Here is a 54,107-nt window from a genome sequence, read left to right on the forward strand (position 1 = left end):
GGAGCGTTCTTCAACGCTGAGTTCGTGATAAGACATGGCAACACCCTACCGGAAAGGTCAGGTGTTGCACTCAGTTTTTGCCGCCGCCGAGGAAGCAAAGGTTTAAAACCTTAGTTTGCCTATGTTTTCGAGTTCTTTTGTCAGTATTTCGTTTTTAACCTCCTGTATTTTTAGTCGACGCATTTCAGCTTTTTTTGCCGCTTCGATATCGGCATTGTCTCCGCCACCAAGACTGCTGGCAGTAACCGGCTTGTTAATATCGATTTCACTCATAACATCACCTCTGAGTTGCTTGATTTAAACTTTTTGTTTGTTTATGCGTTGATGCTTAACCACGAACGTAGACCCATCATTGCCCGTCAGGCATATGAACCAAGCACATGGCTGGCCCGATCGGCGAAGTTGCTGATCATGTAGATGGCCTTTCCTTGAGTGGTTAAATGAAGATTTCAGTTCCAGAAAAAACTGATGGTCCTGGGTTTAACCTGTTCCGCCGAGTGATATATCCAGTTGTTTCATCCTGTAGTACAGCGTGCGCTTGGCAACCCCCAATTCCCCGGCTACTACATCCACGTTGCCGCCGTGACGGCGCAGCGACTCTTCAATCAGCGATTTCTCGATTTGCTGTAGCCGCGCCTTGAGGTTCATCTCTATGTCCTGATGGTCCCTCATCGACTCTGAAAGCGGCGGAAGATCCAACACAAAGCGCTTGGCTGTCGAGCGCAGTTCGCGGACGTTGCCCGGCCAGGAATGGCATAGCAATTGTTGCAGCAGCGAGCTGGATGCCAGGGGTATCGGGTATTTAAAGTACTCGGCTTCCTGGCGGACGATGTTCAGGAACAAGGGGATAATCTGCTCGCGACGTTCGCGCAGGGGAGGGAGGCTGATGCTGATTACGTTCAGGCGAAAATACAGGTCGCGCCTGAATAACCCTTGCTCGACCATTTCGTGCAGCGAATGCTGGGCGGACGCGATAACGCGCATGTCCACCGGGATAAAGCGGGTAGAACCCAATCGCTCAACGCCCCGGGACTCCAGTACCCGCAGCAGTTTGGCTTGCAGGGTGAGGGGCATGCTGTCTATTTCGTCGAGGTACAAGGTACCCAAGTGTGCGGCTTCGACAAAGCCTGCCCGTGATTGCATCGCACCGGTGTAGGCGCCGCTGTTGACCCCGAACAGTTGGCTTTCCGCCAGGCTTTCGGGAATTGCAGCACAGTTGACGGCGACGAAGTTGCCTCGCCGGCCCGATAAGCGATGGATGCGTTGGGCCTGGGTATCTTTACCGGTGCCGGTTTCCCCCAGCAAAAGTATGTCGATGTTTAAAGCCGCAGTATTGTTGATAGTGGCTTCAATGGTTGGGCATTCAGTAAATGGATCATCCGTTTCAAACGTGCTTTGATAGGAGGCCGACATATCGCTGTTGCTCCTATTGTTTCTCATTGTTTTACTGAGGGGCTTCCCTGCTGATATGGATAAGTAGAACGGAATTTAGCTGATTTGTCATTCTGTCGGAGAGTGCGAAATAGACGTTTGTGATGTGTGAAAAACCAAAAAATCTTAAGTTAAATATTATCAAGTGGGCGCTCGCTCGTGATTGCCTGATAATGGGTCGGAATAATCTTAAACTCGGGGGTGTCAGGGAGGATTGACGTATTTTTACGTATTGAGGGCTGTGGTTGTTTTATAGGGTTGCCGTATTAAGATGTCAGGGGATATTTCAGAGTCGATCTTTGTAGAAAGTTGCAAACATCGCCCACAAAAAAGCCGATGCAGTGCATCGGCTTTTTGTTTTGCGGCATAGGCCGCAGGTAAAGCTTATACGTTGAAGCGGAAGTGCATCACGTCGCCATCCTTGACGATGTATTCCTTGCCTTCCAGGCGCCATTTACCGGCTTCCTTGGCACCGGCTTCACCCTTGAACTGGATGAAGTCGTTGTAAGCGATGACTTCGGCGCGGATGAAGCCTTTTTCGAAGTCGGTGTGGATCACGCCAGCCGCTTGCGGGGCAGTGGCACCGACCTTGACGGTCCAGGCGCGTACTTCTTCAACACCGGCGGTGAAGTAGGTCTGCAGGTGCAGCATTTCGTAGCCGGCACGGATCACGCGGTTCAGGCCAGGCTCTTCCAGGCCCAGGGCCTCGAGGAACATATCTTTCTCTTCGCCGTCTTCCAGCTCGGCGATTTCCGCTTCGATCTTGTTGCAGACTGGAACAACGATAGCGCCTTCTTCTTCGGCAATGGCCAGGACCACGTCGAGCAGCGGGTTGTTCTCGAAACCGTCTTCAGCCACGTTGGCGATGTACATCACCGGCTTGGTGGTCAGCAGGTGGAAGCCCTTGATCACAGCTTTTTCGTCGGCGCTCATGCTCTTCATCAGGCTGCGTGCCGGCTTGCCCAGGGTGAAGTGGGCAATCAGTTGCTCCAGCAAGGCTTTCTGGACCACTGCGTCCTTGTCGCCGCCCTTGGCGTTACGCGTGACCTTTTGCAGTTGCTTCTCGCAGCTGTCGAGGTCGGCGAAGATCAGTTCCAGGTCGATGATCTCGATGTCGCGTTTCGGGTCGACGCTGTTGGAGACGTGAATCACGTTCTCGTCTTCGAAGCAGCGGACCACGTGGGCGATGGCATCGGTCTCGCGGATGTTGGCGAGGAACTTGTTGCCCAGGCCTTCACCTTTCGACGCGCCGGCTACCAGGCCCGCGATGTCGACGAACTCCATGGTGGTCGGCAGGATGCGCTTTGGATTCACGATGGCCGCCAGGGCGTCCAGGCGTGTATCGGGCATCGGCACGATACCGGTGTTCGGTTCGATGGTGCAGAAGGGGAAGTTCTCCGCCGCAATACCGGATTTGGTCAGGGCGTTGAACAGGGTGGACTTGCCGACGTTAGGTAGGCCGACGATGCCGCAATTGAATCCCATGGTGTTTCCCCTCGGGTAAAGAGTCAGGCCTTCTGGCTGTGCAGGTTTTTCATCGCACGGTTCCATTCACCGGCGAAGATATCCGGCAGCACGCCGAGGGCAAAATCGATGCTGGCATCGAGTTTTTCCTGTTCGGCGCGTGGCGCACGACCCAGGACGAAATTTGAAACCATACTGGCAACGCCCGGGTGGCCAATGCCAAGCCGCAGACGGTAAAACGTATTCTGATTGCCCAACTGCGCGATGATGTCGCGCAGGCCATTATGCCCGCCATGGCCGCCGCCTTGCTTGAGCTTGGCAACGCCGGGTGGCAGGTCTAGTTCGTCATGGGCCACCAGGATTTCTTCGGGTTTGATCCGGAAGAAGCCCGCAAGCGCCGCGACAGCCTGGCCGCTGCGGTTCATGTAGGTGGTGGGAATCAACAGACGAACATCCTGACCCTGATGCGAAAAGCGTCCGGTCAGGCCAAAATATTTGCGATCGGCCACAAGATTGACGCCTTGGGCGTGGGCGATACGCTCAACAAAAAGGGCCCCCGCGTTATGCCGGGTCTGTTCGTATTCGGCGCCTGGATTTCCCAGGCCAACGATCAGTTTAATGGCAGTCACGACAGGGGCCCTTCCTTTGGAGTTGTGGATAACATCGCCGTTGGTGCGGCGAAAGTGGACGACAAAAACTCATTAACCGTTAGAGGCCAACTTCGCATTCTCGCCCGCTTTCTCGCTACGTTCCGGTCCGCGATGTTTCCTCAAGCTCCGGCATTACAGAGTGAATTACTCTGCAGCGCCTTCTTCAGCTTCTGGTGCAACGCGTGGAGCGTGTACGTTTGCAACAGCTTTGTCGTCACCGTGAGCCAGTGCAACGAACTCAACGCCTTTAGGAGCCTTGAGGTCGGACAGGTGAACGATTGCGCCGATTTCCAGAGCCGACAGGTCGACTTCGATGAACTCAGGCAGGTCTTTCGGCAGGCAGGTCACTTCGATCTCGGCGATAACGTGCGAAACTTCGCCGCCTTTCTTGACCGGAGCTTCTTCACCAACGAAGTGCACAGGCACGATAGCGGTCAGTTTCTGACCAGCTACTACGCGTACGAAGTCAGCGTGCAGCACGTGGCCTTTAGCTGGGTGACGTTGCAGTGCCTTGATGATGACGTTCTGCTTGGTGCCGCCAACGTTCAGCTCGATGATGTGGCTGTAAGCCGCGTCGTTTTCGAGCAGTTTGGCGATTTCTTTAGCCAGCATGCTGATGGATTCAGGGGCTTTTTCGCCACCGTAAACTACAGCTGGAACCAGGCTTGCGAGACGACGCAGGCGGCGGCTCGCACCTTTCCCCAGGTCGGAACGCAGTTCAGCATTCAAAGTAAAATCGTTCATGTTGTATCTCCAAAATAACCACATTCGCCCTAGCGTTTGCGACCAGCGCTAAAGGCGATATGGGCAAAAAAGCCCCGCCCCGGCAGAATGCTGGGGCGGGGCGCTTTTCGTCAGGTTGATGCCGCTAAGGTTTGACCCTTAACGGAACATCGCGCTGATCGATTCTTCGTTGCTGATGCGGCGAACCGCTTCGGCAACTACCGGTGCGATATCCAGTTGACGGATACGCGAACAGGCTTGAGCGGCAGCGGACAACGGGATGGTGTTAGTCACCACCAGTTCGTCCAGCATTGAGTTCTCGATGTTCTCGATCGCTCGGCCCGACAGCACAGGGTGTGTGCAGTAGGCGAAGACTTTTGCTGCACCGTGCTCTTTCAAGGCTTTCGCCGCGTGGCACAGGGTGCCGGCGGTGTCGACCATGTCATCAACCAGAATACAGGTACGCCCTTCGACATCACCGATGATATGCATCACTTCAGAGTGATTGGCTTTCTCGCGGCGTTTGTCGATGATCCCGAGATCCACGCCCAGGGATTTGGCAACAGCCCGTGCACGCACGACGCCACCAATGTCCGGGGACACGATCATCAGGTTTTCAAAGCGCTGGTCTTCGATGTCATCCACCAGGACGGGGGAGCCGTAGATGTTATCTACCGGAATATCGAAGAACCCCTGGATTTGGTCAGCGTGCAGGTCAACCGTGAGAACACGGTCGATACCTACCACGGTCAGCATGTCAGCAACGACTTTCGCGCTGATAGCCACACGTGCGGAACGCGGACGGCGATCCTGACGGGCATAACCAAAGTAAGGGATTACAGCTGTGATTCGAGTCGCTGAGGAGCGGCGGAAGGCATCAGCCATCACGACGAGTTCCATCAGGTTATCGTTGGTCGGAGCGCAAGTCGGCTGAATAATGAAGACATCTTTACCGCGGACGTTTTCATTGATCTCGGCTGTAATTTCGCCGTCGGAGAATTTACCGACAGAGATGTCACCGAGAGGGATATGCAGCTGACGTACAACACGCCGAGCCAGATCGGGGTTAGCATTCCCCGTAAAGACCATCATCTTGGACACGCGCAGTACCTAGAGGCTGAGGGTAACCTGGATGAGTATAGAAAATGGCAGGGGCGGCTGGATTCGAACCAACGCATGGCAGGATCAAAACCTGCTGCCTTACCGCTTGGCGACGCCCCTGTATCTGTTGCAACGAGTACCCAGTACTCGGTTCCTTTAGAGCAGACTTTGCAGCTTGCGATGCAACATCGAAACGTTGCTTCCCTTTGCTACAAACCCTGTAAGGGTCTCTGTAAGAAGGGCCGAGACTTTATCAGCTTCAGCTTTGCTTGGGAAGCCCCCAAACACACAACTTCCAGTTCCGGTTAATTTTGCTTCGGTAAAATTACCTAACAAATTCAAAGCGTTACGTACATCTGGGTAACGCCTTGCTACAACCGGTAAGCAGTCATTTCGACTGTTTCCCTTGGGAACGGGGCGCACTTTAATGGGAGGAGAGTTACGTGTCAACAGTGGATCTGAAAAAATTTCTGCTGTACTTACAGATACTTGCGGAACAAGCACGACATACCACGGCTCTTCGGGGTCTACAGGGGTGAGTTTCTCCCCCACGCCTTCGGCAAAAGCGGCGTGCCCACGCACGAAAACCGGGACGTCCGCGCCCAGTGTCAGGCCCAGCGCCGCCAGGCGATCGTGGTCCCAACCCAGTTGCCACAAGTGATTCAGGCCGAGCAATGTCGTTGCGGCATTTGAGCTGCCGCCACCGATGCCGCCGCCCATGGGCAGGATTTTTTCGATCCAGATGTCGATGCCCAACGGGCAACCGGATTGTTCCTGGAGTTTTTTCGCGGCCTTCACAATCAGGTTGCTGTCGTGAGGCACGCCGTCGAATTCGGTGTGCAACTGGATCACGCCGTCATCGCGAACGGCGAAGGTCAGCTCATCGCCGTAGTCGAGAAATTGAAAAATCGTCTGCAACTCGTGATAGCCGTCTTCACGGCGACCGAGAATGTGCAGCATCAAATTCAGTTTGGCCGGGGACGGCAGGGTCAGGCGTTGCTCGTTCATCTCACTGCCCCAGCTTGCGCGGTTGCCAGTCCTTGATCACCAGCGTGACGTCAAGGTCGGTGCCATGCAGCTTGATGCGCTCGGGCAGCCAGTAACCGTTCTGTTGCACATAGCTCAGGTATTCGACCTGCCAGCCATCCTGTTCCAGCGAAGCCAGGCGGCTGTCGCCATTGAGGCTCAGGCGGCTCTTGCTGTCTGGCGCAGGAAGACCGCGTACCCACCACACCAGGTGCGATACGGGGAGTTTCCAGCCCATCTGTTCTTCCAGCAGGGCTTCCGGCGTTGGCGCTTCATAGCGGCCCTGATTGGCCACTTCCAGGCTGACTTGCCCCGGCCGGCCGGTCAGGCGTGCCGCACCGCGGCCCAGCGGGCCAGACAGGCGAATGTCGTAATAGTCCTGGCGTTGCAGCCAGAACAAGGTGCCGCTGCCCGAATCTTTCGGGGCGCGAATGCCCACCTTGCCCTCGATCTGCCAGCCATCAAGGCTGCTCAGTTGATCCTTGTGCTGCTGCCACTGCGCCGGGTTGCCCGGGCCTTCGACAGATTCACGGGTGCCAAGACCGGAACAGCCGGCAAGCAGGGCAATAAAGCTGAAAACGATAACGTGGCGCAAAAACATAAAGTTAAAGGGTCTCGGATCCGGTCAGGCGCTTGATGGTGCTGCGCAGGATTGGGCTTTCGGGCTGTTCCTTGAGGAACTTCTCCCAGATTTGTCGCGCTTCACGCTGCTTGCCATTGGCCCAGAGCACTTCGCCCAGGTGTGCGGCGACTTCCTGGTCGGGGAAGCGCTCCAGCGCCTGGCGCAGCAAGCGTTCGGCTTCGTCCAGGTTGCCCAGGCGGTAATTCACCCAGCCGAGGCTGTCGAGTACGGCCGGGTCTTCCGGGTTGAGCTGGTGAGCCTTTTCAATCAGCTCCTTGGCTTCGGCGTAACGCGTTGTACGGTCGGACAAGGTGTAACCCAGGGCGTTCAGTGCCATGGCATTGTCCGGGTCGCGCTTGATGATAAGGCGCAGGTCTTTTTCCATCTGCGCCAGGTCATTGCGTTTTTCCGCCTGCATGGCGCGGGTGTACAGCAGGTTCAAGTCGTCCGGATACTGCAGCAAGGCTTGCTGGAGGATTTTCCAGGCGCGATCGCCCTGCTTGTTGGCCGACAAGGTCTCGGCCTGGATCAGGTACAGCTGGATCGCGTAGTCCGGTTCGGCATCCCGTGCGGCAGCCAGGCGTTTTTCCGCCTCGTCGGTGCGGCCGTTGTTCATCAGGATATCGGCCTGGCGCAGTTGCGCCGGCAGGTAGTCATTGCCGGCGCCGACCTGGGCGTATTCAAGCAATGCAGCCTGCGGGTCGTTACGCTCTTCAGCGATACGGCCCAGGTTCAGGTGCGCCGAATCCACGTGGCTCTCGCGGGCGATCAGGTCTTCCAGGTAACCCTTGGCCTCATCCCAGGCCTTGGCTTCCAGGCACACCAGCGCCAGGGAGTAGCGCAATTCGTCATCGTCCGGGTATTGCTGCACGAGGTTGGCGAACTGCACCTTGGCGTCTTCCATGCGGTCCTGTTCAACCAGCATGCGGGCATAGGTCAGCAGCAGGCGTTTGTCGCCCGGGTACTTCTTGATGCTTTTTTCCAGCAGCGGAATCGCTTCCTTGCCGCGGTTGAGGTTTTGCAGCAGGCGGGCGCGCAGCAGGATCGGCGCAATCTCGCCCTCTTCCGGCGGGTGTTGCTCCAGCAGCTTCAGCGCAGCCTCGGGCTCATCATCCTGTTGCAACAACAGCGCCTTGCCGAAAATCAGCTGGCTGTTGTTCGGGTGTTTTTGCAGCAGGCGGTCGAAACTCTTCATCAGGCCGTTGCGGGTGTCCTGATCGGTGTCGGCGGCCGACAGCGCGAGGAAGTCGAAATGCGTGTCGCCCTTGCCCTGCAGGACCTTCTCCATATACACCATGGAGTCGTCATAGCGTCCGGCGCGGGCCAGTTGAATGGCCGCTGCCCGTTGCGCCTCGAGATCGTCCGGGGCGTTTTTCGCCCAGATCAGCGAGGAGTCCAGGGCCGCCTGATCGGCGCCCAGGTACTCGGCGATGCGAAACGCCCGCTCCGAAATCCCCGGATCCTGAGTATTGATGGCCTGGGTCACGTAGTTATCCAGGGCAATGTCGAAACGATTGCGCTGGCCGGCCAGCTCCGCGCTCAGCAGGCTGAAGATCGTCTCTTCACTGAACGAGGAATAAACCTTGGGCTTTTCAGGGGCGGGGGTGCTGTCTTCTACCGGCGGCGTACCGTCCGGCGACACGGGTGCCATGGCCTGGCAGCCGCTGAGAAAGACAAAAGCAAGGAGCAACGCGGAAGATCTATTCATATAGGAAGAGGACGACTAACCTGCGGTCGGATCATCATGACACAAGCCTTCGGCCAAACATAACCGTGTAGGAGCGAGCTTGCTCGCGAAGAACCAGAGGACAACGCGTTTTATCCCGTAAGCCAGCGTTATCGTTAACGACCATCGCGAGCAAGCTCGCTCCTACAGATGGCCTTTATAGGCGTAAGCTACTAGGACAATAGCCTACGGTGGTTGTTCTGAATCATTCGAAGTAGGACAATTGTCGGCTTCCCGACATCATCAGCGATATTGAATGGCCTTCCTTGCACTCGGTATTAACCACAAGACTGCTTCTGTAGACGTCCGCGAGCGCGTGGCTTTTACTCCCGAGCAGTTGGTTGAGGCCTTGCAGCAGCTCTGCCGGCTCACCGACAGTCGCGAAGCTGCGATCCTTTCGACCTGTAATCGCAGCGAGCTCTATATAGAGCAGGAACATCTTTCAGCGGATGTGGTGCTGCGCTGGCTGGCCGATTACCACCATTTGAGCCTCGATGAGCTGCGCCAAAGCTCATATGTGCACGAAGAGGATGCGGCAGTTCGTCACATGATGCGCGTCGCCTCCGGGCTGGATTCGCTGGTGTTGGGCGAACCGCAGATTCTCGGCCAGATGAAGTCCGCCTACGCCGTGGCCCGCGAGGCCGGCACCATCGGCCCGCTGCTGGGGCGCCTGTTCCAGGCCACCTTCAACTCCGCCAAGCAGGTGCGCACCGACACCGCCATCGGTGAAAACCCGGTGTCCGTGGCGTTTGCCGCCGTCAGCCTGGCCAAACAGATTTTCAGTGACTTGCAGCGCAGCCAGGCCCTGCTGATCGGCGCCGGCGAGACCATCACCCTGGTCGCCCGCCACCTGCACGAACTGGGCGTAAAGCGCATTGTCGTCGCCAACCGTACCCTGGAACGCGCCAGCATCCTGGCCGAGCAGTTCGGTGCCCACGCGGTGTTGCTCTCCGACATCCCGGCCGAGCTGGTGCGCAGCGACATCGTTATCAGTTCTACTGCCAGCCAGTTGCCGATCCTCGGCAAGGGCGCGGTGGAAAGCGCCCTGAAACTGCGCAAGCACAAGCCGATCTTCATGGTGGATATCGCCGTTCCCCGGGATATCGAGCCTGAAGTCGGCGAGTTGGACGACGTTTACCTCTACAGCGTCGACGACCTGCACGAAGTGGTCGCCGAAAACCTCAAGAGTCGCCAGGGCGCTGCCCAGGCTGCCGAGGAAATGGTCAGCACCGGTGCCGACGATTTCATGGTGCGCCTGCGTGAACTGGCGGCAGTGGACGTGCTCAAGGCCTACCGTCAGCAAGGCGAACGCCTGCGGGACGAGGAATTGATCAAGGCCCAGCGTATGCTCGCCAACGGCAGCAGCGCCGAAGACGTGCTGATGCAACTGGCGCGCGGCCTGACCAACAAATTGCTGCACGCTCCCAGTGTCCAGTTGAAAAAGCTTACCGCCGAAGGCCGCCTCGATGCGCTGGCCATGGCCCAGGAACTCTTTGCCCTCGGTGAGGGCGCGACAGAAAGCTCTTCGGATAAAAAACCGCAATGAAAGCGTCACTGCTCAATAAACTGGACGTCCTTCAGGACCGTTTCGAAGAACTGACCGCCTTGCTCGGCGATGGCGAGGTCATCTCCGATCAGACCAAGTTCCGCACCTATTCCAAGGAGTACGCGGAAGTTGAGCCGATCGTGGGCACCTATAAACAGTTGCTCAAGGTTCAGGCTGACCTCGAAGGCGCCCAGGCGCTGCTCAAGGACAGCGACCCGGACATGCGCGAAATGGCCGTTGAAGAAGTGCGAGAGGCCAAGGACAAGCTGATCGAACTGGAAGGCGACCTGCAACGCATGCTGTTGCCCAAGGACCCCAACGACGGGCGCAACGTGTTCCTTGAAATCCGCGCCGGCACCGGCGGTGACGAAGCGGCGATTTTCTCCGGCGACCTGTTCCGCATGTATTCGCGCTATGCCGAGCGTCGCGGCTGGCGTGTGGAGATCCTGTCCGAGAACGAAGGCGAACACGGCGGCTATAAAGAAGTCATCGCCCGGGTTGAGGGGGAGAATGTCTACGGCAAACTGAAGTTCGAATCCGGCGTGCACCGCGTGCAGCGGGTGCCGGCCACGGAATCCCAGGGCCGTATCCACACCTCGGCGTGCACCGTGGCCGTGTTGCCCGAGCCCGACGAGCAGGAAGCCATCGAGATCAACCCGGCAGACCTGCGGGTCGACACCTACCGCTCATCGGGCGCCGGTGGCCAGCACGTCAACAAGACTGACTCGGCGATCCGTATCACTCACTTGCCTTCGGGCATCGTGGTGGAGTGCCAGGAAGAACGTTCCCAGCACAAGAACCGTGCGCGGGCCATGTCCTGGCTGTCGGCCAAGCTGAATGACCAGCAGACCAGCGCTGCCGCCAATGCGATTGCCAGCGAGCGTAAGTTGCTGGTGGGCTCGGGCGACCGTTCCGAGCGCATTCGTACCTACAACTTTGCCCAGGGCCGGGTCACCGACCATCGCGTCAACCTGACGCTGTACTCCCTGGACGAAATCCTCGCCGGTGGCGTCGATGCGGTAATCGAGCCGTTGTTGGCCGAATACCAGGCCGACCAGCTTGCGGCGATAGGTGAATAAATGACCATTATTGCCAGTTTGTTACGCGCCGCCGACCTGCCGGACTCGCCGACTGCGCGCCTGGACGTGGAATTGTTGCTGGCCGCCGCCTTGGGCAAGTCCCGCAGCTACCTGCACACCTGGCCGGAAAAAATCGTCAGCAGTGAACACGCGCTGACCTTTGCCGACTACCTGCAACGCCGTCGTGCCGGCGAGCCCGTGGCCTACATCCTCGGCCAGCAAGGCTTCTGGAAGCTCGACCTGGAAGTGGCACCGCACACGCTGATCCCGCGTCCGGAAACCGAGATGCTGGTGGACGCCGCCCTGGAATTGCTGCCTGCCACACCGGCCAAGGTCCTGGACCTGGGCACCGGCAGCGGCGCGATTGCCCTGGCCCTGGCCAGCGAACGCCCGGCCTGGCAAGTGACGGCGGTCGACCGCGTGCTGGAAGCCGTGGCCCTGGCCGAACGCAACCGCCAGCGCCTGCACCTGAACAACGCCACGGTGCTGAACAGCCATTGGTTCAGTGCCCTCGAAGGCCACACTTACAACCTGATCATCAGCAACCCACCTTATATAGCCGACACCGACCCGCACCTGGTGGCCGGTGACGTGCGCTTTGAACCGGCCAGCGCGCTGGTATCCGGGCATGACGGCCTGGACGACCTGCGGCTGATCATCGCCCAGGCGCCTGCGCACCTCGACGCCGCGGGTTGGTTGTTGTTGGAACACGGTTATGACCAGGCGCCCGCCGTGCGCGACCTGCTGCAGGGGGAAGGCTTTGAAGAAGTCCACAGCCGCATCGACCTGGGCGGCCACGAACGCATCACGTTGGGACGCCGCCCGTGATGAACGACCAGGAGCTGTTGCGCTATAGCCGGCAGATTCTGTTGCAGCATGTCGACATCGAAGGCCAGTTGCGCCTGAAAAACAGCCGCGCGCTGATCGTCGGCCTGGGTGGCCTCGGTTCGCCGGTGGCGCTGTACCTGGCGGCGGCGGGTGTGGGTGAGCTGCATTTGGCGGATTTCGACACTGTCGACCTGACCAACCTGCAACGCCAGATCATTCACGACACCGACAGCGTCGGCCTGAGCAAGGTCGACTCGGCGATTCGCCGCCTGAGCGCGATCAATCCTGAAATACAGCTGGTTGCCCATCGCAGCGCGCTGGATGAGGATTCCCTCGCGGCCGCCGTGGCGGTGGTCGATGTGGTACTGGACTGCAGCGACAACTTCTCCACCCGCGAAGCGGTCAACGCTGCGTGTGTCGCTGCCGGCAAGCCTTTGGTGAGCGGTGCGGCGATTCGCCTCGAAGGCCAGCTGTCGGTGTTCGACCCTCGTCGCGCCGAAAGCCCCTGCTACCACTGTTTATACGGGCACGGCAGCGACGCCGAACTGACCTGCAGCGAAGCCGGTGTCATCGGCCCGCTGGTGGGTTTGGTCGGCAGCCTGCAAGCCCTGGAAGCCTTGAAATTGCTGGCCGGTTTCGGCGAGCCGTTGGTGGGGCGGCTGTTGTTGATCGACGCCCTGACCACGCGTTTTCGCGAGTTGCGGGTCAAGCGCGATCCCGGTTGCAGCGTCTGCGGTAGCCAGCATGGTTAAGGATGCGCCGATTGGTGTGTTCGACTCCGGTGTCGGCGGCCTGTCGGTGCTGGACGAAATCCAGCGGCTGCTGCCCCATGAGTCGCTGCTGTACGTGGCGGATGGCGGGAATATCCCCTACGGCGAGAAAACCCCGGCGTTCATCCTCGATCGTTCGCGACAGGTGGCGGCGTTCTTCCGTGAGAAGGGCGCCAAAGCGTTTGTGATTGCCTGCAACACGGCGACCGTTGCGGCGGTTGCCGATTTGCGCCAGGACTATCCCGACTGGCCATTGGTGGGCATGGAACCGGCAGTCAAACCCGCGGCCGCCGCGACCCGCAGTGGCGTCGTCGGCGTGCTGGCGACCACCGGCACCCTGCAAAGCGCCAAGTTCGCCGCCTTGCTCGACCGCTTCGCCACCGATGTGCGGGTGATCACCCAACCCTGCCCGGGCCTGGTGGAGCTGATCGAAACCGGCGACCTGGACAGCCCGGCCCTGCGCCTGCTGTTGCAAGGCTACGTGGAGCCGCTGATTGCGGCCGGTTGCGACACCATCATCCTCGGCTGCACCCACTACCCGTTCCTCAAGCCCCTGCTCGCCGAGATGCTCCCGCCGACGATCATTTTGATCGACACCGGGGCGGCAGTAGCGCGTCAATTGCAGCGTCTTTTGAGTGATCGCGAACTGCTGGCCACTGGCAATCCGCCGCCTGTACAGTTCTGGACCAGCGGCGATCCGCAGCATCTAAGAAATATCCTACCGACCCTATGGAAATCTCCCGGAGTTGTGAGTAGTTTTGGCGTGTGAAAAAAACGTGAAATAACGCCTTTATCCGCTGAACTTCTGGCTATACGGCGGCTTCTATAGCAAGTTAGCCGATACAAAATCATACAACTTCGTTCGGAAGGGATGTTTCTCTATGAAGCGCTTGTTCTGTTTGGCTGCGATTGCGGCCGCAATGTTGGGGCACTCTTTTTCCGCACAGGCGGCAGGCCTGGAACTTGGGGTGGGAAGTACGAGCGATTCGACCATGACCTATCGGTTGGGGCTGACCTCGGACTGGGATAAAAGCTGGTGGCAGACCGATACGGGGCGCGTGACCGGGTACTGGAGCGGCGCCTACACCTACTGGGACGGTGACAAGCGCGCCAGTGTCAGCAGCCTGTCGTTCTCGCCCGTGTTTGTGTATGAGTTTGCCGGGGAGAGGGTGAAGCCGTACATCGAGGCCGGCGTGGGTGTGGCCGTGTTCTCCCGCACGCGGGTAGAAGACAACAATATCGGCCAGGCTTTCCAGTTTGAAGACCGGCTGGGCTTTGGCTTGCGCTTTGTCGGTGGCAGTGAAGTGGGCATTCGGGCCACCCATTACTCCAATGCCGGGATCAGCAGCAATAATGATGGTGTAGAGAGTTATTCGCTGCACTACACGCTGCCGTTGTAGTTTTTTAAGCACACTGCAAAACCATTGTGGGAGCGGGCTTGCTCGCGAAAGCGGTATATCAGCCACGAATCAGTTGACTGACACACCGCTTTCGCGAGCAAGCCCGCTCCCACATTGGCTACTCATTGGTTCCGAAATCAGCGATACACCGTCGCAATCCCCTGGCGCTCATCGATGCACTCCGGCGCGCCCATCTCGAATTCCCGGCAGATCAGCGGCCGCTTCTCGTAAATCGTGCACATCATCGTGTCGCGATCCAGCGCCGCGCACCAGCCGTCATCCAGGCGCAGCATGACTTCGCCGCCCCAATCGTCGGTATCGATAAAGCGATCGGGCACGCCGGTATCAGTGATCAGCATGACTTCCAGCTGGCAGCAGCACGCGGCGCAGGTGGAGCAGGTGACGGCAGGTTCGGCGATTTGGGTATGGGGGATGTTGGTCATAGGCGCGCAGTGTAAGGCAAGCGGCTCATAGGTGTGTGAAAGGCCTGACGGACGTCAATGTGCCAACTGCCTGGCAACCCAATGCAACAACGGAAAAATCATCCCCCAGAGTAACGCCAGGCCGATGACGGTCGGCACGGTGCCATAGCCGAAACTCACCCCGGCCAGTTGGCTGCCCGCGTAATAGGACAACGGCCCGCCCACCGCCCCCAACAAACTCGCACGCCACCAGGGCTGCGCGCTCCAGGCCAGGCAATGGCGCAGCGTGGTCGCCAGCAATGCCCACAACAGGATCAGCCACCATGGTGCCAACGGTCCGGGCAGGCTGAAATGAAACACGCCGAATGCTCGTAGCACGGTGTCGATCACGGTGCCCAACAAGGTGACGGCAAGAATCACCTGGCCTTCCGCTGACCACGAACTTATCCACAGCAGGTGGATTACCAGCACCGCCAACCCCACCAACAGCCACAGACTGTCGCCGCCCAGCACACAGGCAAACCAGCCGCACTGGAACAGCACGGCATTTGCCAGTGGTTTAAGCATCAAAGCGCCCGAGCAGTGGCTGGGTCAGCGCCGCCGGCTTGGCCAGCAGCATCTGCGCGGTGCCGATGGTGCGCTCCATAAAGCCGCCTTCGCAGTAGCACAGGTAAAACTCCCACAGCCGCAGGAAGTATTCGTCGTAGCCCATTTCCGTCAGGCGGCTGTGGGCGCGGCGAAAGTTCTCATGCCACATGCGCAGGGTTCGCGCGTAGTGCAGGCCGAAGTCCTCCATGTGCAGCAGGTTCATGTCAGTGTCGCGGCTGACGACCTCCAGCATCTTCTGTACACACGGCAAGGCGCCGCCGGGGAAGATATAGCGCTGGATAAAATCCACGCTGCTCTTGGCCTGTTCGTAGCGCTGCTCGCGAATGGTGATGGCTTGCAGCAACATCAGGCCGTTGCTCTTGAGCAACTGCGCGCACTGTTTGAAATAGGTCGGCAGGAAGCGGTGGCCCACGGCTTCGATCATCTCGATCGACACCAGCTTGTCGTACTGCCCGGTCAGGTCGCGGTAGTCCTCCAGCAGCAACGTCACCTGATTCTGCAAACCCAGGGCCTCGATGCGTTTTTCAGTGTAGGCAAACTGCTCTTTGGACAGGGTCGTGGTGGTGACCTTACAGCCGTACTGCTGCGCGGCATAAATCGCCATGCTGCCCCAGCCGGTGCCGATTTCCAGCAGGTGGTCGGACGGTTTCAGCGCGAGCTTCTGGCAGATGCGTTCCAGCTTGTTCAGTTGTGCCTGTTCCAGTGTGTCATCGGCGGTGAGGAACTGCGCGGCCGAATACATCATGGTCGGGTCGAGGAATTCCTCGAACAGGTCGTTGCCCAGGTCGTAGTGGGCGGCGATGTTTTTCTGCGAGCCCTTGCGCGTATTGCGGTTGAGCCAGTGCAGGCCCTGGGTGAAGGGCCGCGCCAGTTTGGCCAGGCCACCTTCCAGCGCATCCAGCACGTCGAGGTTGCTGACCATCACCCGTACCACGGCGGTCAGGTCCGGGCTGCTCCAGTAACCATGGATAAATGCCTCGCCGGCGCCGATGGAGCCGTTGGCCGCCACCAGCCCCCACACGGCTGAATCGAGGATCTGGATCTCCCCCAGCAGGTGCGCTTCCCGTGCGCCGAAGACTTGCCGTTCGCCGTCCTCGATCACCACCAACTGGCCGTGGCGCAGTTGGCCGAGCTGGCGCAGCACGGCTTTGCGCAGCAGCGCGGCGGTCATGCCGTTGACGTTCAAGCGGTTGGATTTGACCGATAAGCTAGGGGATTTCATGGCGGCGATCCTTGGTGTAACCGACTGCGGTGCGAGAAGCGCCTTCGGCGGCGTGATGGGAAAAAATCGGCGTGCGTTTAAGCAAGAGGCGCAAGGCCTGCCAATAAATGGCCAGGCAGGTCTTGGCGGTCATCCACGGGAAGCGCCACAGGTAGCGGTGCAGGCTGGCGCGGTTCAGGGCTTCGCGTTGCAGGCTCAAGGTGGCGTCGAAGACTTTCAGTTCGCCCTGCCAGTCGGCCATATGCACGCCGAGCCTGGCGGCGGGCGGGCTGAAGCTCATGCGGTATTCCAGGTCCCGGGGCAAGAACGGCGACACATGAAACGCCTTGGCCACGGCGAAGTGCTGATGCTCACCGGCAGGCAGCGCCTGGGCTGGCAGCACGTAGTGATAGCGCTCGCGCCACGGGGTGTTGGTCACTTCACAAAGGATCGCGGCCAGCGTTCCGTCGGCCTCGAAGCAGTAGAAGAAACTCACCGGGTTAAAGGCCAGGCCCCAACTGCGGGCCTGGGTCAGCAGGCAGATAACGCCCGAGGGGATGCGCCCCAGGGCCTTGCCGACTTCTTGGCGTACGGCATCGGTCAAGCTCATGCCGTGACGGGTAAATTCACGCAGGTAATCCTGCTGGCGAAACGCGAACGGCGCCCAGCGCTCGCCCGCCAATGGCGACAAGCCGAACACTTCGTCCTGTTCGCTGAGGTCCAGGTACAGCAGGCCGATCCGGTAGCGGAAGGCATGGCCCTTTGGCGTAAACCGCCGATGGGCGATCCAGCCGCTGTACAGGGCGCTGTTCACAGGATTTCCCCGAACGCCTTGGCCACGCGCAATGCGCTGACCACGCCGTCTTCGTGGAAACCGTTGGCCCAGTAGGCGCCGCAATAATAGGTGTGCTGCGTGCCGTGCAGTTCTTCCCAGCGCGCTTGGGCGGCCACGGCGGCCAGGCTGTATTGCGGGTGGGCGTAGGTGTAGCGGGCGAGGACTTTGAGCGGGTTGATCAGCGCCGTTTGATTGAGGCTCACGCAAAAGGTGGTGGTGCTGTCGATGCCCTGCAGGATGTTCATGTCGTAGGTCACCGCCGCCTGTTTTTGCGCGCGGCCATCCAGCCGGTAATTCCAGCTGGCCCAAGCCAGTTTGCGCTCGGGCAGCAGACGGGTATCGGTGTGCAGGACGACGTCATTGTCGGCGTAGGGCAGGGCGCCGAGGATCTGTTGCTCGGCCAGGCTCGCATCCCCCAGCAAGGCCAGGGCTTGGTCGCTGTGGCAGGCGAACACCACCTTGTCGAATGCCTCGCTGCCGGCGGCGCTGTGGATAACTGCGCCGATGGCTGAACGCTCAACCCGGGTGACCGGGCAATTGAGGCGGATATTTTCGCGGAAGGACTGGGTCAGCGGTCCGATATAGCGGCTGGAACCGCCTTCGATCACGCACCACTGCGGCCGGTTGCTCACCGACAACAAACCATGGTTCTTGAAGAACCGCACGAAGAATTGCAGGGGAAACCCGAGCATGTCGGCCAGGGACATCGACCAGATCGCCGCGCCCATCGGCACGATGTAGTGCTGGATAAAACGCTGGCCGTAGCCGCCCGCTTGCAGATACTCGCCCAGGGTCATCTCGGCGCTGATGCGTTGCTCTTGCAAGTCCAGCGGCGCCTGGCGGTTGAAGCGCAGGATATCGCGCAACATGCCCCAGAACCCCGGCGACAGAATATTCCGGCGCTGGGCAAACAGGCTGTTGAGGTTGTTGCCGTTGTACTCGAACCCGGCGTTCGGGTCGCACACCGAAAAGCTCATCTCGGTGGGTTTGTACGTCACGCCAATTTGCCCCAGCAGCTTGATGAAGTTGGGATAGGTCCAGTCGTTGAACACGATAAAGCCGGTGTCCACCGCATGGCTTTTGCCTTCCACCGTGACATTCACCGTGTGAGTGTGCCCGCCGATGCGGTCGCCCGCTTCGAACAGGGTGATGTCGTGGCGGCGACTGAGCAGGTAGGCGCTGGTCAGCCCGGCAATGCCGCTGCCGATAATGGCGATCTTCACAGGTCGTCCTTTCTCGGCGGCGGGCTGCGCAGCATGCGTTTGCCAATGATCAACTGGACGCGGTTCGGCAGTTTCGACAGTGGCCACAAGGCGGCAATAAACAGGGCAGGGAAGGCAATTTCCAATGGGCGGTTTTGCAGCTTGGCGAAGATATGTCGCGCGGCCTTGTCCGCCGGCCAGCTCAGGGGCATCGGGAAATCATTGCGGGCGGTCAGCGGCGTGTCGACAAACCCCGGGCTGACCACGGTGACGTCGATCCCTTCAGGTGACAGGTCGATACGCAGGGACTCGAACAGGTAACGCAGGCCTGCCTTCGACGCACCATAGGCTTCCGCCCTGGGCATCGGCAGGTAGGTCACCGCACTGGCCACACCGACCAGGTGCGGTGTATGACCGGCACGCAACAGCGGCAGCGCGGCCTCGATGCAGTAACTGCTGGCCAGCAGGTTGGTGCGCACCACGTGCTCGATGATCGAGGCGTCGAATTGCCTGGCATCCACGTATTCGCAGGTGCCGGCATTCAGGATCACCGTATCCAGCGAACCCCAGGCCACCGCTATGTGTTCACCGATCTCGCGTACGGTCTGGCTGTTGGTCAGGTCGCCGGCCACCACCAGCACTTGCCCGGGGTATTGCTGGGCAAGCTGTTCCAGGGGCGCCTTGGAGCGGGAACTGAGGGCCACATGGGCACCGCTTTCGAGCAGCGTCTTGGCCAGTTCGGCCCCGATGCCACTGCTGGCACCGGTCAACCAGTAACGACGTGGAAGGTTAAGGCTCATCCCATTCTCCTTTTCAGCCAGCTGACCACACCGCCAAGGACCGGCACGTGTTCATACAGCAACTGTCCAGCGTCAAAATAATCCCGGTGGCGATACACCTTGTCGCGCCACAGCAGGTGCGAGCAGCCTTCCACACGAATCACTTCGCCCTTGGCCAGGCGCGGGTGGCAGAAGCTCATTGTCCAGCGCAGGTAGCCTTCGCCTTCCGCCACTTGATCAAAGCCATGGAAGTCAAAGCGCAATTGGGTAACGTTGTCGTACAGCTCGGCGAAGTAGCGGTGCAACGCCGGCAGCCCGTGCACCTCGTGCAGTGGGTCGGTGAAACTGATGTCCTGGCTGTACAGGCCGTCGAGCAGGTGCAGGTTGTGCTTGTCCACACTGGCGAACACCTGGGCGAAGCGGCGCAGGAAATCACTCATAAGCACCTCCGACCGCCTGGCGTGAAGGCAGGCTGCGGAAAGCGGCGAGGGCGCGCTCGCGGGATTTTTTCAAGTCGACGATAGGACGAGGATAGTCGGCCACACCAAACAGGCCGCCCACGGCGTCGGGGTTGTGCACTTCCTTTTTGTTCAGCGCCGCCAGTTGCGGCAGCCAGTGCTTGATAAATACACCTTCGCCGTCGAATTTTTCCGATTGGCTCAAGGGGCTGAAAATCCTGAAGTACGGGGCCGAGTCGGTGCCGGTGGACGAGCTCCACTGCCAGCCACCGTTGTTGGCTGCCAGGTCGCCGTCGATCAGGTGACGCATGAAAAAGCGCTCGCCTTCGCGCCAGTCGATCAGCAGGTTTTTGGTCAGGAACATCGCCACCACCATGCGCAGGCGATTGTGCATCCAGCCGGTTTCCAGCAGCTGGCGCATGGCGGCGTCGATGATCGGCAGGCCGGTGCGTGCTTCCTGCCACGCTTTCAAGTCTTCCGGGCTGTTGCGCCAGGCCACGGCTTCGGTCTCTGGGCGGAATGCGCGGTGGCGCGAGACCCGTGGGTAGCCCACCAGAATATGTTTGTAGAACTCGCGCCACAGCAGCTCGTTGATCCAGGTAATCGTGCCGATGTCGCCGCTTTCGAATTCACCCTGGTTGCTTTGCAGCGCGGCATGCAGGCACTGGCGCGGTGAAACCACGCCCGCTGCAAGGTAGGCCGAAAGCTGGCTGGTACCGGGCTTGGCCGGGAAGTCGCGTTCGTCCTTGTAGTAGCTGATTTGTGCGTCGGCAAACTGGTCGAGACGGCGCCTGGCTTCGGCTTCGCCGGCAGGCCACAGGGCGCGCAAGGCTTCGCTCGGGGTAGCGAAGCCCTCGACGTGATCCGGAACCTCGTCGCTTTTGAGTTTGAGCTGCGCCTGCGCCTTGGGAGTGGCGACCAAACGCGGCAAGGCGCCATGCAGGCGGCTGTAGCAGACCTTGCGGAACTGGCTGAACACCTGGAAGTAGGTGCCGGTCTTGGTCAGCACGCTGCCGGGCTGGAAAAACAACTGGTCCAGATAGGTGTGGAACGTGATGCCTTGAGCTTCGAGGGCCTTGGCCACGGCGGCGTCGCGGCGCTCTTCGTGGATGCCGTATTCGTCATTGACGTGCACCGACTCCACCGACAGTTCCTGGCACAGGCCTGCCAAAACTTCAGGTGCTTGATCCCAAGTGTCGGCATGGCGGATCAATAACGGAATGTTCAACTCGCCCAGTGCCGAGCTCAAGCGCTGCAGGTTGCGCAGCCAGAAATCGACCTTGCACGGCGCGTCATCGTGGGCCAGCCATTGCCCGGGGCTGATCAGGTAGACGGCCGCTGTCGGGCCACGCTGTGCGGCGGCGGCGAGGGCGGTGTTGTCATGTAGGCGCAGGTCGGTGCGCAGCCAGATCAAGTGCATTTAAATAAGTCCACGCTGGATCAGTACCTGATGGGCCGACAACGGGTCTTCGGCCAGGAGCAATTCAGGAATCTCTTGGGTTAATACGGACAGCTCCGCCTGGTGGATGCATACCGTTGGTCCGGTTATCAGTTTTGGGCAACTGAAGCCGCTCAACAGTTTGCCCAGCACCGAGGTATGGAGTGCCTTGCTCGAATACAGCAGTACCGCGCGGGGTTGCAGATGCTCGACGGCCAGGGCCAGTTCGCCCACCGGCAATGGCCAGTCGAAAACTTCCACCGGGCAATCGGCGCTGCTGGCGAGCCAGGCGGTGAGCCACAGGTGCGGCTCCAGCGGCAGGTCGGAATGATTGATCAGCAGCAGGGGGGCGCCGTTGAGCTGGCGGTTGTTGTGATACATCCGCGCACCGAATTTGCTGCGCAGCCAGGAATAGAAAAACACCCGTTCCATCTGCGCGCCGAACTGGCCTTGCCAGCGCAGTTCGAGCTCCTTGAGCAACGGCAATAACAGTTGCTCGCACAAGGTGCGCGGCGGGTACAGCGCCATGGCCTGGTTGAAGGCATCATCCACCCGGCGCTCGGCCAGTTCGCTGATGGCCTGCACCAGGTGCTGGCGGCGGTTGTGCCATTCGTTTTCCACCGGCGGTTCGCTGGTGGCTTGCGCGGTGTCGATCAGACTCTTGACCTGGCTGACCGGCACACCGCGGTTGAGCCAGGTCAGGATGGTATGGATGCGTTGCACGTGCTCGGCACTGAACAGGCGGTGCCCCTTGGGCGTGCGCTGGGGCACGATCAGCCCGTAGCGCCGCTCCCAGGCGCGCAAGGTCACGGCGTTGACGCCGGTCTGGCGCGCCACTTCGCGGATCGGCAGCCAGCCTTGTTCGATGGCCTCGGCGATGTCTTCGCCAGGTTCTTGCAGGGGAAAAGTCATAGGTTAAATCGCATTACGCAGGCTGAGGTTTTCCGGGTGCGGTTGCAGGTAGGCCTGCTGCGCGATATAGCGGTCCGGATGCTGGCGAAAGTGGTGCTTGAGCAGCGTCAGCGGTACCACCAGCGGCACGATGCCCTGGCGGTATTGGCTGATGATGGTCTGCATTTCCTGTTTGTCTTCGGCGCTGATGGCTTGCTTGAGGTAGCCGCTGATGTGTTGCAGCACGTTGGTGTGGGTGCCGCGTGTGGCGCACTGGGTCAGGGCGCTCATCAGTTCGCTGAAGTAGCCGGCGGCCAAGGCGCCCAGGTCGACGTCCCTGGGCATGCTGCCCAGCAGGTTGCCGAGGCTTTTGTAATGCACCGGGCTGTGGGCCATCAGCAGGTATTTGTAGCGCGAGTGAAATTCCAGCAGGCGGTGACGGGTCAGGCCTTCGGCGAGCAGTTGCTGCCAGGTGGCGTAGACGAACACCCGGGTCAGGAAGTTTTCCCGCAGCACCGGGTCATTCAGCCGACCGTCTTCTTCCACCGGCAGGTTGGGGTGGCGCGCACAAAACGCCTGGGCGTAGATGCCGCGCCCGCCGCCGTCGATGGGCATGCCGTTGTCCTGATAGACCTTGACCCGTTCCAGGCCGCAGGACGGGGATTTCTGCATGAAGATGTAACCGCAGAGGTCGGTGTGTTCAGCAGCCATTTGCTGGCCGTAATCGTCCAGCGGCTGGGTCACGTTAAGTTCGCGGTTTACGGTGCCAACGGCCTGGGGATTGAGCGGGTCGCCCACCAGGCGAATCGGCTCGCGGGGAATGCCCAGGCCAATGGCGACTTCAGGGCACAGCGGCACGAAGTCGAAATAATCGGCCAGGGTCTGGCTACACAGCTGGGATTGTTTATGCCCGCCGTTGAAGCGCACGTTCTCGCCCAACAGGCAGGCGCTGATGGCGATTTTCGGTTTGCCGGTGGCGGGCAGGGTGCTGGACATGGCCAAACCTCGATGAAATTCCTGTACAGAGTTAAATTTCTGTACAACTTAATCTCATCATAGGTTTGAAGCTGTACAAGTCAAATAATTTGTACAGGTATTTGCGGAATGGCTATTTCCAGCCGATTTTCCAGTCTTCGGCGTTTTGCAGGGTTTGCCAGGCCAGGCGCTGCACGCGATGGCTCATCACGGCTTCCAGCTCGATTTCCTGCACATCGCCTTCGTCATCACGCAGCAGTTTGGTCACCAGAAAATGTTTTTCCTTGTACTGCGGGCGGGCTGCTGTCCACTTCGATAGCAGCAACTTGGCGGGATTGATGCGGTTCATCGCAGGTGCTCGATCAACCGCCGCGCCGCCTCCTGGCCGCTGAGCCACGCACCTTCCACGCGGCCTGACAGGCACCAGTCGCCACATACATACAGGCCCAGGTCGGCGTCGGCCAGCACGCCAAATTCATGGCTGGTGGACGGCCGCGCGTACAGCCAGCGGTGGGCGAGGGTGAAGGAAGGCGCCGGCATGGCGCTGTGCAGCAGTTCGGCGAAGGCGCCGTGCAGGTGTTCGATCACGGCTTCCTTGGACAGGTCCAGGTGTTGCTTGCTCCAGGTGCTGGTGGCGTGCAAAACCCAGGTGTCGAGGGTGGTGTCGCGCCCCGGTTTGCTGCGGTTGCGCGCCAGCCAGTCCAGCGGGCTGTCCTGGACGAAGCAGCCTTCCATGGGCGTATCCAGCGGCTTGTCGAAGGCCAGGGCAATGGCCCAGGTCGGGTCCATCTTGACCCCGGCGGCGACACTCGCCAGCTTGGGCGCAGCGGCCAGCAAGGCAGTGGCCTGGGGCGCCGGGGTGGCGATGATCACGTGGCTGAACGGGCCGTGGCTTTCGCCGTCGGCGTCCAGCAGGTTCCAGTGATGTTTACCCTGGAACACTTCGGTGATGCGGCAACCGAACTGCACCGGCAAGTCATCGAGCAGGGCGCGGGTGATCGCACTCATGCGCGGCGTGCCGACCCAGCGGATCTGTTCATCGGGGGAGGGCGTCAGTTGGCCGGACTTGAAGTTGTACAGCTGTGGCTTCCATTGCTCGGCGCAACCATTGGCCTGCCAGCGTTGCACCTCGTTGACGAAGCGCCGGTCGCGGGCGGTGAAGTACTGTGCGCCCATGTCCAGCGATCCCGCATCGCTGCGCTTGCTGGACATGCGACCGCCACTGCCGCGGCTTTTATCGAAGAGTTGTACAACGTGCCCCGCGTCTTTCAACGCTCGGGCGGCGGAGAGACCGGCGATGCCGGTGCCAATGATCGCGATGGGAACAGTCATGGGAGGCCTCGTTTTACCGTTGGGTACAGACTACGCCGACACCAATAGCTGTACAATATTGTTTTTTGGTATAAGTTTTGGCGTACCTGATCGTTTGGCGTGACCTATGGTTAAACCTGAAGGTTTAACCAGCGTTGCGCCCGATTAAAACATCCCTGTTTATAAAATAGACTAACGGTGGTCGGCGAACGTTACACGAGGAACAACTCATGCACATTTTGCTGACCGGCGGTACCGGTTTGATCGGCCGTCAACTTTGCCAATACTGGCTTGCCCAGGGCCATCGCCTCACGGTCTGGAGCCGCCATCCCGAACAAGTGGCTAAATTGTGCGGCGCCCAGGTGCGTGGCGTCGCCCGCCTGCAGGACATAAACGAGGCGGTGGACGCGGTGGTCAACCTGGCCGGCGCGCCGATTGCCGACCGGCCCTGGACGCATAAACGCAAGGCGCTGTTGTGGAGCAGCCGTATCGGCCTCACCGAAACGCTGCTGGCCTGGCTTGAGGGCCTTGAGCACAAACCGGCGGTGTTGATCTCCGGTTCCGCGGTGGGCTGGTACGGCGACGGCGGTGAGCGCGAGCTGACCGAAGACAGCGGCCCGGTGCAGGACGATTTCGGCAGCCAGTTATCCATTGCCTGGGAAGAAACCGCCCAGCGTGCCGAGGCATTGGGCATCCGCGTGGTACTGGTGCGTACCGGGCTGGTGCTGGCGGCGGAGGGCGGCTTTTTGTCGCGGCTGTTGCTGCCGTTCAAACTGGCGCTGGGCGGGCCTATCGGCAATGGTCGGCAGTGGATGCCATGGGTCCATATAAAGGATCAAATCGCCCTGATTGATTTTCTTCTGCACAAGACCGATGCCAGCGGTCCTTATAATGCCTGCGCGCCACACCCGGTACGCAACCTGGAGTTCGCCAAGACCCTGGGCAAGGTGCTGCACCGCCCGGCGTTCATGCCCATGCCGGCGTTTGCCTTGCGTATCGGCCTGGGCGAGTTGTCCGGTTTGTTGCTGGGTGGCCAGCGGGCTTTGCCGCAGCGGCTGTTGGCGGCCGGTTTCACTTTCCAGTTCACTGAGTTGCATGCGGCCCTGGACGACTTGTCCAGCCGCCTCTAGAGATAGGATGTTGCATGACGGATCACGCGTTGTTACTGGTCAACCTGGGTTCACCGGCGTCCACTTCGGTGGCGGATGTGCGCAGCTACCTCAATCAGTTCCTGATGGACCCTTACGTCATTGACCTGCCATGGCCGGTTCGGCGTTTGCTGGTGTCGCTGATCCTGATCAAGCGCCCGGAGCAATCGGCCCATGCCTACGCCTCGATCTGGTGGGACGAAGGCTCGCCGCTGGTAGTTCTTAGCCGTCGCTTGCAACAACAGATGACTGCACAGTGGACCCAGGGGCCGGTGGAGTTGGCCATGCGCTATGGCGAGCCGTCGATTGAAAGCGTACTGACCCGGCTGGCGTCCCAAGGCATCAAGAAAGTGACCCTGGCGCCGTTGTACCCGCAGTTTGCCGACAGCACCGTGACCACGGTAATCGAAGAGGCCCGGCGCGTGGTGCGGCATAAAAAGTTGGCGATCGAGTTTTCGATTCTGCAGCCGTTCTACGATGAACCGGAGTACCTGGACGCCTTGGCCAACAGCGCCAGAGCCTATGTGGAAGAGGATTTCGATCACCTCCTGCTGAGCTTTCATGGGTTGCCCGAGCGCCACCTGAAAAAGCTCGACCCTACTGGGCAACACTGCTTCAAGGACGCCAACTGCTGCCAGAACGCCTCTCCCGAGGTGCTTGCCACGTGCTATCGCGCGCAGTGTTTCAGCGTTGCGCGGGATTTTGCCGAGCGCCTTGGCTTGCCGGATGGCAAATGGTCGGTGGCGTTCCAGTCGCGGCTGGGCCGGGCCAAGTGGATCGAACCGTACACCGAGGCACGCCTTGAAGCGTTGGCTCAGCAGGGCGTGAAGAAGCTGCTGGTGATGTGCCCGGCGTTTGTTGCGGACTGCATCGAGACACTGGAGGAAATTGGTGATCGCGGCCTGGAGCAATTCCGCGAAGCGGGGGGCGAAGAGTTGGTGTTGGTGCCGTGCCTGAATGATGACCCGCAGTGGGCGGCGGCGCTCAATACCCTGTGTGAAAGAGCGCCGGTCGCACTGTAATCAAGCCGAGTGAGGCCTGAATGTGGGAGCGGGCTTGCTCGCGAAGACGGTGGGTCAGTTAATGAAGATRGCGACTGACACACCGCTTTCGCGAGCAAGCCCGCTCCCACATTGACTGTGCCCACTTTGGATTTGCGGGGTTACTCGTGATGCGGCTCGCCCAGGAAAGTCAGGGAACTGAACAGTCCGCGAGTCGCGACATCAGCATTGTCTTTGAGCGGGATTTCCACCTGCGCCGCAATCACATTCAATCCTTCATTTCTCACCAGCACCTGGGCGCGACCGTCTTTATCGGTCTCGGTGCTCAGGGTGTTCGGTGCGTTGCGATAGTCTCCGATCAGCTTGACCCCAGCCGCCGGCTTGCCATCCAGCAGCACCCGTACCGGCAGTGATTTACCCGGGCCGACCGTCAGCGGATCAACTTCCGGCAAGATCAGTAGCTTGATCTGATCCAGCTTCGGCAACTTCGCCCCCGGCTGGTAGATCGCCAGGCTGTACTTGAGGGTCTGGGTCGACTCAATCGCCCCCGGCACCTTGCTGCGGCCCTCGTTGATCCACTTCTTGTCAGGCGTCTGTGACCACATCCCGTTATCCAGGGCGACCGCCAGTACAGCCGGCGATTTGAGCGGCTTCAGGCGCGCATGGTCGGGCAGACGTTCCACGGTCACCGGGATCATTTTGCCGCTGGCGTCGTAGGCCCAGGCGCCGCTGATTTTCTGCGCCTTGAACGCGTTGTCTTCGGCGCCGTGGCCGTAGATCACTTCGATATTGCCGCGCCGTTGTTCGGTCCACAGTCCGTGGGCCGAGACTTGGGTGGCAAACAGCAGGCCGAGCACGGCCAGGGATTTGAAGGCTTGCATGGAGACGTCCTTTTACAGGTTGAGGGTCAGGCTGACGGTGAAGTTGCGCGGCTCGCCGGGATTGACCCAGTAATTGCTGTAGGAGCGCTCGTAGTACTTTTCATCGAACAGGTTGTTGAGGTTCAGGCCCACGGTGACGTTGTCGCTGGCCTTGTAATGGGCCAGTAAATCGACGGTGTGGTAGGCCGGTAATTCAAAGCGGCCCCCGGCTTCACCGGAGCGATCGCCGACGTAGGTAAAGGCCGCGCCGAGGTCGGAGCCGCGCAGCAAGCCGTCCTGGAATTCATACACTCCGAGCAAGCTGGCGCTGCGTTTGGCTACGCCGAGAATCCGGCTGCCAGTGGGGATGGCTTTGTCGCCTTTGGTCACTTCGGCGTCGATGTAGGCAAAGGCGCCGATCACCCGTACGGCGTCAGTCACCTGGCCGGTCAGTTGCAGGTCAAAACCCTGGCTGCGGGCCTTGCCCATGGCGCGCTGTGTGTCGGTAGCCGGGTCCAGGGCCAGGACATTTTCTTTCTCGATATGGAAGGCGGCGAGGGTGGTGCTCAGGCGGTCGTCGAACAGCTCGCTCTTGATCCCGATTTCATACCCCACGCCTTCTTCCGGCTTGAAGGATTTGCCGTCGGCGTCCAGGCCATTGTTGGGTTTGAACGAGGTGGAGGCGTTGGCGAACAGGCCCACTTCAGGCGTCAGTTGGTAGAGCAGGCCGGCGCGTTGGGTCAGGGCGTCGTGGGTCTGCCGGCTTTTGGCATGGTTGCGGCTGAAGTCGTCGGTGCGCTGCTCGAAGTGTTCGAACCGCGCGCCGATCATCCCGCGCAGGCGGTCGGTGAAGATGATCTGGTCCTGCAGGTTCAGCGCCTGGCTTTTCACCTGTTCGAAAAAGTCAGTGCCGGAGCGCTTGCCGTTCGGTTTGGGCTGGCCATAGACCGGGTCATAGATGTCGATGGCGTAATCGCCGCCGGCGATGGCAGTCACCCGTTCTTTCTTGCGGTAGTCCTCGTACTCGGTGCCGATCAGCAATTCGTGCTGCCAACTGCCGATGTCGAACCGGCCGCGCAGTTCGAGCTGGGTGATGCTGTCATGCCAACCGGTGGAGCGCTCGCGGTAGCGGCGGCTGAGGGTGTGGCCATCGGCATCCAGCGCGCGGTTTTCCGAGGCGTTGCCCCACAGGCTGCCTTGTTTGTAATGGCTGGCCAGGCGCAGTTGCCAGGCATCGTTGAGGTGATGTTCGAGGCTGGCTTGCAGGCGGTTGTTGTGGTTGCGGATATCGCCGTCGTTGGGCTCGCCGAGAAAGGTCGAGCGGGAGACGCCGCTCCAGCGGTTGTTGGGCGCGACGATGCCGCGGTCGAAAGTGGAGCGGTGACGCACGAATTCACTTTCCACCAGCAGGTGTGTGTCCGGGTCCAGTTGCCAACTGATGGAGGGCGCGACGAAGACCCGTTTGGCCTCAACGTGGTTGCGGAAGCTGTGGTTGTCTTCCACCGCCAGGTTGACCCGCGATAACACGTTGCCCCCGCTGTCCAGCGGCGTGTTCGCGTCCAGCGCGGTGCGGTAGCGGTCCCAACTGCCGGCGCTGGTCTGCAGTGTGGTGAAGGCCTCGGGCTGCGGCTTTTTGCTGACGATATTCACCGTGCCGCCTGGGTCACCACGGCCATACAGGCTGGCGGCGGGGCCCTTGAGCACCTCGATGCGCTCGATATTCGCCGCGTCCGGCGTGCTCGGGTAACCGCGGTTGGCGCTGAAACCGTCCACGTAAAACTCTGACGTGGTGAAGCCGCGAACGCTGTATTCGTAGAGCGTCAGGCCGCCGAAGTTGTTCTGTTTGGACACGCCGCCGGCAAACTCAAGGGCACGCTCGACGTTGGTGCTGCCCAGGTCGTTGAGTACCGAAGCGGGAATCACGCTGATGGACTGTGGGATATCCCGCAAGGCGGTGTCGGTTTTTGTGGCGCTGGCGGAGCGGGTAGCGCGATAGCCCTTGACCGGGCCGGTGGCTGATTCGTACGCCTCGCTGGTGATGCGGGTGGCTTCCAGTTCAACGGGGGCGGTGTCTTCGGCGTAGGCCGGGTCCACCAGCAAACCCAGGGCGATTCCCGCCAGCGGGGCAAATCTTCGAGACGGCATGATAGAGCGTTCCAATAGCGATATTGAAACAATATAACATGACTAATGAGAATGAATTTCTTTTGAAATATTAGGTAACAGGAGCCCGCGAACGGGCTCCCGAAGCCGTTATTCCTCTTCTTTCACCGGTGCAGGCGGCGGACGCAGGCCGATTTCCGCCGACAGCTTGATTTCCTTGCCATTGCGCATCACCTGGATCGCCACCTTGTCGGTGGGTTTGATCCGCGCCACCTGGTTCATCGACTTGCGACCATCTCCGGCCGGCTCGCCGTCGATGCTGAGGATCACATCCCCCAGTTGCAGGCCGGCTTTCTGCGCCGGGCCGTCGCGGAAGATCCCGGCGACCACGATGCCAGGGCGCCCGGTCAGGCCAAACGACTCGGCCAGTTCCTTGGTCAGCGGCTGGACTTCAATCCCCAGCCAGCCACGAATCACCTGGCCATGCTCGATGATCGACTTCATCACTTCAGTGGCCAGCTTCACCGGAATCGCGAAACCGATGCCCTGGGAGCCGCCGGACTTGGAGAAGATCGCGGTGTTGATGCCGGTCAGGTTGCCGTTGGCATCCACCAGCGCGCCGCCGGAGTTGCCCGGGTTGATCGCCGCGTCGGTCTGGATGAAGTCTTCGTAGCTGTTGAGGCCCAACTGGTTACGCCCGGTGGCGCTGATGATGCCCATGGTCACGGTCTGGCCGACGCCGAAGGGGTTGCCGATGGCCAGCGCCACGTCACCTACGCGCAGCCCTTCGGAGCGCCCGATGGTGATCGAGGGCAGGCCTTTCAAATCGATTTTCAGCACCGCGAGGTCGGTTTCCGGGTCGCTGCCGACCACGCGGGCCAGGGTTTCCCGGCCATCACGCAGGGCCACCACAATCTGGTCGGCGCCGGTGGTCACGTGGTTGTTGGTGAGGATGTAGCCTTCCGGGCTCATGATCACACCGGAGCCGAGGCTGGATTCCATGCGCCGCTGCTTGGGCGAGTTGTCGCCGAAATAGCGACGAAACTGTGGGTCTTCAAACAGCGGGTGCGCCGGTTTGTTGATGACCTTTGTGGTGTACAGGTTGACCACGGCGGGGGCGGCGATCACCACCGCATCGGCGTAAGTCACCGGGCCTTGTACCACCGCGCTGGTTTGCGGTGCCTGTTGCAGGTTGACATCAAGGGTCGGCAGGCCGACCAGTTGTGGATAACGCTGAATAATCAGCATCGCGATCAGCACGCCAGCCAACAATGGCCATCCAAAAAAACGCAGTGCCTTGAGCATTAAGAAAAATCCTGACAGGTTGCAGGGGGCGGGAGAGCGCCCATAATGTCGCGCATTATACGAGGCCGTGAGCGCCTCTGAACGGGATATTTAGGAGTCTTTTATGGCCGTTGCCCTGAGCACCTTAGTCGAGGAAGCGGACCGCTACCTTAATAGTGCCAAAATCGCCGATTACTGCCCCAACGGCCTGCAGGTCGAGGGCCGTCCGCAAGTGCTGCGCATCGTCAGCGGCGTGACCGCCAGCCAGGCATTGCTGGACGCGGCGGTCGAAGCCCAGGCCGACCTGGTGCTGGTGCACCACGGTTATTTCTGGAAAGGCGAAAGCCCGTGCATCACCGGCATGAAGCAGCGCCGCCTGAAAACCCTGCTCAAGCACGACATCAGCCTGCTGGCCTATCACTTGCCGCTGGACCTGCACCCTGAGGTCGGCAACAACGTGCAACTGGCCCGGCAACTGGACATCACCGTCGAAGGCCCGCTGGACCCGGACAACCTCAAGGTCGTCGGCCTGGTGGGCTCCCTGGCCGAGCCGGCGTCGCCCCGTGATTTTGCCCGCCGCGTGCAGGAAGCCATGGGCCGCGAGCCGCTGCTGATCGAAGGCAGCGAGATGATCCGCCGCGTGGGCTGGTGCACCGGTGGTGGCCAGGGCTATATCGACCAGGCGGTGCTCGCCGGGGTTGACCTGTACCTGAGCGGCGAAGCCTCGGAGCAGACCTTCCACAGCGCCCGGGAAAACGACATCAGCTTTATCGCGGCCGGGCACCACGCCACCGAGCGGTATGGTGTACAGGCGTTGGGTGATTACCTGGCGCGACGTTTCGCCCTCGAACACCTCTTCATCGATTGCCCAAACCCGATCTAACGAACACCACCGGACACATGTGGGAGCGGGCTTGCTCGCGAATGCGGTGCATCAGTCGCCATATGCATTGACTGACACACCGCATTCGCGAGCAAGCCCGCTCCCACATTTGATCGAGTCGAGCCAAACCCAGCGGTATATTGATATACCGTTTCGATCTAGCCAGCCCCCTCAATAGAATCAGGCGCTGTGCTAGCATGCCCCGCTCGAACACGGCCCGCTGGCCGTCCATAAGATCGTTTTTCCGTGAGTAACCATGGTCGACAAACTGACGCATCTGAAACAGCTGGAGGCGGAAAGCATCCACATCATCCGCGAGGTCGCCGCCGAGTTCGATAACCCGGTGATGCTCTACTCGATCGGTAAAGACTCCGCCGTGATGCTGCACCTGGCACGCAAGGCCTTTTTTCCGGGCAAGCTGCCGTTTCCGGTGATGCACGTCGACACCCGCTGGAAATTCCAGGAGATGTACAAGTTCCGCGACAAGATGGTCGAAGAGCTTGGTCTTGAGTTGATCACTCACGTCAACCCGGACGGGGTGGCGCAGGGCATCAACCCGTTCACCCACGGCAGCGCCAAGCACACTGACATCATGAAGACCGAGGGCCTGAAACAGGCGCTCGACAAGTATGGTTTCGATGCTGCATTCGGCGGTGCCCGTCGCGATGAAGAGAAATCCCGTGCCAAGGAGCGCGTGTACTCGTTCCGCGACAGCAAGCACCGCTGGGACCCGAAAAACCAGCGCCCGGAGCTGTGGAACGTCTACAACGGCAACGTCAACAAAGGCGAGTCGATCCGTGTGTTCCCGCTGTCCAACTGGACCGAGCTGGACATCTGGCAGTACATCTACCTGGAAGGCATCCCGATCGTCCCGCTGTACTTCGCCGCCGAACGCGAAGTGATCGAGAAGAACGGCACGTTGATCATGATCGACGACGACCGCATCCTCGAGCACCTGTCCGACGAAGACAAAGCCCGAATCGTCAAAAAGAAAGTACGTTTCCGTACCCTTGGCTGCTACCCGTTGACGGGCGCGGTGGAGTCCGAAGCCGAGACGCTGACGGACATCATTCAGGAAATGCTCCTGACGCGAACTTCCGAGCGCCAGGGCCGTGTCATCGACCACGATGGTGCAGGCTCGATGGAAGATAAAAAACGTCAAGGCTATTTCTAAGGGGCTGTCATGTCGCATCAATCTGATTTGATCAGCGAGGACATCCTCGCCTACCTGGGCCAGCACGAGCGCAAGGAAATGTTGCGCTTCCTGACCTGTGGCAACGTCGACGACGGCAAGAGCACCCTGATCGGGCGCCTGCTGCACGACTCCAAGATGATCTACGAGGATCACCTGGAAGCCATCACCCGCGATTCGAAAAAATCCGGCACCACCGGTGACGACATCGACCTGGCGTTGCTGGTCGACGGCCTGCAGGCCGAGCGTGAGCAGGGCATCACCATCGACGTTGCCTACCGCTACTTCTCCACCGCCAAGCGCAAATTCATCATCGCCGACACCCCCGGCCATGAGCAGTACACCCGCAACATGGCCACCGGTGCCTCCACCTGTGACCTGGCGATCATCCTGATCGACGCCCGCTACGGCGTGCAGACCCAGACCCGTCGCCACAGCTTCATCGCCTCGTTGTTGGGCATCAAGCACATCGTGGTGGCCGTCAACAAGATGGACATCAATGGCTTTGACCAAAGCGTATTCGAGTCGATCAAGGCTGATTACCTGAAGTTTGCCGACGGTATCGCGTTCAAGCCGAGCACCCTGGCCTTCGTGCCGATGTCGGCCCTCAAGGGCGACAACGTGGTGAACAAGAGCGAGCGTTCGCCCTGGTACACCGGCCAGTCGCTGATGGAGATCCTCGAGACCGTCGAGATCGCCAACGACCGCAACTACACCGACCTGCGTTTCCCGGTGCAGTACGTCAACCGTCCGAACCTGAACTTCCGTGGTTTTGCCGGCACCCTGGCCAGCGGCATCGTGCACAAGGGCGACGAAGTCGTGGTGCTGCCGTCGGGCAAGAGCAGCCGCGTCAAATCCATCGTCACCTTTGAAGGTGAACTGGAAAACGCAGGTCCCGGCCAGGCCGTGACCCTGACCATGGAAGACGAAATCGACATCTCCCGTGGCGACCTGTTGGTGCATGCCGACAACGTGCCGCAAGTGACCGACGCTTTCGACGCCATGCTGGTGTGGATGGCTGAAGAACCGATGCTGCCGGGCAAGAAATACGACATCAAGCGCGCCACCAGCTACGTGCCGGGTTCCATCACCAGCATTGTGCATCGCGTGGATGTGAACACCCTGGAAGAAGGCCCGGCGAGCGCCTTGCAGTTGAACGAGATCGGCCGGGTCAAGGTCAGCCTCGACACGGTCATCGCCCTGGACGGTTACGCGAGCAACCGCACCACCGGTTCGTTCATCGTCATCGACCGTTTGACCAACGGCACCGTGGCTGCGGGCATGATCATCGCGCCGCCGGTGACCCATGGCAGCGCGGCGCAGCACGGCAAACTGGCTCACGTGGCCACCGAAGAGCGCGCCCAGCGCTTCGGCCAGCAACCGGCGACCGTGTTGTTCAGCGGCTTGTCGGGCGCCGGCAAAAGCACCCTGGCCTACGCGGTTGAACGCAAGCTGTTCGACATGGGCCGTGCGGTGTTTGTGCTGGACGGCCAGAACCTGCGCCACGACCTGAACAAGGGCTTGCCGCAGGACCGTGCCGGGCGTACCGAGAACTGGCGTCGTGCCGCGCATGTGGCGCGTCAGTTCAACGAAGCCGGCTTGCTGACGTTGGCGGCGTTTGTTGCCCCGGATGCTGAAGGGCGTGAACAGGCCAAGGCGCTGATCGGCGGTGATCGTTTGCTGACCGTGTACGTGCAGGCTTCGCCTTTGGTGTGTGCCGAGCGTGATCCGCAAGGTTTGTACGCGGCGGGCGGCGATAACATCCCGGGTGAGTCGTTCCCGTATGACGTACCGTTGAATGCGGACCTGGTGATCGACACCCAGGCGTTGTCGCTGGAAGACAGCGTCAAGCAAGTGCTGGAACTTCTGCGCCAGCGCGGCGCGATCTAAGCTTCACGCGCGCAAAAAAGCCCGCCATGTTGGCGGGCTTTTTTATGGGGCCTTGGAAACAACTCGGTCAAACGTGGGAGCGGGCTTGCTCGCGAAAGCAGAGTGTCAGCCGCCACATGTATAGGCTGGCACACCGCATTCGCGAGCAAGCCCGCTCCCACATTTTGATCAGTGACTGGCGGGATAATCTGTGTGCAATTTGGCGAGCAGCACATCCTTCTCTTCCCACAACCGGTTGATCCAGCCCTGGAACGCCAACCGATACTCCCCATCCTGCTCGTAATTCTTGCCGATAAACTCGGCCGGAATCTGCACCTCTTCAAACTGCACGACAACGTCCTTCACATTCCCGCACAGCAAATCCCAATAACCGGGGCGCCCACCAGGATAGTGAATGGTCACGTTCACCAGCGACTTCAGCTGTTCACCCATGGCATCCAGCACAAAGGCAATGCCGCCGGCCTTGGGCTTGAGCAGGTAGCGAAACGGTGACTGTTGCTGTGCATGCTTGCCCGGGGTAAACCGCGTGCCTTCGGCAAAGTTGAAAATGCCCACCGGGTTGTGGCGAAACTTCGCGCAGGTCTTGCGGGTGGTTTCCAGGTCCTTGCCTTTCTTCTCCGGGTGCTTTTCCAGGTACGCCTTGGTGTAGCGCTTCATGAACGGGAAGCCCAGTGTCCACCACGCCAAACCAATCACCGGGACCCAGATCAGCTCCTGCTTGAGGAAGAACTTCAGCGGGCGAATGCGCCGGTTGAGCACGTATTGCAGCACCATGATATCGACCCAGCTCTGGTGGTTACTGGTCACCAGGTACGAGTGTTCATAGTCCAGGCCTTCCAGGCCCTTCAGGTGCCAGCGGGTGCGACACACCAGGTTCATCCAGGCCTTGTTGTTGCTGATCCAGGCCTCGTGGGTCTGGTTCATCAGCCATTCGCTGAAGCGCTTGGCAAACGGCAGCGCCTTGAACAGCGCCACGATAAACAGGAACGAGCACAGCAAAATCGTATTCAACGCCAGCAACAGCGAGGCGATCACCCCGCGCACGGCGGCAGGTAGAAAATCCAGCATTTAGACATCCATAGGTCGGTTGGCGGCTTGAATCGCGGTCAATGCGATGGTGTACACGATGTCGTCCACCTGCGCCCCGCGGGGCAGGTCGTTCACCGGTTTGCGCAGGCCTTGCAGCATCGGCCCCAGGCTCACGCAATCGGCACTGCGCTGCACGGCCTTGTGGGTGGTGTTGCCGGTGTTGAGATCCGGGAACACGAACACCGTGGCCTTGCCCGCCACCAGGCTGTTGGGCGCCAGTTGCCGGGCCACGCTTTCGTTGGCGGCGGCGTCGTACTGCAACGGGCCGTCGATCAGCAGCGAGCTTTGGGCTTCGTGGGCGAGCAGGGTGGCTTCGCGGACCTTCTCGACCTCCTCGCCCGTGGCCGAATCACCGCTGGAGTAACTGATCATCGCCACCCGTGGCGTGATACCGAATGCGGCGGCCGAGTCGGCGCTTTGCAGGGCGATTTCCGCCAGCTCCGCCGCGCTGGGGTGCGGGTTCATCACGCAGTCGCCGTATACCAGCACTTGCTCGGGGAACAGCATGAAAAACACCGACGAGACCAGGGTGCAGCCCGGCGCGGTCTTGATCAGTTGCAAGGCCGGGCGAATGGTATTGGCAGTGGAGTGGATGACGCCGGAGACCAGGCCGTCCACTTCATCCAGGGCGAGCATCATGGTGGCTATCACCACGGTGTCTTCCAGTTGCTGCTCGGCCATCGGCGCGTTGAGGCTTTTGGTTTTGCGCAGGGCCACCATCGGTTCCACGTAGCGCTGGCGAATCAGGTCGGGGTCGAGAATCTCCAGGCCTTCGGGCAGCTCGATGCCATGGGCGCGGGCTACGGCTTCCACGTCGGCCGGCTTGGCCAGCAGTACGCAACGGGCGATCCCGCGTGCCTGGCAGATGGCGGCGGCCTGCACGGTCAGCGGCTCGCTGCCTTCGGGCAACACGATGCGCTTGTTGGCCGCCTGGGCGCGCTGGATCAGTTGATAACGGAACACCGCCGGCGACAGGCGCATCTCCCGCGGCGTGCCGCAGCGTTGGTGCAGCCAGCGGGCGTCGAGGTGGCTGGCGACGAAGTCGGTGATGATCTCCGCACGTTCGCGGTCATCAATCGGGATTTCCTTGTTCAGGCTGTTGAGCTGGTTGGCGGTGTCATACGAGCCGGTGCTCACCGACAACACCGGCAGCCCGGCCTGGAACGCGCCACGGCACAGGTCCATGATCCGTGGGTCGGGCAGGGTGTCACTGGTCAGCAACAGGCCCGCCAGCGGCACGCCATTGATGGCGGCCAGGCTGACGGCGAGGATGATGTCGTCGCGGTCGCCGGGTGTCACCACCAATACGCCGGGCTTGAGCAGCTCCACGGTGTTGCGCATGGTGCGCGCGCAGATGATGATCTTGGTCATGCGCCGGGTTTCATAATCGCCGGCGTTGAGGATCTGCGCGCCCATCAGGTCGGCCACGTCGCGGGTGCGCGGGGCGTTGAGTTCCGGTTGGTAGGGAATGCAGCCCAACAGGCGGAAATCGCCGCTGCGCAACAAAGGCGAATGCTCCTTGAGCCGCGCCGAGAAGGCTTCCATGCTTTCGTCGGTGCGCACCTTGTTGAGGATCACACCCAGCACTTTTGGATCTTTCGGGCCGCCGAACAGCTGGGCCTGCAATTCCACGCGGCCGGAGAGTTCGGTCAGCACTTCGTTTTCCGGGGCCGAGACCAGGATCACCTCGGCGTCCAGGCTCTTGGCCAGGTGCAGGTTGACCCGGGCCGCATAGCTGGCGCTGCGGGTCGGCACCATGCCTTCGACGATCAGCACGTCCTTGCCCACGGCGGCTTGCTGGTAAAGGGTGATGATTTCTTCCAGCAGCTCGTCGAGCTGGCCGTCGCCGAGCATCCGTTCGACATGGGCCAGGCCCAGAGGCTGGGGCGGTTTCAGGCCGTGGGTGCGGGCTACCAGCTCGGTGGAGCGCTCGGGGCCGGTGTCGCCGGGGTGCGGCTGGGCAATCGGTTTGAAGAAGCCGACTTTCAGCCCGGCCCGTTCAAGGGTGCGCACCAGCCCAAGGCTGATGGAGGTCAGACCCACACCAAAATCGGTGGGCGCGATAAAAAAAGTCTGCATGCGAATTCTCTGGAGGTGCATGGCTTCGGTGGCGGCCTATGGCTGGCTGCCTACCGGGAATCAGGTGCCAAGGTTATCTTTATCTGAGCCTTGCGCACACCAGCCGCACGTAAAGGGCTTGTCTATTTTTTCAAGGCGTTGCGCCGGGTCCGTGACCCAGGCCCGGGATTGCCAGGGTGGCTGGTGGCGCAGGTGCTGGGTGTGGCCGCAGGAAAGCTCGACGACCCAGTGCCGGTCTTCGTCCTGGTGAAATCCGACGACCGTCGGGTCAGTTGTTCGACCCCGTCCGTCCGGGTTGTGTTCGCTTTCGGGCAAATCCTTGTTTAGACTTGTCCGTTCTTCATTCTTCTGCAAAAGGTCTCGCCCCATGCCGATCGCCGCCAATAAGGCTGTCTCCATTGACTATACCCTGACCAACGACGCTGGTGAGGTCATCGACAGTTCTGCCGGCGGCGCGCCGCTGGTCTACCTGCAAGGTGCAGGTAACATCATCCCGGGCTTGGAAAAGGCCCTGGAAGGCAAAGAGGTCGGTGACGAACTGACCGTTGCCGTAGAACCTGAAGATGCCTACGGCGAATACGCTGCCGAACTGGTCAGCACCCTGAGCCGCAGCATGTTCGAAGGTGTCGACGAGCTGGAAGTGGGCATGCAGTTCCACGCTTCCGCTCCGGACGGCCAGATGCAAATCGTCACCATCCGTGACCTGGACGGCGACGACGTGACCGTCGACGGCAACCACCCGCTGGCTGGCCAGCGCCTGAACTTCCAGGTGAAGATCGTCGCTATCCGTGACGCTTCCCAGGAAGAAGTGGCCCACGGCCACGTGCACGGCGAAGGTGGTCACCACCATTAATTGACTGAGCGCCGCTCTGTCAGTTGGAAAAAGGCGCCTTCGGGCGCCTTTTTCATTTGGCGGCTATTCTTGCCGACTTGGCGGCTGTAATCTCGAATGGCCGTTACGAAGAACATGGGATATCTGGAGTTCGTCATGAGTGCTTTCCACGACCTTAAACTCAAAGCCCTGGATGGTCAGGAGCTGCCTCTGGCGCCCTTCAAGGGGCAAGTCGTGCTGGTGGTCAACGTCGCCTCCAAATGTGGGTTGACCCCACAGTACGCCGCGCTGGAAAACCTCTATCAGCAATACAAAGACCAGGGTTTCACCGTACTCGGGCTGCCGTGCAATCAATTTGCCGGGCAGGAACCGGGTACTGAAGAAGAAATCCAGAAATTCTGCAGCCTCAACTACGGCGTGACCTTTCCCCTGGGCAGCAAGCTTGAGGTGAATGGCCACGATCGCCACCAGCTGTATCGATTGCTGGCGGGCGAGGGCGCCGAATTTCCCGGGGACATCACCTGGAACTTCGAGAAATTCCTGTTGGGCAAGGACGGCCGGGTGCTGGCGCGTTTCTCGCCGCGTACACCGCCGGATGACCCCTCCATTATTCAGGCGATCGAAAAAGCATTGAACTGATACTTTCAGCATTGTCGAGTGAGTTTCTGTGGCAAGGGAGCTTCCTGTGGCAGGGAGTTTCCTATGGCAAGGGAGCTTGCTGTGGCGAGGGAGCTTGCTCCCGCTGGGCTGCGAAGCAGCCCCATGCCCTCCCGCTTTTACCCCTTAATCACCCCAATCAATAGTGCTATCCAACACGCTGCACACTCCATATTATCCACATCATAAATTCCTTTCCGATGGAGTGCTCCCATGCCTGTCCAAGCTTTGTTCAAACCGTTCCAGCTCGGTGCACTGCAACTGCCGAGTCGCGTGGTCATGGCGCCGATGACCCGTTCCTTTTCTCCGGGTGGCGTGCCCAACTCCAAAGTGATCGAGTACTACCGCCGCCGCGCCGCCGCCGGTGTCGGCCTGATCATCACCGAAGGCACCGTGGTCGGCCACCCGGCTTCCAACGGCTACCCGAACGTCCCGCATTTCTATGGTGAAGCCGCCCTGGCCGGCTGGAAGAAAGTAGTCGACGCGGTACATGCCGAAGGCGGCAAGATCGTTCCGCAACTGTGGCATGTGGGCAGCGTTCGGCGCATCGGCACCGAGCCGGATGCCAGCGTCCCGGCTTACGGCCCCACCGAAAAACTCAAGGACGGCAACGTCGTCGTCCACGGCATGACCGTGCAAGACATCAAGGACGTGATCGCCGCGTTCGCCCAGGCTGCCAAGGATGCCCAGAGCATCGGCATGGACGGCGTTGAAATCCACGGCGCCCATGGCTACCTGGTGGACCAGTTCTTCTGGGAAGGCACCAACCAGCGCACCGACGAATACGGCGGCAGCCTGGCCAACCGTTCGCGTTTCGCCATCGAATTGATCCAGGCCGTCCGCGCCGCCGTGGGGCCGGACTTCCCGATCATCCTGCGTTTCTCCCAGTGGAAGCAGCAGGACTACACCGCGCGCCTGGTGCAAACCCCGGAAGCCTTGGGTGAATTCCTCAAGCCGCTGTCTGACGCCGGCGTGGATATTTTCCACTGCTCCACCCGCCGTTTCTGGGAGCCGGAATTCGAAGGCTCCGAGCTGAACCTGGCCGGCTGGACCCGCAAGCTCACCGGCAAGCCGACCATCACCGTGGGCAGCGTCGGCCTGGACGGCGAGTTCCTGCAGTTCATGGTCAACACCGACAAAGTGGCGCAACCCGCCAGCCTGGAAAAACTGCTGGAGCGCCTGAACAACGACGAGTTCGACCTGGTCGCTGTGGGCCGTGCGCTGCTGGTGGATCCGGATTGGGCACTGAAGGTTCGCGAAGGCCGTGAAGGCGACATCCTGCCGTTCAGTCGTGAGGCGTTGACGACGTTGGTGTAAGGGGCGACAGGGCGGGCACCGGTTGCTCGTCCTCGCACACCCCGCGTAATTGGCGCTCAAACTGCTCGATAATCGCCGGCCAACCCTGACGGCTGGCGTGTTGCCGGGCATTGAGCCGCACCCGGCGCAAGCTCTCGCGCTCTTCCAGCAGCCAATTGGCCGCATCGCAAAACGCTTCTTCATCCCCCGGCATCGCCAGCACGCCGCTGTAGCCATGGCGAATGTGCTGGGTTGCGGCCGCCTGGTCGTATGCCACCACGCCCAACCCTGAAGCCATGGCCTCCAGCACCACGTTGCCGAAGGTTTCGGTCAGGCTGGGAAACAGGAACACATCCCCGGACGCGTAATGCCGGGCCAGTTCCTCACCGCGCAAGGTGCCGCAGAAAATCGCCTCCGGCAGTTCCTTTTCCAGCATCGCCCGTTGCGGGCCATCGCCGACGATGATCAGTTTCATCTGGCGCAGTGGATAGGTGTCCTGCAGCGTCTCGAAACAGCGCTTGAGTAACCCGAGGTTTTTTTCCTGGGCCAGGCGGCCGACATGCAGCACGGCAGTTTGCTCACTGGTCAGTGCCCAGCTTTCACGCAACGCATTGTCGCGTTTGGCCGGGTGAAACAGCTGGCTGTCGACACCGCGCGCGAGCATGCCCAGGCGCTCGAAATGGCGCCGCTCCAGCTCCAGGCGCTGGCTGGCGCTGGGCACCAGGGTCAGGGTCGAGCGGTTATGGAACCAGCGCAGATAGTGGGTCAGCACCCGGCTCAGCATGCCCAGGCCGTACTGGTTGGAATACTGCTGGAAGTTGGTGTGAAAGCCACTCACCACGCTGATCCCCAGGCGCCGCGCCGCCCGCAACGCCGACAAACCCAGCGGCCCTTCCGTGGCGATATACAACACATCCGGGCGCTGGCGGGTCCAGCGCCGCAACAGCTTGTGCATCGACGACTGGCCCCATTGCAGCCCCGGATAACCCGGCAACGGCCAGCCGCGGCAAAGCATCAGGCCATCGTCACTGGGCCGGCTCTGGTCGCTGCCCTGGCGCGGGCGAACCAGTTCGACTTGATGCCCGCGCGCGCGCAAACCGTCACACAGGCGGCCAAGGGTATTGGCCACCCCGTTGATCTCTGGCGGGAAGGTTTCGGTGATCAGGGTGATGTGGAGCGAAGCTGTCGTCATGACCCACAGTGTCGGCGTGGGCCATGTCGTCATTGTGTCTTTTGGATGATGGATTTGTGACGGCTCAGGCCTTTTTAATGGCCATGGCCTCGGCGCCCTGCTCACGCACCCAGAACAACGTCGCCCCGGCCACCGCCGCCGGCATCATCAGCAGGTTGACCACTGGCACCAGCAGCACCAGGTAGACGATGCCGCCAAAACTCATGCTCTGCCAGCGCTTCTGGCGCAGCCAGGCGAGCATTTCGTTCCAGCCCAGCTTGTGGTTGTCGGCCGGGTAGTCGATGTACTGGATCGCCATCATCCACACACCAAACAGCAGCCACAGCGGCGCCGCCACCAGGTTGACCACTGGGATGAACGACAGGATAAACAGGCCGATGGCCCGGGGCAGGAAGTAACCCAGTTTGCGCATTTCCCGGGCCAGGGTGCGCGGGACCATGGCCGCCAGTTCGCCCCAGCTGAACGCCGGGAAATCATCGGTGCCGCGCACCACCACTTCAACCTTTTCCGACAGAAAGCCGTTGAACGGCGCGGCGATGATGTTGGCAAGCATGGTGAAGGTGAAAAACACCATCAGCACCACCAGCACCACGAACAAAGGCCACAACAGGTAATTGAGGAAGCTCAGCCAGCTCGGCAGCGTCGGCATGAGTGTGTCGACCCACAGGCTGAACTGATGGCCGGCGAAGTAGATCAATCCGACGAACAGGATCAGGTTGATTGCCAGCGGCAGCAGCACAAACAGCCGCAGGCCGGGGCTGAGTACCAGTTTGAGACCTTCGCGCAGGTACTGTGGGCCTGAAAGAACGGGGGCGGGCATGGATAACTCCGGGCAATAGGGGCGAACGCGCCGACCTTACCGGCTTTGGGAGTACCGGGAAAGCACGGCCCGCATCGCGACATTAACGGTAACAAAGGTGTCGATTAATAGAAGGCATGGGATAGAGACCACCTATGAGCTGGATTGTTAATCCGTATTTCCTTAATCTTGCCTCCCTCTATACGCTGCACCCATTATTTTCAGGATCTGCGAGTTCAAGCCTTCCCCAAGTGCTTCGCGGTCCTTTTTTATTCCAGCCGTTCTGTAGTCCGGGCGGTCGATAGGAGTGAGTCATGTCTGATACCCGTCATTCGCGAGTGATTATTCTCGGTTCCGGCCCTGCCGGTTACAGCGCTGCCGTCTACGCTGCCCGGGCCAACCTCAAGCCGTTGCTGATCACCGGCATGCAAGCGGGCGGTCAGTTGACCACCACCACTGAAGTCGACAACTGGCCGGGCGACGTCCACGGCCTGACCGGCCCGGTGCTGATGGAGCGCATGAAAGAGCACGCCGAGCGTTTCGAAACCGAGATCGTGTTTGATCACATCAACAAGGTCGACTTCTCCAAGAAGCCTTACAGCCTGACCGGCGACAGCGGCGTGTACACCTGTGACGCGCTGATCATCGCCACCGGCGCCAGCGCTCGGTACCTGGGCCTGCCGTCGGAAGAAGCGTTCATGGGCAAGGGCGTTTCCGCCTGCGCGACCTGCGACGGTTTCTTCTACCGCAACAAGCCAGTGGCTGTGGTCGGTGGCGGCAACACCGCGGTGGAAGAGGCGCTGTACCTGGCCAATATCGCCAGCACCGTGACCCTGGTTCACCGTCGCGAGACCTTCCGCGCCGAGAAGATCCTGATCGACAAGCTGCATGCCCGCGTGGCCGAAGGCAAGATCATCCTCAAGCTCAACGCCACCCTGGATGAAGTCCTGGGCGACAACATGGGCGTGACCGGTGCTCGCCTGAAGAACAACGACGGCAGCTTCGACGAGCTGAAAGTCGACGGCGTGTTCATCGCCATCGGCCACACTCCGAACACCTCGTTGTTCGAAGGCGTGCTGGATGCCAAAGACGGTTACCTGATCGTGCAGGGCGGCCGTGAAGGCAATGCGACAGCCACCAATATCGAAGGTATCTTCGCTGCCGGTGACGTGGCCGACCACGTGTACCGCCAGGCGATCACCTCCGCCGGCGCCGGCTGCATGGCGGCCCTGGATGCCGAGCGTTACCTCGACGGTTTGAAGGACGCTTCGTTCTAAACCGCAGAAACAAAAAAACCGGCTGCGAGGCCGGTTTTTTTATGCACGGGATTTGATGATCACCGCAGTCCAAATGTGGGAGCGGGCTTGCTCGCGAAAGCGGTGTGTCAGTCATCCGATGTATTGACTGACACTCTGCTTTCGCGAGCAAGCCCGCTCCCACATTTTGATCTATGTCTGACTCAGGATTTGCGGGTCAGTGGCTGTGCGGCAAACTTCACACCCGCCAACCCATGCTCGATCAGCGCACGAATGTTGCCATGGTCACTGCCTTCAGGCGTGGCCAGCACCGAACGGTAATGCTCGCCAAACGCCAACAGCGCTTCCTGGTCGCTCAAGCCTTCCAGCAGTGCCAGGCCCAGGGTCTTGCACGAACCTTCGTTCTGCCCGGCGGCGTTTTCCACGCTGCCATTTGTGAACGCTTGTGGCTGGTAGTCGTAACCCGCAGCTACAAAGGCCAGGGTATCGGCAAAAACATGTTCGCCACTGTTGAGGCTGGCGCGCAGGGTGTTCAGGTCAGTCATGGGTTTTTCCTTTGGCGAATGCCGCTTGCTGTTCGGCACTGGCTTCTTGCTGGTATTGGGCTTTCCACTCGGCGTACGGCATGCCGTACACCACTTCACGGGCGTCATCGAGGCTCAGCTCGATCTGGCGCTCGTCGGCCTCGGCCTTGTACCACTTGGACAAGCAGTTGCGGCAGAAGCCCGAGAGGTTCATCAGGTCGATGTTCTGCACATCCTTGCGGCTGTCCAGGTGGGCCACCAGCCGGCGGAAGGCGGCGGCTTCGAGTTCGAGGCGTTGTTGATCGTTCATGATGCTCACTGCAAAGGTAAGGGTTAGCGACTGGCCGCCAGGGTGATCGACACCGATTCGGCAAAACGCAACGCATGGGGTTTGTCGACTTCGACTTCGGCGTACAGCACCGATGTATTGCTCATCACCAGGTCGAGGATCTCCTGGGTCAGGCGCTCCAGCAGGGCAAAGCGATTGCCTTCCACATGGGCGATGATCGCCTTGGTGATGGTGCGGTAGTTCAGCGCGTGGTCGATGTCGTTGTCGCGCACGGCTTCCTGGGCGGCATACAGGATGGTCAGGTTGATCAACACATCCTGCTTGTTGAGGATTTCATCCTCGTTGATCCCGATAAACGTGCGCAGGCACAGGTCCTTGACCCGGATGCGCGCCATGCCTGGCTGAAGTTGTGGCATTGCTACTTGCTCCGTCCAATCAGTTGCAGGAACTCCATGCGCGTGGTGTTCGACTCGCGGAAGGCGCCGAGCATCACCGAGGTGTTCATGGTTGAATTCTGTTTTTCGACACCGCGCATCATCATGCACATGTGCCTGGCTTCGATCACCACCGCCACGCCGGCGGCCTGGGTCACCGTCTGGATGGCGTCGGCAATTTCGCGCGTGAGGTTTTCCTGGATCTGCAGGCGACGGGCGAACATGTCGACGATACGCGCCAGCTTCGACAGGCCGAGCACCTTGCCGGTCGGAATATAGGCCACATGGGCCTTGCCGATAAAGGGCAGCAGGTGATGCTCGCACAGCGAATACAGCTCGATGTCCTTGAGGATCACCATCTCGTCGTTGTCGGAGGAAAACAGCGCACCGTTGACGATTTCTTCCAGGTTCTGCTCGTAGCCGTGACACAGGTACTGCATGGCCTTGGCGGCACGCTTTGGCGTGTCGAGCAAACCCTCGCGCTCGGGGTCTTCACCCAGGCCCTTGAGGATCTCGCGGTAGTGGTGGGGCAGGGACAAAGTCATACAACATCCTCGCAAACGGCTTACTTGATATGCCGCCCGCCGTTGACGGTCAGGGTGGTACCGGTGACATACGGGTTATCCAGCAGGTAGCGCACGCTCTGGTAAATCACCTCGGGGCCGGGCTCGATGCCCAGTGCCGCCTTGGCCAGGACCTTGGCGCGGTAGGCCGCGTCGTCGCCCTCGTTGAACATCACCATTGCCGGGGCAATGCCGTTCACCTTGATATCCGGTGCAAGCTGCGCGGCAAACGACAAGGTCAGGCTGTCGAGCCCGGCCTTGGTGGCGCAGTAGGCAATGTGCTGGCGGCTGCCCTTGCGGGTCACGTCATCGCTGATGTGCACGATATCCGCAGGCGTGGAGCGTTGCAGCAGGTAAGCACAATGCAGGTTGATCAGGTACGGCGCAAGCATGTGCACGCTGAACATGTCGGTAAAGGCGCGGCTCTCGTCGCCGGGCGCTTCCGCTTCCCAGGCCGAGGCATTATGAATGATCGCCCGCAGGCTTTGGGTGTGCGTCTTCAGTTCGTCGATGAAGGCGAGAATACCGGTCTCGTTGGAGAAGTCGGCAAACACACCGATCGCACCGCGTTCGCGCAAGGCTTGCACGCCGGGACGTTCGCTGCGGTAGCTGAAAATCACTGGCTGCCCTTCGTCCAGCAGGCGCTGGGCGCAATGCAGGCCGACGCGCTGGCCGGCACCGGTGATCAGGATCGGGGCGGGTGTTGAAGACATGGGAGGCTCGAATCGCTGGCAGGCTAAAACTATACCAGCGAGCGGCCTCCCTTGTACTCAAGCAGCGGCTTCGGTGGCCTTTACCCGGGCTGGCGCCGGATGCAGCCAACCGGCCAGCAGGTGGGTCGACAACGGGATAAAGAAGTAAACCATCAATGGCGTGAGCGCGAGGGTGCTGACCAGCACACGGCTCAGCAACCCCAACTCGCTGAGCAGCGGCTCAAGGCCGAAGTTGAACAGCAGCGACACCGGGAAAAATGCCAGCCAGATGGCCACGGCCTGCTTCCAGCGCGGCGGACGTGCGGCGGCGGCGCCAAACCAGCCGTCGATACCGCGTACGCGATGCTCCGACGGCGCAGCAAACAGCTCACTGCCACGCCCGAGCCATGCACCACGGGAGGCGGAAAACTCCCACGCATGCAGGGTTTTTTCGTCGGCGAAGCGGAAAATAATCTGGAACTCGTCATCGTTGGGCGGCGGTGCAAGCACGCCTGAACCCAGGTAACCGGGGAAGTCCGTGGCCAATTGCTCGCCTTCGCGCAGCCAGGCCATCAACTCTTCATAGCGACCCTTGGCCACGCGGCGCGCAACCATCAGGGTGACGGGGGAGGTAGACATTGTGTATCTCCATAAGGATCAGGTGCACTGGGCCGGGTAGGCGGCGCACGAACGAAGCTGCGGGGTAAGCAGCCACGTTGAAAAAACAGGCAAGGATTATTCCTGTTTTGCAGAAATACACCAGCGACATTGGTCGGCTTGTCGAAGACCTTGAATCGGACAGCTGTATGGGCGTTAAATGGGATCCAAGTTCCTGACAGTATATTGATGCCCTGATGTCTGTAATGACTGCTCCACGTCCCGACATGGCCCTTGGCAACCCTGCCGATTCCGATGAGCTGTTTCCGATTCGCGAAGTCGCGAGATTGACAGGCATCAACCCTGTCACCTTGCGTGCCTGGGAACGGCGTTACGGGCTGATCCACCCGGTTCGCACCGAAAGTGGGCACCGCCTGTATTCGCGCACCGATATCGAGACCGTTCATCGCATTCTTGACTGGATCGAGCGTGGCGTGGCCGTGAGCAAGGTCGGCAAGATCCTCGCCCGCGACGATCATCAAGTCGAAGCGGCGGCTGCTTCGCCGGCAGGTGCAGAGCATGAATGGAGCCAATGGCAGGCGCAGTTGCGAACGGCCGTCGGTGCCTTCGACGACCGGCAACTGGACCGGTTGTATGGCCAGATTTTCGCTGCCTACCCGGTCGCGGTGGTGTTCCAGGACATCCTGATGCCCCTCTGGCAGCAACTGTTGCGACATCAGGGGTTGTTTGGCCAAACCAGTGAATGGCTGTTTTTTGATGGATTCCTGCGCAGCCGAACCTGGAAACGCCTGCAGATAGGCTGTGCCTCAGCGGCGCCGCGGGTATTGCTGGCGGCCATTGCGGGGGAGTGCCGAGAGCTGGAGTTGTTGGTCGCAGGCCTGTTGATGAGCGGTGACGAGTTGGCGGTCAAGGTCCTGGCTGTGGGCCAGCCGATGGATGAATTGACCCTTGTCTGTGAAAAAACCAGGCCACAAGCCCTTGTGGTGTTCTCCAATCACTCGCCGGCCAATGGCTTGCCTCGGCGCCTTGAACGGTTGGCCCTGACCCTGGATTGCCCGCTGTTGCTGGCCGGCGATGCGGCGGAGTTGGCGCAGGAACAACTGGCGGGTTCATCCGTTGGCTGCCTGGGTAACGAAGGGCGATTGATGCAGCGCCGCTTGCAGCAGTTTCTGCGCGGTAACCTGGATACCTGACGTCAGGCGTGGACTTCGGGGTGAAACAGGCGGTGTTGCTGCAGGATAAACTGGCGCAGGCGCTCGGTCTCATCCACATCGTTCTGGCTCAGGCGGTAGGCGAACAATCCTCGGGCAGTTTCCCGTTCCAGCGTGCCCCGCACCGAAATGCGCTCGTACCCGGACGGACTGAACCACAGGGAAAAGGTTCTTGGCGCCTTGATCCGCCCGCGAATTTCCACCAGCAATCCCTTGAATGACACCTCATGCACCCACAGCGCACCGGGCTGGCCCTTGACGTTTTCCAGCGGCACCGGCTCTTCGAGCGCCAGGCGCCACGGGCGGATCATCGGCCCGTCTTCGAAAATACTCGGTACACCCAGCCGCAGATGCACGGCATGAAACTCGTCTTCCACCAATTGCAGCGGAAACGTCATTTGCTGGTTGTCGAATTGGGCCTGGAGGGTGACATGGTCATGGGCGGCCAGGCGGGTGAGCAGATCACGAATCTGCGCACCGCCATTGACCGTCAGGCTCGACGACGCGTCCCGCACATTGAGTTGCGGGTTATGGTGCATGGTCTGAATAAAATCCAGCTCGTCCTGCGTCAAAAGCGCGTCGCGTTGCATTGATCTTGCTCAAGAAAAAGGTATTAAAACGCCATTATCTCTTTAAAGACCGCGTTTTCTAGTTTTTGTTAGATCCGCTCGTCGCCTTGAGTGCCGCAAGCTCCGCCTTGAGGTCAGCCAACTGGGCTTCCAGTTGCGCGACACGCTGCTGGGCCTTGACCTGAACGGTCACATCCTTCTGCACGCCGACCACATAGGTCTGTTTGTCGGCCGGGTTGTAAACCGTCGATAACGACAGCTCGTTCCAAAAATGTGTGCCGTCCTTGCGGTAATTGCGCAGGATTTCCCGGCAGGCGCCGCCACTCTCCAGGGCTTCGCGAATCGCCATCAGCCCCGGCTGGTCACGGTCACCCGATTGCAGGAAGCGGCAATCCTGATAGAGGATTTCGTCGAGGGTATAGCCGGTCATGCGCTCGAACGCCGGGTTTACGTAAATCAGTGGCATATCCTTGCCTTCGCGCTCGGCGATAACGATGCCGTCGTTGGAAGCGTTGATCACCAGTTGCATCAGCTTGGCGTTAATCATTGAGCGGTCCATGGCTTGTCTTGGGAATTCGAAGTTTAAGACATGCCGGCAGCCTGTCCACTGGCCCCAGCTGTTAATATCCCAGGCTTTTAGTCAGCTACAGGATCAGATTGATGAAAGTCGCCATCCTTTCCGGCTCGGTGTACGGCACGGCCGAAGAAGTCGCCCGTCATGCTGCAAGCATCCTCAACGCTGCCGGCTTCGACGCCTGGCACAACCCGCGGGCAACCCTCGCCGACGTACAGGGCTTTGCTCCGGAAGCCTTCCTGGCCGTGACGTCCACCACTGGCATGGGCGAACTGCCCGACAACCTGCAGCCGCTGTACTCGACCATTCGCGACCAACTGCCGGCCGCCTGGCGAGGCTTGCCCGGCGCGGTGATCGGCCTGGGCGACGCCAGCTATGGCGACACCTTCTGCGGGGGCGGCGAGCAAATGCGCGAGCTGTTTGCCGAGTTGGGCGTGCACGAAGTGCTGCCGATGCTGCGCCTGGACGCCAGCGAAAGCGTGACCCCGGAAGCCGACGCCGAGCCCTGGCTGGCCGAGTTGGTCACTGCACTGCGCGGTTGACCGGGAACTCGCGCAATAACGCCAGCCAGGCCTGGGCGGCTTTCGACAGGTAGGCACCCTCACGCCAGATAAAGGCAATGTCCCAGCGCAGGTAGTCCGGCGCCTTGAGTGTCAGGCGCACCACCCCGGGCCGCACCAGGCCCCGGGCTACTACGCTGGGCAGCAGCACCACGCCTTGGCCGGCGGCCACCAATGCGGCGAGAAAATCCGCCTGGCCACTGCGCCCGCTTTCCTTCGGGGTAAAGCCCACCTGCTGACAGGCCTGTAGCAGGCGGTCGTTCAACACAAAACTGCGCTGGTACATCAGGAACGGCGTGTCAGCCAACTCCTCCAGGCGGATCTGCGCGTTATCGGCCAATGGATGGTCCATCGGCAGCAGGGCATCCAGCGGTTCATCGCAGAATGCCTGCCAGGCGAATGCCGGGTCGCTGGGCATCAGGCTGCCGCCCACTTCCAGCTCTCCGCTCAAGATCGCCTGCTCGATATTGCGGCTGCCGCCTTCCAGCAACTGGATGGTGACGTTCGGATAACGCCGGCGGTATTCGGCAAACAGCCCGGCGAACAACGTGTCGCCGCCCAACTGCGGCAGGCCCATGCGCAACTCGCCACGGGTCAACTGATTCAAGTCATCCAGCTCACTGAGCAACTCGGTTTGCTGGCGCAGCATGGCCTCCGCCCGCTGCAGCACCACTTGTCCGGCAGCCGTCAGGCGAATCTGCGAACCCAGGCGATCCAGCAGCGGCGTGCCCAGGCTTTGCTCCAGTTGTGCCACCTGCTTGCTGACGGCGGACTGGCTGATGTGCAGGGTTTTGCCGGCCTGGGTAAAGCCGCCGCGGTGGATCACTTCGACAAAGCTGCGCAGTTGTTTAAATTCCATCGACATGATTCCAGTTTGGAATAGCTTGCAGTCTAACAATTCGCTGTGGGGATGCCAGGGGCCTCTTTAAAATGGGAGCCCTGCGAGGACCCTAAGCTCATGAAACGTTTCACCTTCAAAGTCGTCGGTCGGTTGTTGACTGAACTGATTGTGCTGCTGGCCATATATTTTCTGGGCTGCCAATTGGCCGCCTGGCTGAGCTGGCCTATTCCCGGTGGTGTGATCGGCCTGGGCCTGTTGTTGCTGACCTTCGCCACTGGCCTGGTCAAGCCGGCGGCCCTGCAATTGGGCGCCGGTGTGTTGATGGCGGAGATGCTGCTGTTCTTCATTCCTGCGTTGATGAGCCTCTTGGACTACGGCGGCCTGGTAAAGCACGACGGCTGGCGGATCATGTTGGTCATCGGCTTCAGCACCTTGTCGGTGATGCTGGTGACTGCGTTTACCGTGGAATTCGTCTGCCGCTGGAAGCTGCGCCATGAAGCTTGAGCTGATGCCGATGTTCTGGCTGGCGCTGACCCTCGGTGCCTACGGCTTCAGCCGCTGGATCTACCGGCGCACCGGGCGCTACCTGCTGTCGCCGCTGATCCTGGTGCCGGCGCTGCTGCTGGCGGTGGCCGTGCCGATGAAAACCGCCTATGCCGAATACGCCACAGACACCCACTGGCTGATGCTGGTGCTGGGCCCGGTGACCGTGGCGTTCGCGATTCCGATCTGGCAACAGCGCCAATTGCTGGTGCGCCACTGGTCAGCGTTATTGCTGGGGATGGTCGCGGGCAGCGCGGCGTCCATCGCCACTTCGTATGGCCTGGCCAAGGCCCTCGCTCTCGACAGCTCGGTGACGATGTCGTTGGTGCCCCGTTCGATCACCACCCCGTTCGCCATGCCGGTGTCTTCCGACCTGGGCGGCGTGCCGGAACTGACGGCGGTGTTCGTGATGTTCACCGGGGTGTTTGGCGCCATGCTCGGCGGCGTACTGCTCAAGTGGTTACCGTTGCGCACGCCATTGGCCCGTGGCGCATTGTTTGGCGTGGGCGCTCATGGCGCGGGTGTCAGCCGGGCTCATGAGGTGGGCGGTGAGGAAGGCTCCGTGGCGGGCCTGGTAATGGTGCTGACCGGGTTGCTCAACCTGTTCGCCGCGCCTTTATTGGCGTCGCTTCTCTGACACGCGCAGAACAAAATCGAACTATCCTCAGGACTGACCCGTTCGGTCATCAAGCTGGCTGCCAATGCAACTACGGCGGCCTCGAGGTCTGACTAGACTGCCTCTTCACTCAAAAAAACAATAATAAGCGCGCCAAGGAGGTCATTGCCGTGAGCCTAGCCACTGTTCAATCGACACACAGCGTAAAAGACCAGGTCAGCGCGGCCGAATGGCAGGCCCGCGTCGACCTCGCCGCGTGCTATCGCCTGGTGGCGATGCATGGTTGGGATGACCTGATTTTCACCCACATCTCGGCCAAGGTGCCGGGCACCGAAGACTTCCTGATCAACCCCTACGGGCTGATGTTCCACGAGATCACCGCGTCGAGCCTGGTGAAGGTCGACCAGGCCGGCAACAAACTGATGGACAGTCCCCACGAGGTCAACCCGGCGGGCTACACCATCCACAGTGCGGTGCACGAAGTACGGCACGATGTGGTCTGCGTGCTGCACACCCACACCGCTTCCGGCATTGCCGTCTCCGCGCAGAAACAGGGCGTGCTGCCCATCAGCCAGCAATCGTTGTTCGTGCTGTCCAGCCTGGCCTATCACGCCTACGAAGGTGTGGCGCTGAACCACGAGGAAAAGGCCCGTTTGCAGGCCGACCTTGGCGAAAACAATTTCCTGATGCTGCACAACCACGGTCTGCTGACCTGTGGCGGCAGCATCGCCGATACGTTCCTGATGATGTTCATCTTCCAGCGCACCTGCGATATCCAGGTGATGGCGCAGAACGGTGGCGCTGAACTGATCAGCATTGCGCCGCAGATATTGGCCGGTGCCCGGGCGATGATCGCTGGGGTCACCAAAAGCGCTCAGGGCATGGGCGGCGCGCTGGCGTGGCCGGCGTTGCTGCGCAAACTCGATGCACTCGACACCGGGTATAAAAGCTGATGCCACTCGCCGAGATCCCGCTGCGCATCTGGCGCCAGCGTGCCCAGAGCTTTGAGTTTCGCGGCCGCACCATTCGGTACTGGGTGGCGGGGCAGGGCGAGCCGTTGCTGCTGATCCATGGTTTTCCCACGGCCAGTTGGGACTGGCATTATCTCTGGCAGCCGTTGGCTCAGCGCTATCAAGTGATTGCCTGCGACATGCTGGGGTTTGGTGATTCGGCCAAGCCGCTGGATCACACGTATTGCCTGCTGGAGCAGGCGGATTTGCAGCAGGCTTTGCTGGAGCATCTTTGGGTGCAGCAGCCGGTGCATGTGCTGGCTCATGATTACGGTGACAGTGTTGCGCAGGAATTGTTGGCGCGGCATTACGAAGGCCGGTTTCGGATGGCCAGTGGTGTGTTTCTCAACGGTGGGTTGTTTCCGGAGACGCATCGTCCGGCGTTGGTGCAGAAGCTGTTGCTGAGCCCGTTGGGGTGGATGATCGGGCGGGCGTTTGGGCGTAATGCGCTGGCCAATAGTTTCGGGCAGATTTTCGGGCCTTCGACCCGGCCCAGTGAAAGTGCGCTGGATGATTTCTGGAGCCTGATCGAGAGCCAGGATGGGCCGCGGATTTTGCACAAGTTAATTGCGTATATTCCTCAGCGTCGGCGGCAGCGGGATCGATGGGTGGCAGCGATGCAGCGGGGGGAGGTGCCGTTGCGGGTGATCGATGGGGAGGTTGATCCGATTTCTGGGGGGCATATGGTTCAGCGGTATCGTGAACTGGTGCCGCATGCGGATACGGTGTTGCTGGCGAATATTGGGCACTATCCGCAGATTGAGGCGCCGGTGCAGGTGTTGAAGCATTATCTGGCGTTTCGGGAGGGGCTTGGGGTGGGGGCTTCTCGGGTGGCTTATTCTTGATTGGGGTTGAGTACATATCCGTTATTTAGGTAACGGCGGCTTATGGTTCCGCTCTTACAGCGGCTCACTTTGGAAAAGCCCCAAAGTAAGCAAAGGGCTCTGCCCCGCCTGTCGGCRCCTCGCYTAGGCTCGGYGTTCCCTCACTCCGGCATTGCTCCGCGGGCCGCCGC

Annotated in this window: 59 protein-coding genes and 1 tRNA gene; 21 read left to right on the forward strand and 39 right to left on the reverse strand. The window is 60.5% G+C overall.

What is annotated here, in order from left to right:
* Window positions 1-102 precede the first annotated feature (102 nt).
* From A462_RS34205 to A462_RS26105, 10 genes are all read right to left on the reverse strand, one after another.
* Complete coding sequence (locus A462_RS34205) at window positions 103-273, reverse strand: hypothetical protein (RefSeq protein WP_157222825.1); 171 nt, start codon at window positions 271-273, stop codon at window positions 103-105.
* 207 nt (window positions 274-480) lie between these two features.
* Complete coding sequence (locus tag A462_RS26145; RefSeq protein WP_008432254.1) at window positions 481-1,413, reverse strand: sigma 54-interacting transcriptional regulator; 933 nt, start codon at window positions 1,411-1,413, stop codon at window positions 481-483.
* Between the two features lie 402 nt (window positions 1,414-1,815).
* Window positions 1,816-2,916 (reverse strand): redox-regulated ATPase YchF, encoded by a 1,101-nt coding sequence (ychF, locus tag A462_RS26140; RefSeq protein WP_008432257.1) that lies wholly within the window; start codon window positions 2,914-2,916, stop codon window positions 1,816-1,818.
* Between the two features lie 23 nt (window positions 2,917-2,939).
* Window positions 2,940-3,524, reverse strand: a complete 585-nt coding sequence (pth, locus tag A462_RS26135) for an aminoacyl-tRNA hydrolase (RefSeq protein ID WP_003208389.1) — start codon at window positions 3,522-3,524, stop codon at window positions 2,940-2,942.
* 165 nt (window positions 3,525-3,689) lie between these two features.
* Window positions 3,690-4,289 carry a 50S ribosomal protein L25/general stress protein Ctc gene (locus tag A462_RS26130; RefSeq protein ID WP_003208391.1) on the reverse strand — a complete coding sequence of 200 codons (600 nt, stop codon included), beginning with the start codon at window positions 4,287-4,289 and terminating at the stop codon, window positions 3,690-3,692.
* A 138-nt stretch (window positions 4,290-4,427) separates the two neighbouring features.
* Window positions 4,428-5,369 carry a ribose-phosphate pyrophosphokinase gene (locus A462_RS26125; protein WP_003208392.1) on the reverse strand — a complete coding sequence of 314 codons (942 nt, stop codon included), beginning with the start codon at window positions 5,367-5,369 and terminating at the stop codon, window positions 4,428-4,430.
* A 45-nt stretch (window positions 5,370-5,414) separates the two neighbouring features.
* Window positions 5,415-5,489: transfer RNA gene (locus A462_RS26120), tRNA-Gln, on the reverse strand.
* A gap of 36 nt (window positions 5,490-5,525) precedes the next feature.
* Window positions 5,526-6,377: a 4-(cytidine 5'-diphospho)-2-C-methyl-D-erythritol kinase gene (gene ispE / locus A462_RS26115; RefSeq protein ID WP_003208395.1), complete on the reverse strand. Its 852-nt coding sequence runs from the start codon at window positions 6,375-6,377 to the stop codon at window positions 5,526-5,528.
* Window position 6,378: 1 nt separating this feature from the next.
* On the reverse strand, window positions 6,379-6,996 hold the full coding sequence (lolB, locus tag A462_RS26110; RefSeq protein ID WP_008432261.1) for a lipoprotein insertase outer membrane protein LolB: 618 nt from the start codon (window positions 6,994-6,996) through the stop codon (window positions 6,379-6,381).
* 4 nt (window positions 6,997-7,000) lie between these two features.
* Window positions 7,001-8,725: a tetratricopeptide repeat protein gene (locus A462_RS26105; protein ID WP_008432263.1), complete on the reverse strand. Its 1,725-nt coding sequence runs from the start codon at window positions 8,723-8,725 to the stop codon at window positions 7,001-7,003.
* A 274-nt stretch (window positions 8,726-8,999) separates the two neighbouring features.
* Here A462_RS26105 and hemA point away from each other — a divergent pair, with 274 nt between their 5' ends.
* The 6 genes from hemA to A462_RS26075 all read left to right on the forward strand — a co-directional run bounded on the left by hemA (window position 9,000) and on the right by A462_RS26075 (window position 14,366).
* Window positions 9,000-10,289 carry a glutamyl-tRNA reductase gene (gene hemA, locus A462_RS26100; RefSeq protein WP_008432265.1) on the forward strand — a complete coding sequence of 430 codons (1,290 nt, stop codon included), beginning with the start codon at window positions 9,000-9,002 and terminating at the stop codon, window positions 10,287-10,289.
* The gene (gene prfA / locus A462_RS26095) at window positions 10,286-11,368 is read left to right on the forward strand and encodes a peptide chain release factor 1 (RefSeq protein ID WP_003208405.1); all 1,083 of its coding nucleotides are present in this window, start codon (window positions 10,286-10,288) and stop codon (window positions 11,366-11,368) included. Before hemA ends, prfA begins: the two co-directional genes overlap by 4 nt.
* Window positions 11,369-12,196 (forward strand): peptide chain release factor N(5)-glutamine methyltransferase, encoded by an 828-nt coding sequence (prmC, locus tag A462_RS26090; protein WP_008432267.1) that lies wholly within the window; start codon window positions 11,369-11,371, stop codon window positions 12,194-12,196. It begins immediately after the preceding gene.
* Window positions 12,193-12,948, forward strand: a complete 756-nt coding sequence (locus A462_RS26085; RefSeq protein WP_008432269.1) for a molybdopterin-synthase adenylyltransferase MoeB — start codon at window positions 12,193-12,195, stop codon at window positions 12,946-12,948. The genes prmC and A462_RS26085 overlap by 4 nt, the downstream gene beginning before the upstream one ends.
* Window positions 12,941-13,735 carry a glutamate racemase gene (gene murI / locus A462_RS26080; protein WP_008432270.1) on the forward strand — a complete coding sequence of 265 codons (795 nt, stop codon included), beginning with the start codon at window positions 12,941-12,943 and terminating at the stop codon, window positions 13,733-13,735. Before A462_RS26085 ends, murI begins: the two co-directional genes overlap by 8 nt.
* Before the next feature lie 112 nt (window positions 13,736-13,847).
* A complete protein-coding gene (locus A462_RS26075; protein ID WP_003208415.1) occupies window positions 13,848-14,366 on the forward strand; it encodes an acyloxyacyl hydrolase in 519 nt (172 codons plus the stop codon).
* Between the two features lie 137 nt (window positions 14,367-14,503).
* Here the strand turns inward: A462_RS26075 and A462_RS26070 are convergent, their stop codons facing one another.
* The 12 genes from A462_RS26070 to A462_RS26015 all read right to left on the reverse strand — a co-directional run bounded on the left by A462_RS26070 (window position 14,504) and on the right by A462_RS26015 (window position 24,508).
* The gene (locus A462_RS26070) at window positions 14,504-14,809 is read right to left on the reverse strand and encodes a YkgJ family cysteine cluster protein (RefSeq protein WP_003208416.1); all 306 of its coding nucleotides are present in this window, start codon (window positions 14,807-14,809) and stop codon (window positions 14,504-14,506) included.
* A 54-nt stretch (window positions 14,810-14,863) separates the two neighbouring features.
* A complete protein-coding gene (locus A462_RS26065) occupies window positions 14,864-15,355 on the reverse strand; it encodes a DUF2878 domain-containing protein (RefSeq protein ID WP_008432274.1) in 492 nt (163 codons plus the stop codon).
* The gene (locus A462_RS26060; RefSeq protein WP_003208420.1) at window positions 15,348-16,619 is read right to left on the reverse strand and encodes an SAM-dependent methyltransferase; all 1,272 of its coding nucleotides are present in this window, start codon (window positions 16,617-16,619) and stop codon (window positions 15,348-15,350) included. The genes A462_RS26065 and A462_RS26060 overlap by 8 nt, the downstream gene beginning before the upstream one ends.
* Window positions 16,606-17,412, reverse strand: coding sequence for a DUF1365 domain-containing protein (locus A462_RS26055; protein WP_003208422.1), 807 nt, complete (start codon window positions 17,410-17,412; stop codon window positions 16,606-16,608). The genes A462_RS26060 and A462_RS26055 overlap by 14 nt, the downstream gene beginning before the upstream one ends.
* Window positions 17,409-18,656: an NAD(P)/FAD-dependent oxidoreductase gene (locus tag A462_RS26050; protein WP_008432278.1), complete on the reverse strand. Its 1,248-nt coding sequence runs from the start codon at window positions 18,654-18,656 to the stop codon at window positions 17,409-17,411. The genes A462_RS26055 and A462_RS26050 overlap by 4 nt, the downstream gene beginning before the upstream one ends.
* Window positions 18,653-19,435: an SDR family NAD(P)-dependent oxidoreductase gene (locus A462_RS26045; protein ID WP_008432280.1), complete on the reverse strand. Its 783-nt coding sequence runs from the start codon at window positions 19,433-19,435 to the stop codon at window positions 18,653-18,655. Before A462_RS26045 ends, A462_RS26050 begins: the two co-directional genes overlap by 4 nt.
* On the reverse strand, window positions 19,432-19,854 hold the full coding sequence (locus A462_RS26040) for a nuclear transport factor 2 family protein (protein ID WP_008432282.1): 423 nt from the start codon (window positions 19,852-19,854) through the stop codon (window positions 19,432-19,434). The genes A462_RS26045 and A462_RS26040 overlap by 4 nt, the downstream gene beginning before the upstream one ends.
* Window positions 19,847-21,292, reverse strand: a complete 1,446-nt coding sequence (gene phrB, locus A462_RS26035; RefSeq protein ID WP_008432283.1) for a deoxyribodipyrimidine photo-lyase — start codon at window positions 21,290-21,292, stop codon at window positions 19,847-19,849. Before phrB ends, A462_RS26040 begins: the two co-directional genes overlap by 8 nt.
* Entirely contained in the window at window positions 21,293-22,222 is a 930-nt protein-coding gene (locus A462_RS26030; protein WP_008432286.1) for a MerR family transcriptional regulator, read from the reverse strand. It lies immediately after the preceding gene.
* A 3-nt stretch (window positions 22,223-22,225) separates the two neighbouring features.
* A complete protein-coding gene (locus A462_RS26025; RefSeq protein WP_008432288.1) occupies window positions 22,226-23,197 on the reverse strand; it encodes a YbgA family protein in 972 nt (323 codons plus the stop codon).
* 112 nt (window positions 23,198-23,309) lie between these two features.
* The gene (locus A462_RS26020) at window positions 23,310-23,525 is read right to left on the reverse strand and encodes a TIGR02450 family Trp-rich protein (protein WP_008432289.1); all 216 of its coding nucleotides are present in this window, start codon (window positions 23,523-23,525) and stop codon (window positions 23,310-23,312) included.
* Complete coding sequence (locus A462_RS26015) at window positions 23,522-24,508, reverse strand: NAD(P)/FAD-dependent oxidoreductase (protein ID WP_003208434.1); 987 nt, start codon at window positions 24,506-24,508, stop codon at window positions 23,522-23,524. Before A462_RS26015 ends, A462_RS26020 begins: the two co-directional genes overlap by 4 nt.
* Before the next feature lie 209 nt (window positions 24,509-24,717).
* Between A462_RS26015 and A462_RS26010 the strand changes: the two genes are divergently transcribed.
* Both A462_RS26010 and hemH read left to right on the forward strand, forming a co-directional pair.
* Entirely contained in the window at window positions 24,718-25,617 is a 900-nt protein-coding gene (locus A462_RS26010) for a TIGR01777 family oxidoreductase (protein WP_003208436.1), read from the forward strand.
* A gap of 14 nt (window positions 25,618-25,631) precedes the next feature.
* Window positions 25,632-26,657, forward strand: a complete 1,026-nt coding sequence (gene hemH / locus A462_RS26005) for a ferrochelatase (protein ID WP_003208438.1) — start codon at window positions 25,632-25,634, stop codon at window positions 26,655-26,657.
* Window positions 26,658-26,797: 140 nt separating this feature from the next.
* On the opposite strand, the gene A462_RS26000 is transcribed toward hemH, so the two are convergent.
* The 3 genes from A462_RS26000 to algW all read right to left on the reverse strand — a co-directional run bounded on the left by A462_RS26000 (window position 26,798) and on the right by algW (window position 30,904).
* Window positions 26,798-27,517: a DUF4198 domain-containing protein gene (locus tag A462_RS26000; RefSeq protein ID WP_003208440.1), complete on the reverse strand. Its 720-nt coding sequence runs from the start codon at window positions 27,515-27,517 to the stop codon at window positions 26,798-26,800.
* 12 nt (window positions 27,518-27,529) lie between these two features.
* On the reverse strand, window positions 27,530-29,641 hold the full coding sequence (locus tag A462_RS25995; RefSeq protein WP_008432290.1) for a TonB-dependent siderophore receptor: 2,112 nt from the start codon (window positions 29,639-29,641) through the stop codon (window positions 27,530-27,532).
* Window positions 29,642-29,749: 108 nt separating this feature from the next.
* The gene (algW, locus tag A462_RS25990; protein WP_003208442.1) at window positions 29,750-30,904 is read right to left on the reverse strand and encodes a Do family serine endopeptidase AlgW; all 1,155 of its coding nucleotides are present in this window, start codon (window positions 30,902-30,904) and stop codon (window positions 29,750-29,752) included.
* Between the two features lie 103 nt (window positions 30,905-31,007).
* Here algW and A462_RS25985 point away from each other — a divergent pair, with 103 nt between their 5' ends.
* From A462_RS25985 to cysN, 3 genes are all read left to right on the forward strand, one after another.
* A complete protein-coding gene (locus tag A462_RS25985) occupies window positions 31,008-31,766 on the forward strand; it encodes a Nif3-like dinuclear metal center hexameric protein (RefSeq protein ID WP_003208444.1) in 759 nt (252 codons plus the stop codon).
* A gap of 256 nt (window positions 31,767-32,022) precedes the next feature.
* Window positions 32,023-32,940 carry a sulfate adenylyltransferase subunit CysD gene (gene cysD / locus A462_RS25980; protein ID WP_003208447.1) on the forward strand — a complete coding sequence of 306 codons (918 nt, stop codon included), beginning with the start codon at window positions 32,023-32,025 and terminating at the stop codon, window positions 32,938-32,940.
* Window positions 32,941-32,949: 9 nt separating this feature from the next.
* Window positions 32,950-34,848, forward strand: a complete 1,899-nt coding sequence (gene cysN / locus A462_RS25975; RefSeq protein ID WP_008432291.1) for a sulfate adenylyltransferase subunit CysN — start codon at window positions 32,950-32,952, stop codon at window positions 34,846-34,848.
* 168 nt (window positions 34,849-35,016) lie between these two features.
* Here the strand turns inward: cysN and A462_RS25970 are convergent, their stop codons facing one another.
* Genes A462_RS25970 through A462_RS25960 form a run of 3 tightly spaced genes read right to left on the reverse strand, consistent with a single transcriptional unit; the run spans window position 35,017 to window position 38,415 of the window.
* Window positions 35,017-35,916: an acyltransferase gene (locus A462_RS25970; protein ID WP_008432292.1), complete on the reverse strand. Its 900-nt coding sequence runs from the start codon at window positions 35,914-35,916 to the stop codon at window positions 35,017-35,019.
* On the reverse strand, window positions 35,917-38,016 hold the full coding sequence (gene pta / locus A462_RS25965) for a phosphate acetyltransferase (protein WP_003208454.1): 2,100 nt from the start codon (window positions 38,014-38,016) through the stop codon (window positions 35,917-35,919).
* Between the two features lie 60 nt (window positions 38,017-38,076).
* On the reverse strand, window positions 38,077-38,415 hold the full coding sequence (locus A462_RS25960) for a DUF3565 domain-containing protein (protein ID WP_003208456.1): 339 nt from the start codon (window positions 38,413-38,415) through the stop codon (window positions 38,077-38,079).
* Between A462_RS25960 and A462_RS25955 the strand changes: the two genes are divergently transcribed.
* The 3 genes from A462_RS25955 (at window position 38,384) to A462_RS25945 (ending at window position 40,822) form a co-directional block, all read left to right on the forward strand.
* Window positions 38,384-38,869, forward strand: coding sequence for an FKBP-type peptidyl-prolyl cis-trans isomerase (locus A462_RS25955; RefSeq protein ID WP_003208457.1), 486 nt, complete (start codon window positions 38,384-38,386; stop codon window positions 38,867-38,869). The two genes, A462_RS25960 and A462_RS25955, sit on opposite strands and share 32 nt — an antisense overlap.
* 135 nt (window positions 38,870-39,004) lie before the next feature.
* Window positions 39,005-39,487, forward strand: coding sequence for a glutathione peroxidase (locus A462_RS25950; protein ID WP_008432294.1), 483 nt, complete (start codon window positions 39,005-39,007; stop codon window positions 39,485-39,487).
* Between the two features lie 231 nt (window positions 39,488-39,718).
* A complete protein-coding gene (locus A462_RS25945; RefSeq protein ID WP_003208465.1) occupies window positions 39,719-40,822 on the forward strand; it encodes an NADH:flavin oxidoreductase in 1,104 nt (367 codons plus the stop codon).
* On the opposite strand, the gene A462_RS25940 is transcribed toward A462_RS25945, so the two are convergent.
* Together A462_RS25940 and cysZ are read right to left on the reverse strand one after the other, a co-directional pair.
* A complete protein-coding gene (locus tag A462_RS25940; RefSeq protein ID WP_008432296.1) occupies window positions 40,791-41,993 on the reverse strand; it encodes a glycosyltransferase family 4 protein in 1,203 nt (400 codons plus the stop codon). The genes A462_RS25945 and A462_RS25940 overlap by 32 nt on opposite strands.
* Before the next feature lie 64 nt (window positions 41,994-42,057).
* Complete coding sequence (gene cysZ, locus A462_RS25935; RefSeq protein WP_003208468.1) at window positions 42,058-42,813, reverse strand: sulfate transporter CysZ; 756 nt, start codon at window positions 42,811-42,813, stop codon at window positions 42,058-42,060.
* Between the two features lie 293 nt (window positions 42,814-43,106).
* On the opposite strand from cysZ, the gene trxB reads away from it, so the two are divergent.
* Window positions 43,107-44,069: a thioredoxin-disulfide reductase gene (gene trxB, locus A462_RS25930; protein ID WP_003208470.1), complete on the forward strand. Its 963-nt coding sequence runs from the start codon at window positions 43,107-43,109 to the stop codon at window positions 44,067-44,069.
* 182 nt (window positions 44,070-44,251) lie between these two features.
* Here the strand turns inward: trxB and A462_RS25925 are convergent, their stop codons facing one another.
* The 6 genes from A462_RS25925 to A462_RS25900 are packed head-to-tail and all read right to left on the reverse strand — an operon-like array spanning window position 44,252 to window position 47,189.
* Window positions 44,252-44,593 carry a HopJ type III effector protein gene (locus A462_RS25925; RefSeq protein WP_008432300.1) on the reverse strand — a complete coding sequence of 114 codons (342 nt, stop codon included), beginning with the start codon at window positions 44,591-44,593 and terminating at the stop codon, window positions 44,252-44,254.
* Window positions 44,586-44,882: a DUF1244 domain-containing protein gene (locus A462_RS25920; protein WP_008432302.1), complete on the reverse strand. Its 297-nt coding sequence runs from the start codon at window positions 44,880-44,882 to the stop codon at window positions 44,586-44,588. Before A462_RS25920 ends, A462_RS25925 begins: the two co-directional genes overlap by 8 nt.
* A 23-nt stretch (window positions 44,883-44,905) precedes the next feature.
* Window positions 44,906-45,277 (reverse strand): dihydroneopterin triphosphate 2'-epimerase, encoded by a 372-nt coding sequence (folX, locus tag A462_RS25915; RefSeq protein WP_003208474.1) that lies wholly within the window; start codon window positions 45,275-45,277, stop codon window positions 44,906-44,908.
* Between the two features lie 2 nt (window positions 45,278-45,279).
* Window positions 45,280-45,840: a GTP cyclohydrolase I FolE gene (gene folE / locus A462_RS25910; RefSeq protein WP_003208476.1), complete on the reverse strand. Its 561-nt coding sequence runs from the start codon at window positions 45,838-45,840 to the stop codon at window positions 45,280-45,282.
* A 20-nt stretch (window positions 45,841-45,860) separates the two neighbouring features.
* Window positions 45,861-46,571 carry a dihydromonapterin reductase gene (gene folM / locus A462_RS25905; RefSeq protein ID WP_008432306.1) on the reverse strand — a complete coding sequence of 237 codons (711 nt, stop codon included), beginning with the start codon at window positions 46,569-46,571 and terminating at the stop codon, window positions 45,861-45,863.
* Between the two features lie 57 nt (window positions 46,572-46,628).
* Window positions 46,629-47,189 carry an antibiotic biosynthesis monooxygenase gene (locus tag A462_RS25900; RefSeq protein WP_008432309.1) on the reverse strand — a complete coding sequence of 187 codons (561 nt, stop codon included), beginning with the start codon at window positions 47,187-47,189 and terminating at the stop codon, window positions 46,629-46,631.
* 215 nt (window positions 47,190-47,404) lie between these two features.
* Between A462_RS25900 and A462_RS25895 the strand changes: the two genes are divergently transcribed.
* Entirely contained in the window at window positions 47,405-48,361 is a 957-nt protein-coding gene (locus A462_RS25895) for a MerR family transcriptional regulator (RefSeq protein ID WP_032898945.1), read from the forward strand.
* 2 nt (window positions 48,362-48,363) lie between these two features.
* Here the strand turns inward: A462_RS25895 and A462_RS25890 are convergent, their stop codons facing one another.
* Both A462_RS25890 and A462_RS25885 read right to left on the reverse strand, forming a co-directional pair.
* Complete coding sequence (locus A462_RS25890) at window positions 48,364-48,969, reverse strand: hypothetical protein (RefSeq protein ID WP_008432313.1); 606 nt, start codon at window positions 48,967-48,969, stop codon at window positions 48,364-48,366.
* Window positions 48,970-49,027: 58 nt separating this feature from the next.
* Window positions 49,028-49,495, reverse strand: coding sequence for a PAS domain-containing protein (locus A462_RS25885; protein WP_008432316.1), 468 nt, complete (start codon window positions 49,493-49,495; stop codon window positions 49,028-49,030).
* Window positions 49,496-49,608: 113 nt separating this feature from the next.
* On the opposite strand from A462_RS25885, the gene A462_RS25880 reads away from it, so the two are divergent.
* On the forward strand, window positions 49,609-50,064 hold the full coding sequence (locus A462_RS25880) for a flavodoxin (protein ID WP_003208486.1): 456 nt from the start codon (window positions 49,609-49,611) through the stop codon (window positions 50,062-50,064).
* Here the strand turns inward: A462_RS25880 and A462_RS25875 are convergent.
* Window positions 50,045-50,941, reverse strand: a complete 897-nt coding sequence (locus A462_RS25875; RefSeq protein ID WP_008432320.1) for a LysR family transcriptional regulator — start codon at window positions 50,939-50,941, stop codon at window positions 50,045-50,047. The genes A462_RS25880 and A462_RS25875 overlap by 20 nt on opposite strands.
* Before the next feature lie 99 nt (window positions 50,942-51,040).
* On the opposite strand from A462_RS25875, the gene A462_RS25870 reads away from it, so the two are divergent.
* From A462_RS25870 to A462_RS25855, 4 genes are all read left to right on the forward strand, one after another.
* On the forward strand, window positions 51,041-51,427 hold the full coding sequence (locus A462_RS25870) for a CidA/LrgA family protein (RefSeq protein WP_008432321.1): 387 nt from the start codon (window positions 51,041-51,043) through the stop codon (window positions 51,425-51,427).
* Window positions 51,417-52,103: an LrgB family protein gene (locus tag A462_RS25865; protein ID WP_003208490.1), complete on the forward strand. Its 687-nt coding sequence runs from the start codon at window positions 51,417-51,419 to the stop codon at window positions 52,101-52,103. The genes A462_RS25870 and A462_RS25865 overlap by 11 nt, the downstream gene beginning before the upstream one ends.
* 149 nt (window positions 52,104-52,252) lie before the next feature.
* On the forward strand, window positions 52,253-53,035 hold the full coding sequence (locus A462_RS25860) for a class II aldolase/adducin family protein (protein WP_008432323.1): 783 nt from the start codon (window positions 52,253-52,255) through the stop codon (window positions 53,033-53,035).
* On the forward strand, window positions 53,035-53,937 hold the full coding sequence (locus A462_RS25855; protein ID WP_008432325.1) for an alpha/beta fold hydrolase: 903 nt from the start codon (window positions 53,035-53,037) through the stop codon (window positions 53,935-53,937). The genes A462_RS25860 and A462_RS25855 overlap by 1 nt, the downstream gene beginning before the upstream one ends.
* Window positions 53,938-54,107: the final 170 nt, after the last annotated feature.

Origin of the sequence: Pseudomonas sp. Ag1 (assembly GCF_000278565.1) — a bacterium.
Taxonomy (GTDB): domain Bacteria; phylum Pseudomonadota; class Gammaproteobacteria; order Pseudomonadales; family Pseudomonadaceae; genus Aquipseudomonas.

Bases quoted from the DNA above. Each gene is read 5' to 3' on its own strand.
- A462_RS25900 (WP_008432309.1), bottom strand. From the start codon at position 47,189: ATGTCTACCTCCCCCGTCACCCTGATGGTTGCGCGCCGCGTGGCCAAG.
- pta (WP_003208454.1), bottom strand. From the start codon at position 38,016: ATGCAGACTTTTTTTATCGCGCCCACCGATTTTGGTGTGGGTCTGACC.
- A462_RS26000 (WP_003208440.1), bottom strand. From the start codon at position 27,517: ATGCAAGCCTTCAAATCCCTGGCCGTGCTCGGCCTGCTGTTTGCCACC.
- A462_RS25920 (WP_008432302.1), bottom strand. From the start codon at position 44,882: ATGAACGATCAACAACGCCTCGAACTCGAAGCCGCCGCCTTCCGCCGG.
- A462_RS25985 (WP_003208444.1), top strand. From the start codon at position 31,008: ATGGCCGTTGCCCTGAGCACCTTAGTCGAGGAAGCGGACCGCTACCTT.
- A462_RS26015 (WP_003208434.1), bottom strand. From the start codon at position 24,508: ATGACTGTTCCCATCGCGATCATTGGCACCGGCATCGCCGGTCTCTCC.
- hemA (WP_008432265.1), top strand. From the start codon at position 9,000: ATGGCCTTCCTTGCACTCGGTATTAACCACAAGACTGCTTCTGTAGAC.
- A462_RS26020 (WP_008432289.1), bottom strand. From the start codon at position 23,525: ATGAACCGCATCAATCCCGCCAAGTTGCTGCTATCGAAGTGGACAGCA.
- A462_RS26040 (WP_008432282.1), bottom strand. From the start codon at position 19,854: ATGAGTGATTTCCTGCGCCGCTTCGCCCAGGTGTTCGCCAGTGTGGAC.
- A462_RS25895 (WP_032898945.1), top strand. From the start codon at position 47,405: ATGTCTGTAATGACTGCTCCACGTCCCGACATGGCCCTTGGCAACCCT.
- lolB (WP_008432261.1), bottom strand. From the start codon at position 6,996: ATGTTTTTGCGCCACGTTATCGTTTTCAGCTTTATTGCCCTGCTTGCC.
- trxB (WP_003208470.1), top strand. From the start codon at position 43,107: ATGTCTGATACCCGTCATTCGCGAGTGATTATTCTCGGTTCCGGCCCT.
- A462_RS26010 (WP_003208436.1), top strand. From the start codon at position 24,718: ATGCACATTTTGCTGACCGGCGGTACCGGTTTGATCGGCCGTCAACTT.
- A462_RS25865 (WP_003208490.1), top strand. From the start codon at position 51,417: ATGAAGCTTGAGCTGATGCCGATGTTCTGGCTGGCGCTGACCCTCGGT.
- prmC (WP_008432267.1), top strand. From the start codon at position 11,369: ATGACCATTATTGCCAGTTTGTTACGCGCCGCCGACCTGCCGGACTCG.
- ychF (WP_008432257.1), bottom strand. From the start codon at position 2,916: ATGGGATTCAATTGCGGCATCGTCGGCCTACCTAACGTCGGCAAGTCC.
- A462_RS25870 (WP_008432321.1), top strand. From the start codon at position 51,041: ATGAAACGTTTCACCTTCAAAGTCGTCGGTCGGTTGTTGACTGAACTG.
- A462_RS25955 (WP_003208457.1), top strand. From the start codon at position 38,384: ATGCCGATCGCCGCCAATAAGGCTGTCTCCATTGACTATACCCTGACC.
- cysN (WP_008432291.1), top strand. From the start codon at position 32,950: ATGTCGCATCAATCTGATTTGATCAGCGAGGACATCCTCGCCTACCTG.
- A462_RS34205 (WP_157222825.1), bottom strand. From the start codon at position 273: ATGAGTGAAATCGATATTAACAAGCCGGTTACTGCCAGCAGTCTTGGT.
- folE (WP_003208476.1), bottom strand. From the start codon at position 45,840: ATGACTTTGTCCCTGCCCCACCACTACCGCGAGATCCTCAAGGGCCTG.
- cysD (WP_003208447.1), top strand. From the start codon at position 32,023: ATGGTCGACAAACTGACGCATCTGAAACAGCTGGAGGCGGAAAGCATC.
- A462_RS26045 (WP_008432280.1), bottom strand. From the start codon at position 19,435: ATGAGCCTTAACCTTCCACGTCGTTACTGGTTGACCGGTGCCAGCAGT.
- A462_RS25880 (WP_003208486.1), top strand. From the start codon at position 49,609: ATGAAAGTCGCCATCCTTTCCGGCTCGGTGTACGGCACGGCCGAAGAA.
- A462_RS25995 (WP_008432290.1), bottom strand. From the start codon at position 29,641: ATGCCGTCTCGAAGATTTGCCCCGCTGGCGGGAATCGCCCTGGGTTTG.
- A462_RS25970 (WP_008432292.1), bottom strand. From the start codon at position 35,916: ATGCTGGATTTTCTACCTGCCGCCGTGCGCGGGGTGATCGCCTCGCTG.
- cysZ (WP_003208468.1), bottom strand. From the start codon at position 42,813: ATGCCCGCCCCCGTTCTTTCAGGCCCACAGTACCTGCGCGAAGGTCTC.
- prfA (WP_003208405.1), top strand. From the start codon at position 10,286: ATGAAAGCGTCACTGCTCAATAAACTGGACGTCCTTCAGGACCGTTTC.
- A462_RS26105 (WP_008432263.1), bottom strand. From the start codon at position 8,725: ATGAATAGATCTTCCGCGTTGCTCCTTGCTTTTGTCTTTCTCAGCGGC.
- A462_RS26075 (WP_003208415.1), top strand. From the start codon at position 13,848: ATGAAGCGCTTGTTCTGTTTGGCTGCGATTGCGGCCGCAATGTTGGGG.
- A462_RS26030 (WP_008432286.1), bottom strand. From the start codon at position 22,222: ATGACTTTTCCCCTGCAAGAACCTGGCGAAGACATCGCCGAGGCCATC.
- A462_RS25875 (WP_008432320.1), bottom strand. From the start codon at position 50,941: ATGGAATTTAAACAACTGCGCAGCTTTGTCGAAGTGATCCACCGCGGC.
- A462_RS25950 (WP_008432294.1), top strand. From the start codon at position 39,005: ATGAGTGCTTTCCACGACCTTAAACTCAAAGCCCTGGATGGTCAGGAG.
- murI (WP_008432270.1), top strand. From the start codon at position 12,941: ATGGTTAAGGATGCGCCGATTGGTGTGTTCGACTCCGGTGTCGGCGGC.
- A462_RS26070 (WP_003208416.1), bottom strand. From the start codon at position 14,809: ATGACCAACATCCCCCATACCCAAATCGCCGAACCTGCCGTCACCTGC.
- ispE (WP_003208395.1), bottom strand. From the start codon at position 6,377: ATGAACGAGCAACGCCTGACCCTGCCGTCCCCGGCCAAACTGAATTTG.
- folX (WP_003208474.1), bottom strand. From the start codon at position 45,277: ATGCCACAACTTCAGCCAGGCATGGCGCGCATCCGGGTCAAGGACCTG.
- folM (WP_008432306.1), bottom strand. From the start codon at position 46,571: ATGTCTTCAACACCCGCCCCGATCCTGATCACCGGTGCCGGCCAGCGC.
- A462_RS25855 (WP_008432325.1), top strand. From the start codon at position 53,035: ATGCCACTCGCCGAGATCCCGCTGCGCATCTGGCGCCAGCGTGCCCAG.
- A462_RS25890 (WP_008432313.1), bottom strand. From the start codon at position 48,969: ATGCAACGCGACGCGCTTTTGACGCAGGACGAGCTGGATTTTATTCAG.
- A462_RS25945 (WP_003208465.1), top strand. From the start codon at position 39,719: ATGCCTGTCCAAGCTTTGTTCAAACCGTTCCAGCTCGGTGCACTGCAA.
- phrB (WP_008432283.1), bottom strand. From the start codon at position 21,292: ATGCACTTGATCTGGCTGCGCACCGACCTGCGCCTACATGACAACACC.
- A462_RS25960 (WP_003208456.1), bottom strand. From the start codon at position 38,415: ATGGAGACAGCCTTATTGGCGGCGATCGGCATGGGGCGAGACCTTTTG.
- A462_RS25885 (WP_008432316.1), bottom strand. From the start codon at position 49,495: ATGATTAACGCCAAGCTGATGCAACTGGTGATCAACGCTTCCAACGAC.
- A462_RS26060 (WP_003208420.1), bottom strand. From the start codon at position 16,619: ATGAAATCCCCTAGCTTATCGGTCAAATCCAACCGCTTGAACGTCAAC.
- A462_RS26130 (WP_003208391.1), bottom strand. From the start codon at position 4,289: ATGAACGATTTTACTTTGAATGCTGAACTGCGTTCCGACCTGGGGAAA.
- A462_RS26065 (WP_008432274.1), bottom strand. From the start codon at position 15,355: ATGCTTAAACCACTGGCAAATGCCGTGCTGTTCCAGTGCGGCTGGTTT.
- algW (WP_003208442.1), bottom strand. From the start codon at position 30,904: ATGCTCAAGGCACTGCGTTTTTTTGGATGGCCATTGTTGGCTGGCGTG.
- hemH (WP_003208438.1), top strand. From the start codon at position 25,632: ATGACGGATCACGCGTTGTTACTGGTCAACCTGGGTTCACCGGCGTCC.
- A462_RS26145 (WP_008432254.1), bottom strand. From the start codon at position 1,413: ATGTCGGCCTCCTATCAAAGCACGTTTGAAACGGATGATCCATTTACT.
- A462_RS25940 (WP_008432296.1), bottom strand. From the start codon at position 41,993: ATGACGACAGCTTCGCTCCACATCACCCTGATCACCGAAACCTTCCCG.
- A462_RS25925 (WP_008432300.1), bottom strand. From the start codon at position 44,593: ATGACTGACCTGAACACCCTGCGCGCCAGCCTCAACAGTGGCGAACAT.
- A462_RS26025 (WP_008432288.1), bottom strand. From the start codon at position 23,197: ATGTCCAGCACCCTGCCCGCCACCGGCAAACCGAAAATCGCCATCAGC.